Origin of the sequence: Nitrosophilus labii, from assembly GCF_014466985.1 — a bacterium.
In the GTDB taxonomy this organism is placed as follows: domain Bacteria; phylum Campylobacterota; class Campylobacteria; order Campylobacterales; family Nitratiruptoraceae; genus Nitrosophilus_A; species Nitrosophilus_A labii.
Genome location: NZ_AP022826.1, coordinates 749,729 through 807,399 on the forward strand (window position 1 = coordinate 749,729; position 57,671 = coordinate 807,399).

The 57,671-nt window shown below is 33.9% G+C and carries 63 protein-coding genes, 1 tRNA gene and 2 pseudogenes (2 of these 66 running past the window's edge); 48 read left to right on the forward strand and 18 right to left on the reverse strand.

Annotated features, from left to right (window positions below; genetic code table 11):
• The 3 genes from NIL_RS03800 to NIL_RS03810 all read left to right on the forward strand — a co-directional run.
• Nucleotides 1-149 carry the end of a chaperone NapD gene (locus NIL_RS03800; RefSeq protein WP_187648287.1) on the forward strand. The gene continues 202 nt to the left of window position 1, outside the view, so only the last 149 of its 351 coding nucleotides appear in the window; its start codon lies off the left edge, out of view; its stop codon occupies nt 147-149.
• Nucleotides 150-158: 9 nt separating this feature from the next.
• Nucleotides 159-689 (forward strand): PAS domain-containing protein, encoded by a 531-nt coding sequence (locus NIL_RS03805; protein WP_187648288.1) that lies wholly within the window; start codon nt 159-161, stop codon nt 687-689.
• A gap of 170 nt (nt 690-859) precedes the next feature.
• Entirely contained in the window at nt 860-2,053 is a 1,194-nt protein-coding gene (locus tag NIL_RS03810; RefSeq protein WP_187648289.1) for an alginate export family protein, read from the forward strand.
• Between the two features lie 50 nt (nt 2,054-2,103).
• Here the strand turns inward: NIL_RS03810 and NIL_RS03815 are convergent, their stop codons facing one another.
• On the reverse strand, nt 2,104-2,742 hold the full coding sequence (locus NIL_RS03815; protein WP_187648290.1) for a Crp/Fnr family transcriptional regulator: 639 nt from the start codon (nt 2,740-2,742) through the stop codon (nt 2,104-2,106).
• A 287-nt stretch (nt 2,743-3,029) separates the two neighbouring features.
• Between NIL_RS03815 and NIL_RS03820 the strand changes: the two genes are divergently transcribed.
• The 20 genes from NIL_RS03820 to NIL_RS03915 all read left to right on the forward strand — a co-directional run bounded on the left by NIL_RS03820 (nt 3,030) and on the right by NIL_RS03915 (nt 22,714).
• Entirely contained in the window at nt 3,030-3,368 is a 339-nt protein-coding gene (locus tag NIL_RS03820) for a hypothetical protein (protein ID WP_187648291.1), read from the forward strand.
• 12 nt (nt 3,369-3,380) lie between these two features.
• A complete protein-coding gene (locus NIL_RS03825; protein WP_187648292.1) occupies nt 3,381-4,091 on the forward strand; it encodes a c-type cytochrome in 711 nt (236 codons plus the stop codon).
• Nucleotides 4,078-5,508, forward strand: a complete 1,431-nt coding sequence (locus tag NIL_RS03830) for a cbb3-type cytochrome c oxidase subunit I (RefSeq protein WP_187648293.1) — start codon at nt 4,078-4,080, stop codon at nt 5,506-5,508. Before NIL_RS03825 ends, NIL_RS03830 begins: the two co-directional genes overlap by 14 nt.
• 66 nt (nt 5,509-5,574) lie before the next feature.
• A complete protein-coding gene (locus NIL_RS03835; protein WP_187648294.1) occupies nt 5,575-5,727 on the forward strand; it encodes a hypothetical protein in 153 nt (50 codons plus the stop codon).
• Nucleotides 5,728-5,791: 64 nt separating this feature from the next.
• Nucleotides 5,792-7,456 carry a nitrite reductase gene (locus NIL_RS03840; RefSeq protein WP_187648295.1) on the forward strand — a complete coding sequence of 555 codons (1,665 nt, stop codon included), beginning with the start codon at nt 5,792-5,794 and terminating at the stop codon, nt 7,454-7,456.
• A gap of 107 nt (nt 7,457-7,563) precedes the next feature.
• Nucleotides 7,564-9,258 (forward strand): cytochrome D1 domain-containing protein, encoded by a 1,695-nt coding sequence (locus tag NIL_RS03845; RefSeq protein WP_187648296.1) that lies wholly within the window; start codon nt 7,564-7,566, stop codon nt 9,256-9,258.
• Nucleotides 9,258-10,361 (forward strand): radical SAM/SPASM domain-containing protein, encoded by a 1,104-nt coding sequence (locus tag NIL_RS03850; protein ID WP_187648297.1) that lies wholly within the window; start codon nt 9,258-9,260, stop codon nt 10,359-10,361. Before NIL_RS03845 ends, NIL_RS03850 begins: the two co-directional genes overlap by 1 nt.
• Before the next feature lie 81 nt (nt 10,362-10,442).
• Nucleotides 10,443-11,519, forward strand: coding sequence for a cytochrome D1 domain-containing protein (locus NIL_RS03855; RefSeq protein WP_187648298.1), 1,077 nt, complete (start codon nt 10,443-10,445; stop codon nt 11,517-11,519).
• A gap of 28 nt (nt 11,520-11,547) precedes the next feature.
• Nucleotides 11,548-12,282 (forward strand): uroporphyrinogen-III C-methyltransferase, encoded by a 735-nt coding sequence (gene cobA, locus NIL_RS03860; RefSeq protein WP_187648299.1) that lies wholly within the window; start codon nt 11,548-11,550, stop codon nt 12,280-12,282.
• Between the two features lie 309 nt (nt 12,283-12,591).
• Nucleotides 12,592-15,201, forward strand: a complete 2,610-nt coding sequence (gene nosZ / locus NIL_RS03865) for a Sec-dependent nitrous-oxide reductase (protein ID WP_197972133.1) — start codon at nt 12,592-12,594, stop codon at nt 15,199-15,201.
• 206 nt (nt 15,202-15,407) lie between these two features.
• Entirely contained in the window at nt 15,408-16,208 is an 801-nt protein-coding gene (locus NIL_RS03870; protein ID WP_187648300.1) for a cytochrome C, read from the forward strand.
• Nucleotides 16,205-17,428, forward strand: coding sequence for a nitrous oxide reductase family maturation protein NosD (locus tag NIL_RS03875; protein WP_187648301.1), 1,224 nt, complete (start codon nt 16,205-16,207; stop codon nt 17,426-17,428). The genes NIL_RS03870 and NIL_RS03875 overlap by 4 nt, the downstream gene beginning before the upstream one ends.
• Nucleotides 17,425-18,210 carry a 4Fe-4S dicluster domain-containing protein gene (locus NIL_RS03880; protein WP_187648302.1) on the forward strand — a complete coding sequence of 262 codons (786 nt, stop codon included), beginning with the start codon at nt 17,425-17,427 and terminating at the stop codon, nt 18,208-18,210. Before NIL_RS03875 ends, NIL_RS03880 begins: the two co-directional genes overlap by 4 nt.
• A gap of 2 nt (nt 18,211-18,212) precedes the next feature.
• The gene (locus tag NIL_RS03885; protein WP_187648303.1) at nt 18,213-18,794 is read left to right on the forward strand and encodes a c-type cytochrome; all 582 of its coding nucleotides are present in this window, start codon (nt 18,213-18,215) and stop codon (nt 18,792-18,794) included.
• A 10-nt stretch (nt 18,795-18,804) separates the two neighbouring features.
• Nucleotides 18,805-19,299 (forward strand): c-type cytochrome, encoded by a 495-nt coding sequence (locus NIL_RS03890; RefSeq protein WP_187648304.1) that lies wholly within the window; start codon nt 18,805-18,807, stop codon nt 19,297-19,299.
• A gap of 70 nt (nt 19,300-19,369) precedes the next feature.
• Nucleotides 19,370-20,281, forward strand: coding sequence for a NapH/MauN family ferredoxin-type protein (locus NIL_RS03895; protein ID WP_187648305.1), 912 nt, complete (start codon nt 19,370-19,372; stop codon nt 20,279-20,281).
• Nucleotides 20,278-20,922: an ABC transporter ATP-binding protein gene (locus tag NIL_RS03900; protein ID WP_187648306.1), complete on the forward strand. Its 645-nt coding sequence runs from the start codon at nt 20,278-20,280 to the stop codon at nt 20,920-20,922. Before NIL_RS03895 ends, NIL_RS03900 begins: the two co-directional genes overlap by 4 nt.
• A gap of 8 nt (nt 20,923-20,930) precedes the next feature.
• A complete protein-coding gene (locus NIL_RS03905) occupies nt 20,931-21,377 on the forward strand; it encodes a nitrous oxide reductase accessory protein NosL (RefSeq protein ID WP_187648307.1) in 447 nt (148 codons plus the stop codon).
• A complete protein-coding gene (locus NIL_RS03910; RefSeq protein ID WP_187648308.1) occupies nt 21,377-22,204 on the forward strand; it encodes an ABC transporter permease in 828 nt (275 codons plus the stop codon). Before NIL_RS03905 ends, NIL_RS03910 begins: the two co-directional genes overlap by 1 nt.
• Nucleotides 22,205-22,216: 12 nt before the next feature.
• Nucleotides 22,217-22,714 carry a nitrous oxide reductase accessory protein NosL gene (locus tag NIL_RS03915; protein ID WP_187648309.1) on the forward strand — a complete coding sequence of 166 codons (498 nt, stop codon included), beginning with the start codon at nt 22,217-22,219 and terminating at the stop codon, nt 22,712-22,714.
• Between the two features lie 339 nt (nt 22,715-23,053).
• Here the strand turns inward: NIL_RS03915 and NIL_RS11115 are convergent, their stop codons facing one another.
• Complete coding sequence (locus NIL_RS11115) at nt 23,054-23,179, reverse strand: integrase core domain-containing protein (protein ID WP_187648310.1); 126 nt, start codon at nt 23,177-23,179, stop codon at nt 23,054-23,056.
• Between the two features lie 140 nt (nt 23,180-23,319).
• Between NIL_RS11115 and NIL_RS03925 the strand changes: the two genes are divergently transcribed.
• Nucleotides 23,320-24,486: an IS256 family transposase gene (locus tag NIL_RS03925; protein ID WP_187648311.1), complete on the forward strand. Its 1,167-nt coding sequence runs from the start codon at nt 23,320-23,322 to the stop codon at nt 24,484-24,486.
• 63 nt (nt 24,487-24,549) lie between these two features.
• Here the strand turns inward: NIL_RS03925 and NIL_RS03930 are convergent.
• From NIL_RS03930 to rodA, 6 genes and pseudogenes are all read right to left on the reverse strand, one after another.
• A pseudogene (locus tag NIL_RS03930) lies at nt 24,550-25,765 on the reverse strand (IS256 family transposase).
• 50 nt (nt 25,766-25,815) lie between these two features.
• Nucleotides 25,816-26,616, reverse strand: a complete 801-nt coding sequence (locus NIL_RS03935) for a DDE-type integrase/transposase/recombinase (protein ID WP_246434476.1) — start codon at nt 26,614-26,616, stop codon at nt 25,816-25,818.
• Nucleotides 26,616-26,936 (reverse strand): transposase, encoded by a 321-nt coding sequence (locus tag NIL_RS03940; protein WP_187647193.1) that lies wholly within the window; start codon nt 26,934-26,936, stop codon nt 26,616-26,618. The genes NIL_RS03935 and NIL_RS03940 overlap by 1 nt, the downstream gene beginning before the upstream one ends.
• A gap of 363 nt (nt 26,937-27,299) precedes the next feature.
• Nucleotides 27,300-27,440, reverse strand: a pseudogene (locus NIL_RS03945) (integrase arm-type DNA-binding domain-containing protein); the annotation flags it as partial.
• Nucleotides 27,441-27,627: 187 nt separating this feature from the next.
• Nucleotides 27,628-27,701, reverse strand: a tRNA-Ile gene (locus NIL_RS03950).
• Nucleotides 27,702-27,790: 89 nt separating this feature from the next.
• Nucleotides 27,791-28,897 (reverse strand): rod shape-determining protein RodA, encoded by a 1,107-nt coding sequence (gene rodA, locus NIL_RS03955; protein WP_187648314.1) that lies wholly within the window; start codon nt 28,895-28,897, stop codon nt 27,791-27,793.
• A 56-nt stretch (nt 28,898-28,953) separates the two neighbouring features.
• On the opposite strand from rodA, the gene NIL_RS03960 reads away from it, so the two are divergent.
• The 12 genes from NIL_RS03960 (at nt 28,954) to NIL_RS04015 (ending at nt 41,962) form a co-directional block, all read left to right on the forward strand.
• Nucleotides 28,954-29,916, forward strand: a complete 963-nt coding sequence (locus NIL_RS03960) for an RluA family pseudouridine synthase (protein WP_187648315.1) — start codon at nt 28,954-28,956, stop codon at nt 29,914-29,916.
• Nucleotides 29,864-31,105: a fibronectin type III domain-containing protein gene (locus NIL_RS03965; protein WP_187648316.1), complete on the forward strand. Its 1,242-nt coding sequence runs from the start codon at nt 29,864-29,866 to the stop codon at nt 31,103-31,105. The genes NIL_RS03960 and NIL_RS03965 overlap by 53 nt, the downstream gene beginning before the upstream one ends.
• 3 nt (nt 31,106-31,108) lie before the next feature.
• A complete protein-coding gene (gene trmB / locus NIL_RS03970) occupies nt 31,109-32,290 on the forward strand; it encodes a tRNA (guanosine(46)-N7)-methyltransferase TrmB (protein WP_187648317.1) in 1,182 nt (393 codons plus the stop codon).
• Nucleotides 32,280-32,954: a cell division ATP-binding protein FtsE gene (locus NIL_RS03975; protein ID WP_187648318.1), complete on the forward strand. Its 675-nt coding sequence runs from the start codon at nt 32,280-32,282 to the stop codon at nt 32,952-32,954. Before trmB ends, NIL_RS03975 begins: the two co-directional genes overlap by 11 nt.
• On the forward strand, nt 32,941-33,747 hold the full coding sequence (locus NIL_RS03980) for an FtsX-like permease family protein (RefSeq protein ID WP_187648319.1): 807 nt from the start codon (nt 32,941-32,943) through the stop codon (nt 33,745-33,747). The genes NIL_RS03975 and NIL_RS03980 overlap by 14 nt, the downstream gene beginning before the upstream one ends.
• A complete protein-coding gene (locus tag NIL_RS03985; RefSeq protein WP_187648320.1) occupies nt 33,744-34,934 on the forward strand; it encodes a murein hydrolase activator EnvC family protein in 1,191 nt (396 codons plus the stop codon). Before NIL_RS03980 ends, NIL_RS03985 begins: the two co-directional genes overlap by 4 nt.
• 77 nt (nt 34,935-35,011) lie before the next feature.
• On the forward strand, nt 35,012-35,725 hold the full coding sequence (gene pyrH, locus NIL_RS03990; protein WP_187648321.1) for a UMP kinase: 714 nt from the start codon (nt 35,012-35,014) through the stop codon (nt 35,723-35,725).
• A 130-nt stretch (nt 35,726-35,855) separates the two neighbouring features.
• A complete protein-coding gene (locus tag NIL_RS03995; protein ID WP_187648322.1) occupies nt 35,856-36,071 on the forward strand; it encodes a DNA-directed RNA polymerase subunit omega in 216 nt (71 codons plus the stop codon).
• A gap of 17 nt (nt 36,072-36,088) precedes the next feature.
• Nucleotides 36,089-38,233 (forward strand): RelA/SpoT family protein, encoded by a 2,145-nt coding sequence (locus tag NIL_RS04000; protein ID WP_187648323.1) that lies wholly within the window; start codon nt 36,089-36,091, stop codon nt 38,231-38,233.
• Nucleotides 38,234-38,260: 27 nt separating this feature from the next.
• On the forward strand, nt 38,261-39,463 hold the full coding sequence (tyrS, locus tag NIL_RS04005; protein ID WP_187648324.1) for a tyrosine--tRNA ligase: 1,203 nt from the start codon (nt 38,261-38,263) through the stop codon (nt 39,461-39,463).
• The gene (locus NIL_RS04010; RefSeq protein WP_187648325.1) at nt 39,460-40,557 is read left to right on the forward strand and encodes a nitronate monooxygenase; all 1,098 of its coding nucleotides are present in this window, start codon (nt 39,460-39,462) and stop codon (nt 40,555-40,557) included. Before tyrS ends, NIL_RS04010 begins: the two co-directional genes overlap by 4 nt.
• Nucleotides 40,558-40,612: 55 nt before the next feature.
• Nucleotides 40,613-41,962: an N-acetylmuramoyl-L-alanine amidase family protein gene (locus NIL_RS04015; protein ID WP_187648326.1), complete on the forward strand. Its 1,350-nt coding sequence runs from the start codon at nt 40,613-40,615 to the stop codon at nt 41,960-41,962.
• Nucleotides 41,963-42,084: 122 nt separating this feature from the next.
• Here the strand turns inward: NIL_RS04015 and ppa are convergent, their stop codons facing one another.
• The 10 genes from ppa to aspS form a co-directional block, all read right to left on the reverse strand.
• A complete protein-coding gene (ppa, locus tag NIL_RS04020; protein ID WP_187648327.1) occupies nt 42,085-42,603 on the reverse strand; it encodes an inorganic diphosphatase in 519 nt (172 codons plus the stop codon).
• Nucleotides 42,604-42,667: 64 nt separating this feature from the next.
• Nucleotides 42,668-43,069 carry a thioredoxin family protein gene (locus tag NIL_RS04025; RefSeq protein ID WP_187648328.1) on the reverse strand — a complete coding sequence of 134 codons (402 nt, stop codon included), beginning with the start codon at nt 43,067-43,069 and terminating at the stop codon, nt 42,668-42,670.
• Between the two features lie 9 nt (nt 43,070-43,078).
• Nucleotides 43,079-43,408, reverse strand: coding sequence for a c-type cytochrome (locus NIL_RS04030; RefSeq protein ID WP_187648329.1), 330 nt, complete (start codon nt 43,406-43,408; stop codon nt 43,079-43,081).
• Nucleotides 43,409-43,411: 3 nt separating this feature from the next.
• The gene (locus tag NIL_RS04035) at nt 43,412-43,945 is read right to left on the reverse strand and encodes a carboxymuconolactone decarboxylase family protein (RefSeq protein ID WP_187648330.1); all 534 of its coding nucleotides are present in this window, start codon (nt 43,943-43,945) and stop codon (nt 43,412-43,414) included.
• Between the two features lie 12 nt (nt 43,946-43,957).
• On the reverse strand, nt 43,958-44,560 hold the full coding sequence (locus tag NIL_RS04040; protein ID WP_187648331.1) for a TetR/AcrR family transcriptional regulator: 603 nt from the start codon (nt 44,558-44,560) through the stop codon (nt 43,958-43,960).
• 340 nt (nt 44,561-44,900) lie between these two features.
• A complete protein-coding gene (locus NIL_RS04045; protein WP_187648332.1) occupies nt 44,901-45,176 on the reverse strand; it encodes a DUF503 family protein in 276 nt (91 codons plus the stop codon).
• The gene (locus tag NIL_RS04050; RefSeq protein ID WP_187648333.1) at nt 45,167-45,925 is read right to left on the reverse strand and encodes a competence/damage-inducible protein A; all 759 of its coding nucleotides are present in this window, start codon (nt 45,923-45,925) and stop codon (nt 45,167-45,169) included. The genes NIL_RS04045 and NIL_RS04050 overlap by 10 nt, the downstream gene beginning before the upstream one ends.
• A gap of 14 nt (nt 45,926-45,939) precedes the next feature.
• Nucleotides 45,940-46,512 carry an adenylate kinase gene (locus tag NIL_RS04055; protein WP_187648334.1) on the reverse strand — a complete coding sequence of 191 codons (573 nt, stop codon included), beginning with the start codon at nt 46,510-46,512 and terminating at the stop codon, nt 45,940-45,942.
• A gap of 106 nt (nt 46,513-46,618) precedes the next feature.
• Nucleotides 46,619-46,846, reverse strand: coding sequence for a FeoA family protein (locus NIL_RS04060; RefSeq protein ID WP_187648335.1), 228 nt, complete (start codon nt 46,844-46,846; stop codon nt 46,619-46,621).
• On the reverse strand, nt 46,843-48,600 hold the full coding sequence (aspS, locus tag NIL_RS04065; RefSeq protein WP_187648336.1) for an aspartate--tRNA ligase: 1,758 nt from the start codon (nt 48,598-48,600) through the stop codon (nt 46,843-46,845). The genes NIL_RS04060 and aspS overlap by 4 nt, the downstream gene beginning before the upstream one ends.
• A 116-nt stretch (nt 48,601-48,716) precedes the next feature.
• Here aspS and NIL_RS04070 point away from each other — a divergent pair, with 116 nt between their 5' ends.
• From NIL_RS04070 to mrdA, 12 genes are all read left to right on the forward strand, one after another.
• A complete protein-coding gene (locus tag NIL_RS04070) occupies nt 48,717-49,556 on the forward strand; it encodes an NAD(+)/NADH kinase (protein WP_187648337.1) in 840 nt (279 codons plus the stop codon).
• A complete protein-coding gene (locus NIL_RS04075) occupies nt 49,557-51,089 on the forward strand; it encodes an AAA family ATPase (protein ID WP_187648338.1) in 1,533 nt (510 codons plus the stop codon).
• A 104-nt stretch (nt 51,090-51,193) separates the two neighbouring features.
• Nucleotides 51,194-51,982, forward strand: a complete 789-nt coding sequence (locus NIL_RS04080) for a TatD family hydrolase (protein WP_187648339.1) — start codon at nt 51,194-51,196, stop codon at nt 51,980-51,982.
• Between the two features lie 31 nt (nt 51,983-52,013).
• Nucleotides 52,014-53,222 carry a lytic transglycosylase domain-containing protein gene (locus NIL_RS04085; protein WP_187648340.1) on the forward strand — a complete coding sequence of 403 codons (1,209 nt, stop codon included), beginning with the start codon at nt 52,014-52,016 and terminating at the stop codon, nt 53,220-53,222.
• A 130-nt stretch (nt 53,223-53,352) separates the two neighbouring features.
• Complete coding sequence (locus tag NIL_RS04090; protein WP_246434465.1) at nt 53,353-53,979, forward strand: septal ring lytic transglycosylase RlpA family protein; 627 nt, start codon at nt 53,353-53,355, stop codon at nt 53,977-53,979.
• A 20-nt stretch (nt 53,980-53,999) separates the two neighbouring features.
• On the forward strand, nt 54,000-54,572 hold the full coding sequence (gene hisB / locus NIL_RS04095; RefSeq protein ID WP_187648342.1) for an imidazoleglycerol-phosphate dehydratase HisB: 573 nt from the start codon (nt 54,000-54,002) through the stop codon (nt 54,570-54,572).
• Nucleotides 54,569-55,072 (forward strand): KdsC family phosphatase, encoded by a 504-nt coding sequence (locus NIL_RS04100; RefSeq protein WP_187648343.1) that lies wholly within the window; start codon nt 54,569-54,571, stop codon nt 55,070-55,072. Before hisB ends, NIL_RS04100 begins: the two co-directional genes overlap by 4 nt.
• A complete protein-coding gene (gene lptC / locus NIL_RS04105) occupies nt 55,073-55,585 on the forward strand; it encodes an LPS export ABC transporter periplasmic protein LptC (protein WP_187648344.1) in 513 nt (170 codons plus the stop codon).
• Complete coding sequence (gene lptA / locus NIL_RS04110; RefSeq protein ID WP_187648345.1) at nt 55,582-56,067, forward strand: lipopolysaccharide transport periplasmic protein LptA; 486 nt, start codon at nt 55,582-55,584, stop codon at nt 56,065-56,067. Before lptC ends, lptA begins: the two co-directional genes overlap by 4 nt.
• Complete coding sequence (yihA, locus tag NIL_RS04115) at nt 56,067-56,666, forward strand: ribosome biogenesis GTP-binding protein YihA/YsxC (protein WP_187648584.1); 600 nt, start codon at nt 56,067-56,069, stop codon at nt 56,664-56,666. The genes lptA and yihA overlap by 1 nt, the downstream gene beginning before the upstream one ends.
• Entirely contained in the window at nt 56,663-57,124 is a 462-nt protein-coding gene (locus NIL_RS04120) for an N-acetyltransferase (RefSeq protein WP_187648346.1), read from the forward strand. Before yihA ends, NIL_RS04120 begins: the two co-directional genes overlap by 4 nt.
• Before the next feature lie 413 nt (nt 57,125-57,537).
• A protein-coding gene (gene mrdA, locus NIL_RS04125; protein ID WP_187648347.1) for a penicillin-binding protein 2 crosses the window boundary here: on the forward strand, nt 57,538-57,671 show its start. 1,651 nt of this gene lie beyond the right edge of the window; only the first 134 of its 1,785 coding nucleotides appear in the window; the start codon lies at nt 57,538-57,540; its stop codon lies beyond the right edge, outside the window.

The following is a 57,671-nucleotide window of genomic DNA, read 5'->3' on the forward strand; positions in this document are numbered from 1 at the left end:
AAATGATCTACTCATATAGTGAAGAAGAGCTCGATAGGGCTAGAGAAAATTTTGAATTAATAGACAATCCGGTACCTGAAATTTTGGAAAAAGATGTTAGGGCTGAAGAGATTGTATATCATGGGGACTTAAAGAAAAAATATATATAAGGAATTTAAATGGATATTTCTTATGATATGTTTATAGAAACAGAGGTACCAAAAGATGAACTAATTATTTCAAGGACTGATCTAAATGGAATTATAACTTATGCAAATGAAACTTTTGCTAGAATCTCTGGCTATACTTCGGAGGATCTTATAGGAAAACCGCATAGTGTTTTAAGACATCCTGATATGCCTAGTAGAGTATTTAAAGAGTTGTGGGAGACTATTAAAGCTGGAAAGACTTGGAGTGGTTATGTTAAAAACCTTAGAAAAGATAGAGGTTTTTATTGGGTTTATGCTGAAGTAAGTGGAGTATATAAAAATGGTAAACTTATCGAATATAAATCTATGAGAGGTTTCGTACCTAAAGATAAAAGAATACAGATGCAAAAACTTTATGATAAAATTAGACTGGAAGATAAAGAAAAAGTAAGAGAGATCTCATACATATCGTTTGATGTGTATTACAAAATCGTGACAAAAGCGAAACAGGAAAATATCGAGCCTAGTAAGTGGTTAGAAAAGTTAATTAAAAGTATATAAAAATTATAAAATTTGACTTATATCAATAAACTTTAATAATAGTTGTGATAATATTTGCGTATGCAGCGACTGCAATTTATAAAAAAAGTACATTAAATAAAAAGTTAAATGTACAAAAAACAAACCAAATCTTAAAAGGAGTAAGAATGAGAAAAGTACACTTGAGTTTGATGGCGGCGACTATTTTGGCTGCAGGATTTACTACAACTGCTAATGCTAGCGCTTTGGAAAATATTTTAAGTGATGCACAATATAGTGTAGAGTTAAGACCGAGATATGAATATGTGGATCAAGATGGTAAAGAGACTGCTAAAGCTCCAACTGTTAGAACTGCTTTAGGTTTGAAAGCTAACTTGTTTGAGACTGAGGGATTGAATGGTGAAATCCAAATGATAAACGTGTCAAACTTTGGTTCAAACGGCTACTTTCCTGAAGCGACTAGTAGTTATGCTACTATTATGGATCCATCTCAAACTAGAGTAACTCAAGCTAATATCTCATACAGTGCTAGTGATACTACCTTAATTGTGGGTAGAAAAATGGTAGTGTTAGATAACGCAAGATTTATCGGTAACGTTGGCTGGAGACAGATGCCACAAACTTATGATTTGGGAGCTGTTATATATAACGGCATAGAAAATCTCAGCCTATTGGGTGCTTACGTAACAAGAGTTCATACAGTTACTCAAAATGGACAATTTGATACAGGAAGTATTTTGCTACACGCTACATATAAAGTAATACCAGAGTTAACTTTGACAGTATATGATTATATGATAGAAGATTTTGCAGATCACATAGGTATTAGGGCTACAGGAAAGGTTGATCTAAACGGAGTAAAAGTTGCTTATGAGGCAGAATATGCAATTCAAACAGATCCAACTCAAGAAGAAAACTCTAATAATATTAAACAAGATGCTGATTACTATAAGTTAGGATTAAGTACTACTCTTGATGCCTTTACTGTTGGGGTTGCTTATGAACTTTTAGGTGAGGCAGGAAACGGAGCTAATGAATTTTATACTCCATTGGCTACTTTACATGCTATGAACGGTTGGGCCGATGTATTCTTAAGAGGAACTGGAAGTAATGTTGGTTTACAAGATATTAGTTTGAAAGTTGGTTATAATGCTGGTGAAATGGGTAAAGTTACTGCAATATATCACAGTTTCCAAAGTGACAAAGATCTCAATGGATATGATGATTTAGGTTCTGAGCTAGATATTGCGTATAAATATAAAATAAATAATAATATTGGGCTTCTTTTGAAGTATGCAGATTATAGTGCAGGTGATAGTGTGTTTAATAAATCGGACACTACAAAATATTGGGTACAGTTAGATTACAAATTCAAGTCAGAGTAATCACTTTTGATGGCGGTTTATCCGCCATCATTTTTTTAATTATTATTATCTTATTCGTAGATAGAACGTAGGCCCTCTTTATTTACGATTTTGAATCCATCTTCGTTTTTCTCTATAAGTTTCAAAGTTTTTAGTTTCTTTAGAATTCTTGAAAAAGTTTCTGGAGCTATATGCAACTTTTCGGCAATTTGACTTTTTTTCATTTTTATAAAATCTTCTTCATGTTCATATATAAATTTGGCCACCCTAGCTGTTGAGTTCATTACTATATTGTTGGTTATAACATCTTCTAAAAACTTAATCTTCTTAGTTAAAGACTTTATAAACATAAAACTTATGTCAGGATTTCTCAAAAACTCTTGTTCGAACTCTTTATAGTCGATTAAAACAGCCTGACCGTCTGTTATAAATTCTGCACTTGCTGGATATGGCATGTTTTCTAAATTAACAATCTCTGCAATCAAAGATACTGGGTAAAAATGATGTAAAATAATCTTGTTGCCTTTTGTATCAGTTTTGTAAACTTGCAGTATACCGTCTGTTAATAAAATCAAAGATTTTGGTTTTTCTCCTTCAAAAAAAAGCATTGTGCCTTTTGTATAGTTATATGTTTTTGAAATCTTTTTTAGTTTCTTTAATTGATCTTCATTTAGATTCTCAAATAGATAGTATTTGCTTAAGTTCTCCATCTTATCCTCTATTTTTTTAATAAATTATATAACTATTTACTTAAAAAAAAACTATCATTTTAAAATTCCAATAAATTTTGCAAAGAAATATTAAAAATATCAATAAATTTTACCTATTGTGTGACTTAATTGTGACATAAAAATAAAACTAATTTTAATTATTAACAAAAAAGGTTATTTTTTTAAGTTTTTTGACTAATGTCAAAGAAAAATGTTCTATCAAATTATAAAATTTACTATAACTTTTGGTTTAAAGGTTGTATTAAACCTAAATTAAGGAGGAATAGATGGAATACTACTTACAGGATATTCCTCACACTGATTTCTTACATATCTTTGTCGTTTCGGCAATGATAATAATTTTTGGTATGGGTTATGCTGCTTTTTTTACTGTCGTGAAAATGAAGTTGTTAAACAGGTATTTCATGATTGCAGCATATCTCTCTTGGACTATTCAGGCAGCGTGTATGTATTACCTGGGTGTTTTATTAAGGGTAGAACCATATACGCAGAAAGTACTTATAGGTGCGATGGTGGGGTATTTAATATTTCCTCATATTGTCTATTTTGTGCTTGACAAGGTTCACAGAAGATATGAGCATGAAGCTGAAATCAACCAAATCTAAGAAGGAGGAACGATGGAGAACAAGCCTACATCAGTATGGACCAGTAATCGCTTCTGGCGAAGGTCGGCAACATGGATTACAGGAGTTGCAGCAGTACTTTTAATTCTTTTAACATTTGACTCTATGGGTCAAATGAAGATGGGTACTGCTGAGGATATTCAAAATAAGGTTACAAAGAGGATCCCTTCTCCGGTGGTAATCAATTATAAGATAGATTATGTTTTGGATCCTTACAGGGGACATGAGGTACCTATAATAGGTGGGAAAGCTGTAGATAGTGCTACTGGTAAAGTAAGTAGCAAGTTTGAAGAAAAAGAGAAATTCTTTGGCAGAGATGACTGGAGTGAAGAGGAGGCAAGAGCTCTTATCCATAAAGGAAAACTTACGATTCAAGCAAAAAATTGCATGGATTGTCATACGCTTCTTGGAAACGGTGCTTATTATGCTCCAGATCTTACAAAAGCCTGGTTGGATCCAGCTTGGGGATCTGAAGGTCCTTTACAAGCTATGACTGGTGCTAACTCAAAAGAAGAAGCGATGGCGACATTTTTACAAAATCCTGATAAGTATCCTACTCATGAAAGAATGATGCCAAATTTGGGTATTACACCTGAAGAGGCAAAAGCGGTAGTTGCTTATCTAAAATTTATGTCGGCTATCGATACTAATGGTTTCCCAAGAAACTTTGGTAAGATAAAAGGAGCGGTAGATGCAAGGAAATAGACTATACGAAGGACAAAAGCTTGCGCTTAAGTATTTTACGGTGGCTATAGTACTTTTTGGTGCCCAGTTGTTATTTGGGCTTATTGCTGCTATTCAGTATCTATATCCAAGCTTTTTATTTAATACTTTGGATTTTTCAATTGCAAGAATGGTTCATATAAATGCATTGGTTGTATGGTTGCTTTATGCAATGATTGGAGCGGTTTACTGGTTACTGCCTGATGAAGCTGGCGTAGAAGTGGTTGGCGTTAAATTAGGTACACTTGCTTTTTATGTATTGACTGTTGCTGTTGCCATAGTAGTTCTTGTTTATATCTTTATCCAAGTTGGACCCGGAAATGAAATGACACTGTGGTTTATAACCGAAGGTAGAGAGTATATAGAAGCTCCTAGATGGGCTGATATCGGTATAGTTGCTGTGGTTCTTGTTTTCTTATATAACGTATATGCAACAGTTTTAAAAGGAAAACATAGCGGTATTTTAGTAGTTTTAATGGCAGATTTGATTGCTTTGGCAGGTCTTTACTTAGCTGGTATGTTTTATACCGACAATATTGCGGTCGATCAATACTGGTGGTGGTGGGTTGTACACCTGTGGGTTGAAGCAACTTGGGAAGTATATGTTGCGGCCGTTGGTGGATATATTCTTATAAAAACACTAAATGCAAATAGACAAGTTGTTGAGATGTGGCTGTGGATCGAAGTAGCTATGATGTTTGGTTCTGGTATCCTCGGTCTTGGTCACCACTATTTCTGGATAGGAACACCTGAATATTGGTGGGAAATAGGTGCATTATTTAGTGCACTTGAGCCAGTACCATTGGTAGGTCTATTTGTACACGTACTGTATGATTGGGGTAAAGAGAGAGGAAAAGGAAACAATATCAAAAACGTTCCTGCGTTTGCATGGTTGACGGTTGAGACTTTCGGTAACTTTTTAGGTGCAGGTGTTTGGGGATTTATGCATACATTGCCTCAAATCAATCTTTATACACACGGTACGCAATGGCCAGCTGCACATGGACACCTAGCATTTTTTGGTGCTTATGTGGCTATTATGATCTCCGCTATTTATCTTGGGGTTCAAGGAAAAGCTGGATTTAAAGAGATGAAAATGACAAAAGCTGGTTGGTGGGCTATCTCTTTGATAACTGTTGGTGTACTTTTAATGACTGTTTCATTAACTCTTTCCGCGTATGTACAAACTATGGTTGAGAGAGGTATGCATGGAGCCACTTGGGAAGGATATTTTATAGCACAAGCAAATCAATGGTTCGTTCAAGGCATGGGCTGGAGATTAGCTGCAGGCTTATCAGTTATAGCAGGTTATGCATTTTTGGTTTATGATTTATTAACAGTTACAAAAAAACAGCCAGCAGAAGTAATGGAAGGAGAGGCAGCGGCGCAAGCTGCATAAGCCTCCTTTTGGCTTAAGTAAGTAAAATTGATACATTAAATATATAAAACTTATAAAGGAGGGTTTATGTTTGAGCCATGTACTGATATAGTATGTAGTTTTTGGTCTATACTAAATCAAGGACCAATGACACTTACAATTACACTTCATACTTTAATTGTGTTACCAATGTTATGGATCTATTTTGATGAGAAAAAGAAACTACAAAGTGGAGAGTAATCTCTTTACTTTGTATTGAGATAGTGGGTAGGGGAATAAACCAACATCTCAAAAGGAGTTAACGATGAAACTAAAAATAGGTTTAAGTGCAATCTTGGCAGTTGGTCTACTTGGTGGAATAGCTACTAATGCAGATGCATCGGTAAAGCTTTCAAAAGAGGAGATGAAAAAAGCAACTGAAATCTATTTTGATAGATGTGCTGGTTGTCATGGTATGTTAAGAAAAGGTGCTTTAGGTCCAAATCTTTTACCTAAAAAGACAAAAGAAATGGGAACTGACGCTTTATATCATATTATATACAATGGTACTCCTGGTGGTATGCCTGACTGGGGTGCATCTGGCGAAATGAGTAAAGAAGAAACTAAACTTATGGCCAAATTTATTCAGTTAGATCCTGTTGCACCGCCTGAAAAATCTTTGGCTGATATGAAAAAGAGTTGGAAAGTACTTGTTCCACCTGAAAAAAGACCCACTAAGCCTGAAACAAATAGAAACTGGGAGAATTATTTTGGTATAGTATTAAGAGACGTTGGTAAGGTCGCCATTGTAGATGGTGATACTAAAGAGCTTGTTAGTATCGTACCATCTGGTTTTGCTACCCACATCTTAAGAACTTCGAAATCTGGTAGATATATGTATGCCATAGGTAGAGATGGAAAAGCTTCTGTTATAGATCTATGGATGAAAAAACCTCAAAACGTTGCAGAGATTAGGGTTTGTAACGATGCTAGAAGTATTGATACTTCAAAAGCAAAAGGTTATGAAGATGAATATGCTGTTGTAGGTTGTTATTGGCCTCCTTCTATTGTTACGTTAAAAGGTGACACACTTGAACCTCTAAAAATTGTTTCAACTGCTAGTTATACATACGATACTGAAGAGTTTACAAGGGAGGCTAGAGTTGCATCTATAGTTGCTGACCATCACAAACCTGAGTGGGTTATTAACGTAAAAGAGACAGGACAAGTTTGGCTTTATAACTATGCTGATCCAAACAACCCAAGAATTGCAATGCTTGAGGCTGAAAGATATTTGCATGATGGTGGTTGGGATTTGACAAAGAGATATTTCTTGGTTGCTGCAAATGCTAGAGATAAAGTAGTTGCAGTAGATACTAAAGACGGTGAAGTTGCTGCTATTATTCCAAGTGGTGGTACAAAACCACACCCTGGACGTGGCGCTAATATCAACCATCCAAAATATGGTCCATTGTGGGCAACTGGACATATAGGTTCAAATGATATCAGTTTTATAGGTACAGATCCAACTTATCATCCGCAATATGCTTGGAGAGTCGTTAAAAAGATAAGCTTGCCTGGCGTTGGTGGTGGTAACTTGTTTATCAAAACACACCCAGCATCAAAATATATCATAGCAGATAGACCTGTTAATCCAGATAGAAAACTTCAAACTCAACTATATGTAATTGATAAAAGTACGCTTGAAGTTGTAAAAACTATCAAAATTCCTAAAAAATATATTAAAGAAAGAACAGTTAAAGTTAATGGCAAGAAAATTAAAGTTAAACCAAGAGGCCCAGTTCATATTGAATTTAACAAAGATGGTGATGAATTTTGGGTAAGTGTTTGGGGTAACAAGCTTGTACCTTCGGCTATATTAGTTTATGATGCTGAATCATTAAAACTCAAAAAAGCAATTGAGGGTGATTGGGTAAGAACTCCAACCGGTAAATTTAACGTATTTAACACTAAATACGATATTTATTAATTTTAATCCGGCTTTATGCCGGATTAATACTATTTTAGTAAAATTTGATGGGTGAGAAGTGGCAAGAAGTTCTTGCTATTTCCCACCCCTCACAAGAGGGAGGTATTATGAAGAAGCTGCTATTTTCTCTGTTATTTTTAATTACTGCTTTATTCGCAGAATCAAAATTTGATAGTTTTTATGTACATCAACTAGAAAGTAAGTTGGATACTAGCGGTAAAGAACTTTACCTGAAATATTGTGCATCTTGCCATCATGAAAAAAGACTAGGGGTAAGTGGTCCTCCTTTACTACCTGTTTTTTTAAGAAAAATTAGTGATAAAAAACTACATGATATTATTAAAAACTCTCTTCCTCAAACATTGATGCCCAAATTTGATTTTTTATCGGATAAAGATATAGATGCGATTGTAAAATATCTAAGGACCCCTGCAAAAAATGTAGTTTGGAATCTGGATAACATCAAAAAATCGTATCAGATGATTGATAAGAAAAAAAGAGATATAGGTATAAAAAATATAGAAAATGTTTCTTTGGTAGTGGAAAGAGGTGCTAATCGTGTTTGGATTATGGAAGACGAAAAGGTATTAGACTGGTTTAGCTTCAAAAACGTACACGGGGGACTTAAATATACTCTTGATGGCAAAAGTTTTTATGTTCCGACCAGAGACGGATGGATCGGTCATTATTCATTAGAAGAGGGAAGACTTAAAGATAAGATAAGAGCTTGTGTCAATCTTAGAAATATTAGCCTGAGCAGGGACGGTAAAAGGATATTTGCGACATGTTTGCTGCCTCAGTCTGTTGTAATTTTTGATTCTAAAACTCTAGAGCCTATTAATAAAATTGATGTAGATGGAAAAATTAGTGCTCTTTATGAGCTATATAGCAAAGATGAGGCAATTTTTACTTTTAGAGATAAAGCAAAACTTGTTAAAGTTGATACAAATACTTTGGAATTCAGATATTTTGATCTAAAAATGCCAATAGAAGACTTTTTTATAGACCCATTTGAAGAGTATATTATAGGAACTACTAGAAAAGGAAGCAGATTAAGTATATATAGTATCGATTCATTAGAAAAAGTTTTTGAATCAAACATTGAGGGTATGCCCCATCTTTTCAGTGCAACTTACTGGTATAAAGATGGAAAGTTTTACTTTGCAACTCCACATCTTAAAAAACCGTATGTAACAATTTGGCAGATGTATGATTGGAAACTTATTAAAAAGATAGATATTGGAGGTGATGGTTTTTTTGTAAAAACACATCCGGCTTCAGCATATTTGTGGGCTGATAACGGTAATGATGAGCTCATTTTGATAGATAAAAAAGATTATAGTATAGAAAAAAGAGTTCCAGTTAAAGGAAAAAGATATATTCATACCGAATTTAGTGGAGACGGTAGATATGCTTATTTAAGTATATATGAGAGTGATGGAGAATTGATCGTGTTACAAAGTGATACGTTTAAAGAGATTGTGAGGTATTTTGCAAATGTTCCTGTTGGGAAATACAATTTTATAAATAAAAATAGGGTATTTTACCCAAGACTTTTTGGTATGAGTATATTTAAAGAGAAGTGTTGGGGGTGTCATCACCAAACTGCTGAAGCTTTTGGTCCTCCTTTTAGTGAAATTGCTAAAAAAAGAGATGAAGGAGAGATAATTTCTCAGATAGTAGATCCAAAACATACCTATAAAGAACTCGGTTACAAAAGAAACTCTATGCCGGCGTTTAATCTAAACGAAAAAGAGTTAAAGAGTATAGTCGATTATATAAAAAGTTGGAAGGATAAGTAGTGTTTAGATTATCAAACCTTCTAAAATCGACTTTAGAAGGTAAAGAACAAAGAAGTTTAAACGGCTCTATACTTATCTGGAATTTTACTAACAGATGTAATCTATCATGTTTGCACTGCTATAGTAAATCGGGACTTGAAGAGAGTGATACTTTAAGTACAGAAAAGATTTTACAAACCATACCAAAACTTAAAAAAGCTGGCATCAGATTTGTAATATTTTCTGGTGGAGAACCTTTAGCAAGAAGAGATATTTTTGAAATAGCTAAAGCTTTCAAACAAGAGGGAATTTTTACTTATCTTTCTACTAATGGACTTTATATCAATTCAGGAAATGTTAAAAAAATCATAGATACTTTTAGCTATATTGGTATCAGTATTGATGGAACGCCAGAAGTTCACGATAGATTTAGGGGACTGACGGGTTCATACGAAAAGAGTATGAAGTCAATAGATCTTATCCATGATAATGGTGGAAAAGTGGGTATAAGGTTTACAATAACAAAAGAGACTATTGATTCGCTTTCGCATATTTTCCAAGTTAGTGAAGTGAAGGGGATAGATAAGATATACATATCGCATCTCGTCTATTCCGGAAGAGGTCTTGATAATCTAAAAATGGATCTTACTAAAGAGCAAAGAAAAATAGTCGTTGAATACATTATAAATAAAGCTTTCGAATATTATGAAAAAGGTTTGGATATAGATATAGTTACTGGAAATATGGAGATGGACTCAATCTTTTTTTTAAATAAGTTTACAAAAAAATATCCTCATTTTAGTCACATTTTAAAGGAGAAACTCAAAAAGTGGGGTGGAAATAGTGCCGGACGTAATCTAGTAAATATTAATAGTGAAGGAGATGTTAAACCAGACCCCTTTTTTCCTATAAAAATTGGAAATATTTTTAAAAAGTCTTTTGATGAGATTTGGCTTGATGAAAAAAATGATCTTTTAGAAAAATTGAGAAAAAGACCTCGTGAAATAGGTGGAAAATGTAAAGAGTGTGAATATATTGAAATATGTAACGGAGGAAGCAGACCAAGAGCTTGGGCTATTTACGACGACATCTGGGCTGAAGATCCTAGTTGTTATATTAAATAGGAATTAGGAATTTGGAATTAGACATTAGAATATTCTTTTTCCAAATTCCTAATTCCCAATTCCCAATTCCAAAGGATTATAATGAAGAAATTATTTTTATTTATCGTTTTAATATTCAATCTTTTTGCTTCAGAAAAAATTTTTGTTGTTGAGAGGGAAAATAGCGCTTTAGCGGTTATCGAGAATCATAAGTTTAAAAATGAGATCAAAAATATGCATAACTTCAATCATGCTGTTGTGAAGTTTATAGAAGATGATGGATATGCAATAACTAGAGATGGGTATCTAATAAAATTTGATCCGATAAAAGAGAAGAAAGTTAAAGAGGTTAAAGCTAGTAAAAGCGCTATAGGCTTTACTTTAACTAAAAATTATGTTGCAGTTGCCAACTACGCAAATAAAAATGTTCAGATATTTGATAGAGATTTGAATCTATTACAAACTATAGAAACTGGTTCTAAAAATGTAGGTATTAAAGTTTATAAAAATTATCTAGTTTTTGCATGTATGGATACAGACGAGCTTTGGGTACTTGAAGATTTAAATAAAGGAGTGAGTAATCCTAAGTTTAAACTTGTAAAAAAGGTAGAAAATGCCGGAGAGGTTCCTTTTGACGCAATGATAAACAAAAATCTTTATGTTGTCGGTTTTTTTAACTCTCCTTTTGTAGGTGTATTGAATTTAGATACTTTTGAGTATAGAAAAATTCCTTTAAGACTTGATAAAAAAAGTGTTGTTTTGAAAGTTCCTCATTTTGGTTTCTGGTCTATTATGAAAGATAAATTCTTTATACCTGCAGTAGGTGATAATAAAGTTTTTGTTTTTGATAAGAATTTCAATTATATAAAAGCAATAGAAGTGGAAGGAAATCCTGTATTTACCTCTTTAAGTCCAAAAAGAGTATATTTAGCAGTAACATTTAGCGGTAAAAAATTTCCTATAGTTCAAATAATAGATACAAAATCCTTAAAAGTAATAAAAAGATTCGATTTTGGCGGAATGGTTTTACATGTTAGATGGAGTAATGAAGAACCTATTTTATATGTTTCTAATAACGGAAAAAGTGAAGTAGTAGGAGTGAGTACAAAAACTTGGAAAGAAAGATTTAAAATAGAAGTACCAAAACCTTCAGGTATTTTTATATATAAAAATAATTAATGTATATTTATATCCAAAAGGACATAAAATGGGCAAAGTTTATTTAACTGGTGCAGGGCCTGGAGATATTGAACTATTAACACTTAAAGCGGCTAGGGTGATTAAAAAAGCAGATATTATTATATATGATAGGCTTGCAAATCCAGAGATATTAAATATGTGTAAAGATGGTTGCGAATTTATTTATGTAGGTAAAGAGGACGGTAAACATATACTTCCACAAAATGAGATCAATGAAGTTATATACAAATCAGCCTTAAAATCAGGTATAGTAGTTAGATTAAAAGGTGGTGATCCTTTTGTTTTTGGTAGAGGAGGAGAAGAAGGAGCTTATCTAAGAGAAAGAGGAATCGAATTTGAAGTAATTCCTGGTATTACTTCTGCCATTAGCGTTCCTGCTTATGCCGGTATTCCGGTAACTCATAGAGGTATTTCTGTATCTTTTAGAGTAGTAACAGGACATGAAGCTCCCAATAAAGAGGTTTCACAAATTCCTTGGCAGAACTTTAAAACAGATGATACTATCGTTTTTTTGATGGGACTACACAATCTTGATAAAATTGCCAACAAACTTATTGAGATTGGCAAGCCTAAAGATTTTCCTGTTGCTGTGATAAGTAGAGGTACGACTAAGGATCAAAAAACTGTTGTGGGTACACTTCAAGATATTTATGAAAAGGCAAAAGATCTTCCTACTCCTGCTTTAATAGTAGTTGGTAAAGTAGTTAACCTTAGAGATGAATTAAATTGGTTTGAAAGATAAACTAGATTTAAAATTTAAGCATAATATAGTCAAAAAAGGTTTCTTCTATAAGCTTACATAAGTCTCAATATTTTCTACAAATGCCATAAAATTGTTAATTTTATAAGAGTTAAAAAATAATTAACGAAAGTCACACAAATATAATATACCGTTTTATTTTTTTAAGAATATTCAATTTTTTTTAAATAAAAATTATAATACATATAATAATAACCAAAAAAATACTTTCAAAACTTAATAAGTTAATATATATTTAAGTGTTTAGGAATTATAATTGAATTAACACTAATTTAACAAAGGAGGCAAAATATGCAAGCGGGACATATGCTCAAAAAGCTGCTTAGTACAGCTGCGGCCCTGTGTATGATTTCAAGTTTCGCGACTGCTCAGAGCGAACTTGAAAAGATTATGAAAGAGAGAGGTTTAACGCAAGATGATATACTTGCTGCTGCAAAGACCTATACTCCAAGCGGCAAAAGGGATAAATATATAGTTTTTAGTTCAGGAGGACAGTCCGGCCAGATTATGGTTTACGGTGTACCATCGATGAGAATATTAAAATTTATCGGTGTTTTTACTCCGGAGCCTTGGCAAGGTTGGGGATATGATGATGATACCAAGAAAGTACTCCAGCAAGGTTGGTATCGTGGAAAACCTATTACATGGGGAGATACGCACCATCCGGCAATTTCGGAGACGAACGGAGTTTATGACGGTAAATGGCTAGCTATAAACGACAAAGCAAATCCTAGAATTGCTATTATAGATCTTGAAGATTTTGTTACAAAGCAGATAGTAGTTAATCCTGTTTTTAAGTCTGATCACGGTGGAGCTTTCTTTACTCCAAATAGTGAATATATTTTAGAAGCGTGTCAATACGCTGCACCGTTTGATAATGAATATCATCCTATAGAAGAGTATGCTGACGTGTATAGAGGCGGAGTAACATGTTGGAAATTTGATCATAAAAACGGCAAGGTTATTCCTGAAGAATCATTTACAATCGAAATGCCTCCGTATATGCAAGATTTAAGCGACGCTGGTAAAGAGTTAAGTTATGGATGGGGGTTTACAAACTCATTCAACTCAGAAATGTATACGGGAGGTATTGAAAAAGGTCTTCCTCCTTTTGAAGCTGGTATGAGTAGAAACGATACCGACTTCTTACATGTCTATAACTGGAAAAAGCTTGCTGAACTTGCAAAAGATCCGAAAAATGTTAAAATCATCAACGGACATAAAGTAATTCCTATTGAAGTAGCTGTAAAAAATGACTGTCTTTTCTTGATTCCTGAACCTAAATCACCACACGGTGTAGATGTTAGTCCAGATGGAAGATATATTATAGTTTGCGGTAAACTTGATACCCACGCTACTGTATATGATTTTAAAAAGATTCAAAAACTTATCAAAAATAAAGAGTATGCGGGAAAAGATCCTTATGGAATACCTATCTTGGATATGAAAAAAGCTATGCATTGTCAAGCCGAACTTGGACTAGGACCGCTTCATAACCAGTATGGTCCAAAATGGAAAACAGAAGGAGAAGTATATACTTCACTTTATGTTGATAGTCAGGTTGTAAAATGGAACTATCTAACTTGTGAAGTTAAAGATAAAGTAAACGTAAATTATAACATTGGACACCTATGCGGTATGGAAGGTAAAACTAGAGATCCTCAAGGAGAATACATCATAGCATTGAATAAACTTGCTATCGATAGATTTAATCCGATTGGACCACTTCATCCGCAAAACCATCAGCTTATAGATATAAGCGGTAAAAAGATGAAACTATTATACGATATGCCTGTACCTTTAGGTGAGCCTCACCAAGCTGTTGCTATTAGAGCAGAAAAACTTCACACTGAAGTTAGATATCCTATGGGTACCAATCCTTTTACCGGAAAAATTCATGAGGGTAAAACTCTTGCAGGGCAAGAAAGGATCGTTAGAAAAGGAAATCATGTTTATGTATACGGAACAGTGGTTAGAAGTCACATAAATCCAGAACGCGTAACTGTTAATAAGGGAGATATAGTAACTTTTTACTTAACAAACCTAGAAAGAGCTGAGGACGAGACTCATGGATTTACTGTCGATTGGTACAATGTTCACGCTTCTTTAGAGCCTGGAAAAACTGTAGCTGTTACCTTTAAAGCGGATATGGAAGGGGTATTTCCGTATTACTGTACAGAGTTCTGTTCCGCACTTCATTTAGAGATGATGGGTTACTTGCTTGTTAAAGATCCAAATAAAAAGTATAAGTCAGTTAAGAAAATCAAGCTCAAAAAAATGAGCAAAGAACAGCTAATGAAAGAGTATAAAAAGACAGTTGCTCTTAACGAAGCTACTAAGAAAGTTATCTTAAGTGTTGTTAAGTTCTTAAAAGATAACCATTACGAGAAGTATCCTGTAGTTAAACAACTTGTTGATGACGCTATGGATCAGTTCAATAAAGTTCCGGCCGAAGAGAAAAAAGCTGAAGAAGCACTCAAAAAAGGCGATATCGATACCGCAATCAACTTCCAATATCAAGCTTGGCAGTATTTAGTAAAAACTGCAGACGTGGGTATCAGAGTCAAAGACTTACTAGTTAAAAAGTTAGCTACTCCAATGAGCGAAGCTGCAAAAAGAGGAGAAGTTGCATTTGCTGAAGGTGGATGTAATGGATGTCACGTTATAGGAAAAGTTAGCTCAGGACCTGATTTGGTTGGTGTTCTAAAAAGACATGAAAATGGTGAGCAGTGGGTTGCTGACTTTATCAAAGATCCGGAAAAATATTATAGCGATCCTTATGTAAAAGCTATGATAGACTACTTCAACCTTAAAATGCCTAACCAGCATATGAGCGATCAAGAGGTAAAAGATATCATCGAATATCTCAAGTGGATCGACGAAAACGCTCATCTCTTCTAATCATAAGAGGGGGACTCCCCCTCATTTTCCTCATATGATTTACGTTTGTCTTTAGTAATATTTTAATAACAAAATATAACACTCTCTTATAAATATTAGCTGAAGTTATTATAAAGATAAATGTAAATTATATTTGATTATAATCAATATATAAAACAAGAAAAGAGGGTATAATTGATAATTATGAAAAACATAAAGGAAGCCTTATGAACAGCTCTAGTATAAAGTACAAAATATTTGCGATGATCGCTTTTGGTATATTGCTTTATTGGTTTGTTATTCCGGCTGTGTTGACTCATAACGTCCCTGATTTGGCTAAAGCTGGAAAAGCGGATAAAATCCCCGAAATAGCATATAAAGCTTGGGATTTTTACCAAAAAGGCAGATACGTAAGTCCCAATACTCCGCCGGAAGCTTTAGATAAGAATGGAAATCAACACTTGAAAAATATGATCAAATATAATGCGGAAATAGGTGTGGCGAGTGCACCTATATGGTATGTATCTTTAGAAGCACCTAACTATCCAAAAGATGCTTTTCCTGAGGGGATTCCAGTTTATTATCATTTTGATGGATTTAGTGGTGACGTACATGAGATGAATACCATAAATCACTTTATAGGCATGGATCCTATGGAGAGAGGAGCGCCGTATCTTAGAGCTATTGCACCTTATGTTTTGGTTCTTTTGGCCTTTTCTTATGTACTGTTTATACTTTATGATTGGAAATGGTTAAATTATATTATGTGGATAGCTGTTGCTTTGCCAGTTATATTTTTAGGTTTTTATGCATATTGGTTATATTGGTTTGGACATCATATGCATGACTGGGGCGCTTTTAAGATAAAACCTTTTATGCCTACAGTCTTTGGGGATGGAAAAGTGGCACAGTTTACGACACATTCATATCCCACTATAGGCTTTTGGCTTCTTTTGGCTATAAGCGTTTTTACGCTTTTGGCGATTTTATCTAAAAATAAATATTTAAAAGCTAAGAAAGTACAATGAAAATAGCGATTCTGCTGATGACTCTTTTTTTATCACTAAGCGCTAATCAGTTGCAAAAAGTGATAGATAGAGCTTCAGCAGGATCTAAGATAGAGCTGCCAGAAGGCGTTTTTGAAGGAAATATAGTAATAAACAAGCCCTTAATGATTGTTGGTCAGGGTGAGAAAACAGTTATTAAGGGTAGGGGTGAAGGAACTGTTATAAAGATAAGAAGTTCCAATGTGATCATTGAAAACGTAACTATAACAGACAGTGGTTCGAGACATGAAGATGTAGATGCGGCTATATCTATAAAAGATGCCAAATTTTGCAGGATAAAAAACTGCATAATCAAAAACTGTCTTTTTGGTATAGATTTACAAAATGTAAAAAATTCAGTTATCGAAAATAACTATATCTCTTCTAAAGATCTCACTTTAGGATTAAGAGGCGACGGTGTAAGACTTTGGTATAGCAACGATAATATTTTAAGAAAAAATAGACTCTATAAATCTAGAGATTTTGTGATTTGGTATAGTCACGGCAATCTTATAGAAGAGAACGAGGGTGAGTACGGAAGATACTCTTTGCACTTTATGTATGCGGGGAAAAATATAGTAAGAAAAAATGTTTATAAACATAATAGTGTGGGTATTTTTTTTATGTACTCTAAAGATACGATTGCCGAAGATAATATAGTAATAAGTTCGTTGGGAACAACCGGTATAGGGATAGGTCTAAAAGATGCCTCTAACTTTATTATTAAAAACAACACAATACTCTATTGTGCGAAAGGTTTTTATATAGATAGATCACCATTTCAGCCTGATATGAGCAATAAACTGATCGGAAACAAGATTTTATACAACTCAATTGGAATGCACTTTCATTCTTTGAGTATTAATAACATTATCGAAAAAAATGTTTTTAAAGGTAATATTGAAAATGTTTATGATGATTCGGGAAAGGGTATAACCCACTCTGTACAAAATCATTGGAGTTTGAATTTTTGGGACGATTATCAAGGTTTTGATAGAGATGGAGACGGAATAGGCGATATACCTTATAATCTTTACTATTATGCCGATAAGATGTGGCTATTAAATCCAAATGTTAAGTTTTTTTACGGTTCACCTGTTATTTCAATACTAAATTTTTTGGCAAAGTTGGCTCCTTTTTCGGAGCCTTTAAAACTTTTGACCGATCCAAAGCCGTTAATGTATGAAGGGGAGGCGTTATGACACAAGAAGAGAAAAAAAGAAGAGAATTTATAAAGAAGATGGCTGGTCTTGGTGTATTAGGACTAGCTGCGGCAGCCGGGATCTACTCCGCGCAACATTTAAAAGCAGAAGAGTTAAGACTTAGGCCTCCGGGAGCTTTAGAAGAGGATCAGTTTTTGGCTCTTTGTATAAAGTGTGGTCAATGTTTACAGGTTTGTCCTTATGACTCCATTATTTTGGAAGGCTTAGATGGTAAAGCAGGCGTAGGTACGGCATATATCGATCCTGATAGAAGAGGATGTTACCTTTGTAAAGCTTTTCCTTGTATATTAGCTTGTCCAAGCGGTGCATTGGATCATGAAAAAGCTGATATCAAATTTGTTCATATGGGGATGGCCGTTATAGTAAACGAAAAGGCCTGTTTGGCACTATATAACAAGCCGGTTCCAGATAGTGCTGTTGATGCCATTTATGAGCACTCGTTGGCTTTGAGTAAAGAAGAAAGAAGAGAGAAAAAGATAAAAGATGAAGCAAATCAAAGCGAAAAGAGAGAGCTTCAAGTAGAGTTACTAAAAAAACTTGAAAAGTTTAGAGGTAAAGATTGCACTATATGTGCAGATCTTTGTCCTTTTCATCCAGATCCCTCTTTAGCTATAGGGATGGTTGCCAAAAATGGAGGATATATTCCCGAGATTAGAGAAAAATGTGTCGGTTGTGGCGCTTGTGTGGAGCTCTGCCCTACAGACGTTTTAAAAATTGTTCCTCGAGCTACTTATGAGGAAATTTACGATAAGAGAGGTTAATTATGAGGTTTTATGGAAAAAAAAGTATCGCTATTTTATTTGCAACTGCTGTAATTTTTGCAGGTTGTGAAAGTAAAGATAAAAAAGAGGAACAAAAAGATAGTGTTGAAACTCCAAAAGAGATAAAAGTTACAGAGGGCGTAGTAAAAGAGCAAAAAACTGAGAGTAAAGAGGTTGATAAAGGGGAGTTTTACTACTCTTACAAAGAGAATGAGAAAAACGAGGCAGAAATTGAAGAGGAAGAGTCATATACGCCTATAGACGCATATAGAAGAGTTAGATCCCCTTATGAAAGAGTTCAGATATCACTACTTGCAAATAAACTAAGCAAAGATTTTTTAGTTCACTGTTCAGCGTGTCATGATGATTATGCAAACGGGATTATCGGACCATCTTTGCTTGATAAAAATGAGACTTTTATTTATAACAGACTTGTAGCATATAAAAACAGAAAAAAGGCAAACGTATTGATGAAAGATTTGGTTTCTAAAATGAGTGATGAAAAACTTAAATCTTTGGCTAAAGAGATTGCTGATTTTAATGAAAAAGTAAGAAAAATTCAAGCTGGCGAAAAAGTTGAATAAAGGATAAATGATGATAAGACACATAATAGCACTAATATCTGGAGCATTAACAGTTGCGGCGATAGTCTATATGGCTAAATTAGATATAGAGGCGGAGAAACTCAAAAAAATAGAAGAAATAATAGAGAAATCAAAGCTTGAAGTTCCTGTAGCAAAAACTACTCAGCCTATTCAACAGCAGCAAGAAGAAGAGGAGGAGAGTGAAGAAGAGAAGCAGCTTAAGATGCTAAAAGAGAAAGCCGGAAATATGTCGGCCTTTGAAGTGAGTCCTCTATATAGAAGAAACTGTGCTTCTTGTCATGGAGTTAACGGTAATGGAGCTGTTGGTCCTAAACTACTCGGTAAGTCCAAAGATGAGATATTGCAAGCTCTTAAAGATTTTAAATCTGGAAAAAGAAAAAATTATGTTATGTACGGTCTTCTTAGCAACATGAAAGAAGAAGATCTTATAAGTTTAGCCGAAGAGATTTCTCAATTTGACGAAAAATTAAAAGCTGCACAATAATAGATGAATGGTGATGAGTGTTTTAACGCTTTTCTTAACTCATCCCTCATTATTTTAAAAAGGAGGGGGAATGGATAGATATAACTGGAGTACAAAAGAGCTAGTAAACGCACCTTTGCTCTCTACGCTCTATTATAAGACAAAAGATGGAAAAATAAAGCCAACATGGAGATTTTGGAGGTGGCTTAGTGTTATATTAATAAATTTGGCCTTTTTCCTATCTTTTTATTTTGATATTCAGTTTTTAGAAGGAACATTAACCGGTTCTAGACTTCTTGGGTTTCATTTGATCGATCCTTTTGTAACCCTTGAGATATTGGCTGCTGAGCACCATATTCATACTAATATAATAATCGGTACTTTAACGATTATAGGGTTCTATTTTATTGTTGGAGGAAAGGCTTTTTGTGGATGGGTCTGTCCTTATGGTCTTTTGAGTGAGATAGGAGAGAGGATCCACCAAATACTAGTAAACAAACGTATAATTAAAGAGAGAAGTTTCAACCCTAGAGTTAGATATCTTTTTTGGGTTATATTTTTAGCGGCTGCCGCAATAGATGGTTATCTAGTATTTGAGATGATAAATCCAGTAGGGATAATAAGTAGATTTATAGTTTACGGCTGGAGTCTAGCTATAGTTTGGGTACTTGTGATTTTATCGATAGAGATATTTTTTTCAAGGCGTGCTTGGTGTAAATATATGTGTCCTATAGGAACTACATACAGTTTTATTGGGTGGATAAGCCCTATGAAAGTACAGTGGGATATGGAAAAATGCGATCACTGTATGGCTTGCTTTGCCGCTTGTCCAGAAGATCATGTTTTAGAATTCGCTAAAGCTAAATATGACGAAGAGAGAAAGAAAAAAGGGATAACTAAAGAGTTTGTTAAAGATGGTGATTGTATAATGTGTGCAAGATGTTTTGACGTATGCCATACCGATGCTTATAACTTTGAATTTAGGATGAAGAATATTATATGATAGAAGTTAAAAATGCCGTTAAAAGCTTTATGGGGGTAAAAGTTTTAGATAATGTCTCGTTAAAAATAGACCAGGGAGACAAAATAGCTTTAATGGGGCCTAATGGTGCTGGAAAAACAACTCTTGTAAGATCCATTTTGGGTTTTTATCATCTTGATAGTGGCAATATAGAAGTAAATGGTTTTAGTCCCTACAAAAATAGAACAAAAGTTTTAGAAAATATAAGTTTCATTCCCCAAACTCCTCCTCCTATAAAGTTAAATATTGAAGAGCTTTTAGAATATGTCTCTAAAAGCTCAAAAGTGAGTCCTCAAACGATAGAAGAAGAGGCTCGTAAAATGGATCTGAACATAAAAAAGAATCTAAAAAAGCCTTTTTTTAAACTAAGCGGCGGTATGAAGCAAAAGCTCCTTATCGCCATAGCTATAGCCAAAAATACCGATATTCTCATTTTTGATGAACCAACAGCCAATTTGGATCCAAAAGCAAGAGAGAAATTTTATAATCTATTGAAAGAACTTGATAAAAAAACTTCCGCTATATATATAACACACAGAATAGAAGAGATAGAGGGGTTAGTAAACAGAAAAATATATATGGATTTAGGAAAAATAGTAGAAGATGAAAAGATTGTAAATTAGGATGTAAAATGAGGCTGAAAAAGATATTTTTTTTTAATCTATTGATAATTTTCACTCTTTTTTTAACTGGTTGCGAAAAGAAAGATTATACCAAAGAGCCTCCTAAGCTGCACTGGGATAGAGATATGTGTGAACGATGTAAGATGGCTATAAGCGATAGAAAGTTTGCCGTGGAGGCTATAGGAGAAGATGGAAAAGTTTACAGATTTGATGATATAGGATGTTTGATACTTTGGCAAAATAAGGAACATCCTGAGATAAGATTTAAAAAAATCTGGATAAAAGACGCAAAAAGTGGAAAATGGATTGATGCTAAAAAAGCAAAATATACAACTGATAGTATCACCCCTATGGGTTATGGTTTTGCGGCATTTAATGAGAATGAAAAACCAGAAAATAAAGAGATTATAGATTATGAAGAAGTAAAAAGAAGAGTTATAAAGATAGGAAGATGATGAAAAATCTTTTTTTGATTGCAAAACTGGATATTAGAGAATCGATGAGGTCTAAATGGTTTTTTGTCTATCTTCTTGTCTTTGGCGGATTGATGGCACTTTTTTTCGTAACAGGAATTACTGATTCAGTCGTAATGGGTTTTACAGGTCTTAGTAGGCTTCTTTTAGTATATATGCAAGTAACTATAGTTATACTTCCTATTTTTATACTAATCACAACGGTAAAATCGATTTCTGGAGATAGAGAGAGTGCGATTTTAGAGTATATGCTATCTTTTGCTGTTTCGCTTAGAGATTATTACTGGGGTAAGATGTTGGGCCGTTTTTTTATAGTTTTTTTTCCGATAATCTTAGCTCTAGTTTTAGGTGTGATGTGGGGAGTTTTCAAAGGCGGTGAACTTCCTTGGAAGATGCTATTTATCTATAGTGCGCTTTTGTTTTCTATGTGTGCGGTATTTTTAGGGATAGCTTTTTTTATATCTACTGTGGTAAAATCACACGATGTAGCTTTAGGAGCCTCTTTTGTAGTTTGGATAATACTGCTTGCTTTTTTAGATATCGCTTTAATAGGACTTATGCTTCAAAACAGATGGAACGATGAGTTTATCATATCTTTAGCTCTTTTTAATCCTATGGAGGTTTTCAGAGTCGGAGCCATATCTTTGTTCGATCCTGAACTTACGGTTATGGGACCTGTAGCATACTTTTTACTTGATACTTTCGGTCATAAACTCTTTATTACTTATTCTATACTTTATCCTCTTGGTTTGGGAGTGATTTTTGCTTATTTAGGATATCTCTATTTTATAAAAAAAGATCTGCTTTAGGAGGACGCTAAAATGAGAAAACTGTTTTTATTGAGTGTAATTGCTCTATTTACTTTTGCATCGCCTCAAAAAGACCCTAACAAAGACAAAGAAATTGTGCCGCCAAAAAATTTAGATCCAGTCTATATGCTTGATGTAACAAAATATCCGAAATTTAATGCAAAAATCATTCTAAGCAGCGATAAAGAGGTGGTTTTTAGCTGTCCTAAAGCGATGTTTGATTTCTACTTTAGACCTTTTGACTATCCTGAATATAAAGTTAAAGAGGAGAAGGATTTTAAGAAACTTTTAGTAAAAGATTATTTAACTGGAGAGTGGATAGATGCAAAAAAAGCTTATTATATTTTTGGTAGCAGACTATCCGGACCTAAAGGAGATGATCTCATTCCACTAAAAAGCAAAGATCACGTTAATATCTATATGCTCAAATACGGTGGAAGCAGAGTTTTGACTTTTCCCGATATAAAACAGAGAGGATATGCGCTTATAAAATATTTAGATATGCCTTAAATTTTTTTTAGGGTCAAGACTAGTTTAGCAATAAAAATATGCTAAACTATATCGATATGAAGGGCAAAAATAGATATATAAAAAATGCGCATATTTCAGAGAGAAAATTTAAAGAAATTCTGAAATGTTTAGAATGCCCCTAAAATTTCAGACAACAAAATCTAATAATTAGTCCTCCATGAAAAACGCTCATTTTTCTTCAATTTTCATACCAAAGCCCAACTTTTACTCCAAGTAAATACAAATAGATTAGTTTTGCTTTTTGCACTTGTAAAGTTGTAATTCGCAATAATTTAATATTTTGTAAAAAAATGTAATGACCCCTTTCTTCCTGCACACCTAAGCTACTAAACGAAACACTTCTGCAGGCGTTTGGTACTGCAGCGCTGAATGCTTTCGTTTTTGATTGTAAAAATTGATCCATTCTCCAATAATGACAGTGTACACTAAAGTTCGCAATTTCACTTGAAGACTCTTTTTTAGATTTTGAAATCTTCAAAAGAGTTGGATAGACTTCCCAGTGAGGAATAAAGCAAGCAGGAGGAAACCAATCTAAAAGAAATAATAGCAAAAAAATAGATGAAACAAAAATATTCAAAGAGATAATGACACAGTTTGTAGTTGATGAAGATCCACTTTTATCAATGATGAAATGGATGATGGAACAGTTGATGAAGATTGAGTCCGAGATGAAAGTTGGAGCTAAAAAAGGTGAGCATAATAGTGAGAGAAAAAGCTATTTCAGTGGTTATAGACCAAGAAGGTTCGATACGAGACTAGGGACAGTTTATCTTATGATTCCAAAGATAAGAAAAGGTGGCTACATTCCCTTTTTCATCACCGAAAAGAGAAGAAGTGAACAGGCTCTGATTTCGATGGTGAAAGAGGCATACGTCAATGGAATATCAACAAGAAAGATAGAGCGCCTTGCAAAAGAGCTTGGAATCGAGAATATCAGTGCTTCGCAGGTATCACAAATCAATAAGGGATTGGACGAGCAAGTTGAAAAGTTTCGCAACCGTTCTTTGGAAAAAGAGTATCCCAACGCAAGGGTTGACGCTTTGTATGAGAAAGTGAGAGACTATGAAGGAAGAGTGGTATCTACCGCTATTATGATAGCTTATGGTGTAACACTAGAAGGCAAAAGAGAAGTATTAGCCATAGAGCCATTTATCAATGAGTCTTATGAGACTTGGAGAAATTTCTTTGAGAGACTCAAAGAAAGAGGATTACAAAAGATTGCTTTGCTTATTAGTGATGTACATTTAGGGATTCAAAAGGCTTTCAAAGAGAGTTTTATTGGCGCATCATGGCAACGGTGTAAAGTCCATTTTATGCGTAATATCCTGGCTCATGTTCCACCTAAAGCAAAAGAGAAATTTGCAGCCAAACTTAAAACTATTTGGCTACAAGAGGGCAAAAAAGATGCATTCATAATAGCACAGATGATTATAGAGGAGTTTCGCAAAAAATTCCCTGAAGCTACCCAAGTGCTTCAAAATGGATTGGAAGACTCTTTGCAGTTTTATCACTTCCCGCAAATTGATAAAAGGAGGATAAGTTCGACAAATGTGTTAGAAAGAATCAACAAGGAGATTAGAAGACGCTCTAAAGTAGTATCTGTTTTTCCATCAAGAGAGTCCTATATTAGACTCATTACCACATACTTGATGGAGTACACTGAAGACTGGGAGATTGAGAGAAGTTATATTCATCCACAAAAGCTTCAAGAGGTGATGGAAATCTATGAAGCGCAGCTTAAAGCTGCTTGATATGCAATGAAATATAAGGGACTGTAAAATAAACTGTGTAAACCACCTAAAGCCCTTAAAACCTTAGCGTGTATATTTTTGCATAATTTCACTGAAAAATATACAAAGCTGAGGATAGATTTCACTCCAGCTTCTGATTTTTGTATTACTCCATTTGTGCTGTACCTCCTGTGTGGCAAGATAAAGAAGCTTAAAAGCTGAATCGATGGTTGGAAAAGAACCCACAGACTTTGTTCTTTTTTTAATATTTGAATTTATCGATTCTATGGGATTTGTCGTATAAATCAGTTTTCTTATAGCTTGGGGATATTTAAAAAATGTAGATAGCTCATTCCAGTTAGATTGCCAAGACTGGGTAATATGGGGATATTTTTGACCCCATTTGTCATTAAAATTTGTAAGAGCAAGCTCTGCTTCTTCTTCGGTTGATGAAGTGTAGATACTCTTTAAATCTTTAGCTACCTCTTTTCTATCTTTCCAAGATACAAATTTTAGGCTATTTCTGATCTGGTGTACAATACATCTTTGAATTTCTGCCTTTGGATAAACTGCCTCTATAGCCTCTTTAAATCCATTTAGTCCGTCTATTGCAAATATCAATACATCTTCAACACCTCTGTTTTTTATCTCATTTAAAAGTGTTAACCACTGTTTAGAACTTTCATTTTCACCTATCCATATACCAAGAATATCTTTTTTCCCTTCAAGAGTTATGCCTAGCATTATATATGCAGCAATATTTTTAACTACTCTATCCACTCTTATTTTTAAAACTGTAGCATCCATAAATATTATCGGATATATTGCCTCTAGCGGACGACTATGCCACTCTTTTGCCTTATCTATTATTGCTTCTGTTATATTGGAAATTGTCTGAATAGAAAGTTCATACCCATATAAATCATCAAGATGGTGTTGAAATCTGTTCACTCATCCCTTTTGCATATAAAGACAAAATTAAATCTTCTGTCCCCTTTATGAGAGTCTGTCGCTTCTTGATAAGCTTTGGTTCGAAGGTAGCGTTTCTGTCTCTTGGTATCTTAACCTCTATATCCCCATATTTGGACTTTAAAGTTTTTTCACTGTATCCATTACGATAATTTGGATTATCTGAAACTTGATGCTTCTCATATCCTAAATGCTCAGTTAACTCTACTTCTGTAGCAGTCTGATAAACCTCTTTTAAAAGACCTTTGAATTCTTCCAAGATCTCATCAATATCTATCCCCTTTCCCTCTTTGATAGCTTTTTTTACCTCTTCTGTATTGATATACCTCATTGTGTAAATCCTTTTTATTCTTTAATTTTATCTAATCTTTTTATAAGGATTTACACAGTTATTTTTACACTCCCAAATATAACTTGCTGGGAAGGAAAATTGCGAATTTTTCTTGACATTATCCCAATAATTTTATTAGCCTCCTTGAGTGATTTGAAGTTATAGTGCCAGATACACTCTTCCTTGATGGTTCGGAAGAACCTTTCAATCATACCATTTTGTTCAGGAGTGTAGGGAGTAATAAATTCCTGAGTAAAATTATAATCTTTGATTGTTTTGGTGAATGATTTGCTGCTAAAAACTAGATCATTGTCGCTTCGTAATACAATGGGCTCTTTCAATCGCTGGAGTCTTCCGAAACGGTAGATTAGATCTTCTTGCAAAGCTGCCTCTGCTGTGTTTGCTTTACCGCTTTTTGAGAGTCTCCATCCAACGATTTCACAGGTACAAGTATCAATCATGCAAGCTAAAGTACTCCAGCCATCATTGATACTGTAGATGCGGGTCATATCGATTGCCCATCTTTGATTGGGATAGTGTGAACGTGAAGGCATCATTTTGGCTCTTGGCCTATGCCCTTTGGAACGCTTTCTTACCTGCCAACTTTTTAGTTGCAGAATGCACTGCACTGCTTTTTTGTTCATTCCAAGCAGCAAAGCTAAACGACGATAGCCATACGTTGGAAACTTTTCAATCATCTCTTTGACTTTTTTAACACGCCCTTCATCTAGTTTTTGCATTCTTTTAATTGGTTTATAATAAAAGCTCCTGCATGGAAGTTCAAAAAGAGAACAAAGCTTTGTGATGCTGATTGAGTAACCTTCACTTCTCATCTCGCTCTGAACTTGCATCACTTCTTCTCTTTTCCGAACAGAGCGTCGTACTTTTTTAATGCGATATTCTCCAATGTCAATTCACCGATGACTGCCTTCATATCTTTTATCTTCTCTTCATATATAGCAGCAATATCTTTAGGTCTGGCACGAAGCTGATTCTCCATATCTCTGCGTGCATCTTCCATCCACTCCTCTATTTCCCCAGGCGTCAAATCATACTTTCTCGCAACTTCAGTTACTGTTGTTTTTCCTTGAAAAATATCCATAACGATGGAAGCTTTCTTTTTTGCTGTAAAACGCTTTATCTCTTCTTGATTTTTATTTAATTTCTCCATTTTTGTTGACCCTTTTGTTTCTTACTCTTTATGTATTATATCCTGTGCAGTTGGGTGGGGTTAGGATAGGTCTTCCCTCGTTACTGTAGTATTTTTCAAACTCTTTTCCAAAAACAGTTCAATCTATTGTATCTGCCAAAGCAATAAGCGGATCGTTACTATCAAGCATATTCTCTTAAAGATGGATAAAAGAGATTTGGTTGGTTTGATTTAATAGTAGATTTAGCAAGCATTTTTTCATCCATCTCGACTAGAAGTTTCCTCTATCTTTATAGTTTATTAGTTGAAAATTATACCTTTTTACTACCTCAGATGCCCTTAAATTAGAGCTTTTTAAGGCTTTTAGGAGGGACTAATTAATGTGTATCTTACTCTCCATATTTTGCTGTCATTGGGTTTTATTTCCAGTAGTAAACCGTTGCTATCGCTTAATCTGTATATTTTGTCTTTAGGCTTTGAAATTTTAATTTTTCTATCGCTTAGAGGAGTTGCGATTCTGCACATTTTGAACCTCTTTTATTGAGTATAAAAATGATGCTTATTGAGTAATGAATGATTATACTCAATAACATACTCAAATTGCAATGAGTACGGGTAGTGTTTTTTGAGTATTGCTGAGAAGGCTTTTGTCTTGTTTTTGTCGATTTTAGGGATTTGAGGTATTTTTGAGAAAAACAAAAAGAATGCTCGGTGGGCTCGGCAGGACTCGAACCTGCGACCAACCGGTTATGAGCCGGTTGCTCTAACCAACTGAGCTACGAGCCCACCGAACATTCTTGTGGGGTTGTCGTCGCTTTGTTCCTCGGACGAGCCGGTTGCTCTAACCAACTGAGCTACGAGCCCGAAGCTCTTAATCAAGTACGGGTGGAATTATACAAAAAATTAAAACGAAATGCAAGTAGATGTTCCAAAATCCCAAATAAGATCATAAAATTTACAAAACTGCTCCCACCATAACTAAAAAGAGGAAGTGGTACTCCGACCACAGGGGCTAGTCCTATGGTCATAGCTATATTTACGCTCATATACATAAAAAGTAAAAGAGCGATGCTAGTTGCTACAACTTGTGTAAAATAGTCTCCTTTTAGTTTATAGTTTAGACTAAGTATATGTATAATCAAAAGGGCATATAAAAAAACTAAAAATAGTGCTCCGAAAAATCCATATCTTTCTACGTAATAGGCAAAAATAAAATCGCTAGAGGCTATAGGTAAAAATTTTAGTTGAGTTTGAGTGGCTTCATCTTTCTCTTTTCCGGTTAGTCCTCCCGAACCTATGGCTATGATGGATTGCTGCACATGGTAGCTAGGTTTTTCGCTTAAAAAGTCGTGAATCCTCTTTTTTTGATAATCGTGTAGAAGATATTTGTAAGATATAGGAGTAAAAATAGCTAAAAAGATAGTGATTGTAGTCCAAATTTTCCAGTTTACTCCTATTACGAAAAGTACGCCGTATCCTATGATAAGTAGTATCAAAGCAGTACCCAGATCCGGCTCTTTGGCTATGAGTATGAAAGGTAAAAGTATGTAAAAGGAGATTTTTAAAAACTCTTTCCATCCATAGCCGCTTTTTGGTGGAGGATTTTCTTGTATAAGGTAAGCTAACATCAAAATAAATGCCGGTTTGAAGATCTCCGAAGGTTGGATTGTAAAGTGAATGAAAGGCAGCTCCAACCATCTTTGTGCTCCAAGTTTACTAACACCGAAAAGATCCACACTTATAAGAAGAGCTATATTGATCCAGTATATGGTAGGGATAAGCCATTTGTACTCTCTAAGAGGAGTGAGAAAAAAAACAATAAATGCTCCGACCCCTACAGATATATAAACTATCTGTTTTTTTGAAAGCAAAGGATCTATTTCTGAGATAAGGGAGAAAGAGATTGCAACGATAGGGATAATTAAAAGTATCAAAATAAAATCAAAATGTGTTATTATTCGTCTATCTATCATAAGTCTCATTATTTTTCCTGATAAAAATATGTAAAATTATATCAAGTAAAAGAGGTTTTGTTTCTATGAATGAAAAAATAGTTGTCGATAAAGAGGAGAGATTAGATAAATTTTTGGTTGAATATTTTCAGGTATCTAGAAACCAAATAGAGTCTTTAATAAAGAAAGGTTATGTAAAAGTAAATGAAAAAGAGGTCAAAAAAGCTGGTTTTAAACTCAAAAAAAGCGATTTGATTGATATCCGGTTTCCAGATATGCAAAAGAGTGAACCCGTTAAAGTAGATTTTGATATAGAAGTGATTCATGAAGATGAGGATATTGTAGTTTTGAATAAGCCAAGCGGCATAACCGTTCATCCCGCTTCTAGCGTAAAAGAGGCTACAGTAGTGGATTGGCTTAAAAAGAGGGGAGTCTCTTTATCTACTATAGCCGGCGAAGAGAGACACGGAATAGTTCATAGACTAGATAAAGAGACAAGCGGTTTGATGGTTGTAGCAAAAAATAATGAATCTCATAAGTTTTTGTCAAATCAGCTTCAAGACAAGAGTATGGGAAGATATTATCTTGCTATTATAGAGCCTCCTTTGAAAGAGAATACAATAGTTGAAAAAGAGATTGCAAGAAATCCTAAAAATAGACTGAAAATGGCCGTTATTGCCGGTGGCAGATACGCAAAAACAGCTTTTGTCAAAATAGAAGAGAGTCTAGATGGAACAACTGAACTTATAGGCGCAAAACTTTTTACCGGAAGAACGCATCAGATAAGAGTTCATCTAAATGCGATAGGTAGACACATACTTGGCGATAGTTTATACGGTTTTAAGAGCCGAAGTGCTAAAATAGAGAGGGTTTTTTTACACGCTTATATACTTTATCTTATTCATCCAAGATACAAGAAAGAGATAAAGTTTGTGGCTCCTTTGCCTGAAGATATGAGTCAGTATTTGAAAAAAAGATATGATTGGGGGAAAACAGATGAGAAAATATTACCTGATAAGTTTGATAGGCTTTTTGATTTTGTTTCTTAGCGGTTGTGCTAAACAGCCAAGAGTAAGTCAAAAACCAAAGATTGATACGACTTTACCAAAAGTTCAAGAGATTAGAGTTATAGCTGATATTACAAGTGTAGCTTTTGAGTGGACTCCTGTATATGATGAAAGAGTTGAAGGGTATTATCTATATAGAAGTTCGCAAAATTCTGCTAAATTAAAAAGAGTTGCCGTTATAGAAGATAGATTTACTTCACATTACGTAGATAGCGGACTAAAACCTAATACGCAGTATTTTTACAGAATGTCGACTTATGACGAAGATGGACGCGAATCCGTTCCAAGTGATGTTGTAAAGATAAAGACTCTGCCTTTGATCGAGTCTGTTAGTTTCATAGAAGCTATCAGCAATCTTCCAAGAAGAGTGAAAATTATCTGGAGACCTCATCCAAACCCTAGAGTAAAAGAGTATATTGTAGAAAGAAGCGAGCCGGATAATCGGGATTGGAAAAAGATAGCTACGATAAAAGGTAGGCTTCAAGCAGAATATATAGATAAAGGACTAAAGGATAATCATTTATATTTTTACAGAGTTAAAGTAAAAACCTATGACGGTATCGTATCGGCCCCTAGTAAAGTAGTTAAAGCCTTTACAAAGCCAAGGCCAAAGATTGTTAAAGATTTAAAAGCTACAACCGATTTACCAAAGAAAATAGTAGTTAGTTGGAAGAAAAACCCAGAATCAGACATAAGCCATTATAACGTTTACAGAAGTTCGGTATCTAATCTATTTTTCACGCTCCATGCAAAAGTTAAAAAGAATGAATATACTGATATGATTGGAGAAGACGGGGTAGTTAAGTTTTATAAAGTAACGGCCGTAGATAAAGATGGACTAGAGAGTTTTAAACAAGACACACCTGTTATGGGTTCAACGCTTCCAAAACCTGAGGCTCCTGTAATAATCTCTTCCAATATAGAAGGCAATTCTGTTATTATAAAATGGCATCCAAGAGATGATAGAGCGGTAAGTTATATGGTTGTTAAGATAGAAAAGCAGGGCTTTTTAAACTCTAAAGAGTATAAATATAAAAATATAAAAAATACTACTTTTAAAGATAGTTCTATCATTCCGAACGTAAAATATACATATATAATATATGCCGTTGATAGATACGGTATAATTTCGAAGCCTTCGGAAGAGGTTGAGATCTATATAAAAAAGTAAGATATGCCTCATATAGTAGTAAAAGATTATAAAAGGTTTACAGTACCCGTTAAAAAAGAGAAGTTTGATTTTTTATGGTTCGCAGAGCCTTTAATAAACGCAAAAGAGAAACTAGTAGGAGCAATTTACGAAAAGACTCCCTTTTTGATTACCTTGAAAGATAATAAAAGAGGAGAAACCGTTATAAAAAGCGATAAAGTTACTAGACTTTCTCCTACGACGGTAGTCAAAAAAGCTCTTAAAAACTTTTGCGAACTTGCCGAATGTGACGTTATAAGAACCAACATATCTCAAATTAGCGACAGACATCTTAAAAAGAGCGAAGAGTTTCTAAAAACAATAGAGTTCTTTGCAGATAACTTTCCAAAAAATAGAGAGGTTTGGATAGAGATAGGTTTTGGAAGTGGAAGGTATCTTCTATATCAGGCTAAAAACAATCCGGACACTCTTTTTATAGGGATAGAGATACATAGACCCTCGATAGAACAAGTTTTAAAACAGATAGAGATCCAAAAACTTGAAAATCTTTATATCATAGATTATGACGCAAGACTATTTTTAGAGTTTGTCCCCTCAAACATAGTTGGCAAAATTTTTGTTCATTTTCCGGTTCCATGGGACAAAAAGCCTCATAGAAGAGTTATATCAAAAAAGTTTATCCAAGAGGCAAAAAGAGTTTTAAAAGTTGGAGGAGTTTTAGAACTTAGAACAGATAGTAAAAACTATTTTGACTACTCTTTGGAGCTCTTTTTGGAACAAAACAGAGTCAAATTGGAAGTAACGAAAAATATTAAGCCTCCAATTACTAGCAAGTATGAAGATAGATGGAGAAGATTGCAAAAAGATATTTACGATATAAGAATGGTAAATCTAGAAAAATCAGCACCATTGAAGATAAGTTTTGGCTTTGATTTTGAAAAAGAGTTTGATATAGAAAAAATCATAAAAAATTTTGACAGCAAACCGAAAGTTTTCGAGGACTATTTTGTCCATTTTGAGAGAGTTTATAAAATCGACGAAAACAGAATATTGCTGAGATTATCTTTTGGAAATTTTGACAGACCTGAGCATAAATATATATTGATAGAGGGTAAAAATGCATCCTATTTTTCAAAAAAACCGGTTTTGTCAAAAGCAAATATCGAGGCTCACAAAAAAATAGAAGAGTTGTTACATGGCAAATAAGGTTATAGTAGCGGAAGATTTGACGCTGGCATACAAAAAGGATGAACCGGTTATAAAAAATAGCAGTTTTAGTATAGAGAGCGGAAGTTTTATTTTTATAACGGGACCAAGCGGAAGCGGAAAATCTACGCTTATAAAATCTTTTTATGGAGCACTGAAGCCACTTAAAGGAGAATTGATTATAGGCGGGGTTGAACTGCATAATATCAAAAAATCGAAACTTAGTTTTTTGAGAAAATATTTAGGGATAATTTTTCAAGATTATAAACTCATAAACGAATGGAGTGTTAAAAAAAATGTAATGCTGCCTCTTTTGATAGCAGGATATTCAAAAGAGGTTTGCGAAAATCAGACTAAAAAGCTTTTAAAACATGTAAAACTCTCAAACAAAGCCGACAAATATCCTTTGGAACTTAGCGGAGGAGAGCAGCAAAGAGTAGCAATGGCAAGAGCTCTTGCACATAATCCTGTTATCATTCTCGCCGATGAACCAACCGGTAATCTAGACGATTACTCATCCAACCTGATTTGGAATCTTCTTGTTGGGGCAAATGAACAGCTAGGCACTACCGTTGTGGTAGTTACGCATCACATTCCTTCTCAGTTTCATGTAAATTTCAAACATTTCCATATCGAGGACGGTACTGTTTATGAAATCTCTTAAAAATCATCTATCTTTGATAATCCCGCTTTTTTCTATATTTTTTGCAATCGAATTTTACGTGATATTAGATAGAGTCATAAAAAGTTATGAGAACAACTTAAGAGACGATTATACGATTTTGCTAGTTGCAAACAAAGACATTAAAAACGAAGATGTAAGTTCATATGTTGATTTGGCAAATCTTGAAATAATTGATCCAAAATTTATGATAGATAGACTTCAAAAAGATGATATATCTATAGATATTGAAGAGCTAAGAACATTTTTGCCTAAATTTTACAAGGTAAAGTTGGAACATTTTCCCTCATCAAAAGAGTTAAAAAGTATTAAAGAGCGATTAAAAAGAGTTGACGGAGTTGAGAGAGTGGAAACTTTTTCCAAATCTCATACTAAAATATATACTCTTTTGATAGTGTTAAAACAGATATCGAAGATTTTTATGGGGATTATTGCTATAATAAGTTTTTTGCTGATTTTGAAACAGATTCAGGTTTGGTATTTGGAGCATAAAGAGCGAATGTATATAATGGAGCTTTTTGGAGCGCCTCTTTGGATGAGAAGCGGCGTTTTGATAAGACTAGCCATAATCGATACGATACTAAGTGTTGTGAGCGTATATGGAGTCTTTTACTATCTGTTAAATTCAAATATTTTACAAAATCTAATAGGTGAGATCTATTTTAGTTTTGACTCTTCTAATCTGTTGAACGACTCTGCTATTTTGGTTGTAGTAGGACTCTTCATAACGCTTTTTAGTGTAATTTTTGTTTCTATAAGGCAAGTGAAGGAATGATTTTCAAAACCGTTTTTGCTATTTTTCTCTGTTTTTTATCTTTAAATGCAAAAAGCGATATTGATAAAAAGATCTACTACTCTAAAAAAGAGCTTCAAAAAAAAGAGAAAAATATAATCGGTTTAAATACCAAACTTGACAAAATAGCAAAAGAGATAAGAAAAAAACAAAATGAGTTACAAAAAATAGAAAAAAAACTTATAGAACTTACAAAAGAGTTAAAGGAGAAAGAACAGTTTTACAAAGATAGCAAAGATAGATTGCAAAATATACAAAAGAGTGAAAAAGAGCTGATAAAAAAACAAGAGAGTTTGAAAGAGCAGTTAACTTTATTAATAGCTAAGTATTTTTCAAAATCGTTAATAACACAAAATTTAGAAAATAAAAATTTTGAAGATGTTTTAAATGAGGAGCTGTTAAAAGCTATCAAAAAAAGTGAGAAAAACAAGATATTAAAGATAGGAAGTATCTATAACAGTACAAAAAAACTGTTAGAAAAAGAGCAGACAAAGATATCTGAACTTCAAAAAGAGATAGAAAATCTCGATAAAAAAAGAAAAGAGCTAATAAGTCTCAAAAGTAAAAAAGAGAAATCACTAAAGAGTCTGAAAAAAAAGAAAAAAGAGTATAAAAAAGCGCTAGATACTCTTTTAAATGAGCAAAGAAGCTTAAGAGCTACCTTAAATAGACTTCAAATCTTAAAAGAGGAAAAAAGTAAAGTTGCTAAGAAAAGTAAACAAAATAGCGTAAAAGTAAGAAATATAGGAAACTCTTATCAAAGTGTCAAAACGATAAGATATAGAGGTCCAAAAACAATACCTCCATTGGATAAATTTGTTATAACTAAAAAATATGGCAAATATGTTGATCCAATATACAACATAAAAATTTTCAATGAATCTATCGAGCTAAAACCTTTGAAACCAAACGCCAAAGTAAAAAATGTTTTAAATGGAAAGGTGATTTTGGCTAAAAAAACTCCACATCTAAATAATGTTATCATCATCAAACATAAAGGCGGTTTGTATACTATATATGCTCATATAGACAAAATCGCTCCTACTATCAAAAAAGGTAAAAAAGTTAAAAAAGGGTACGTTATAGGTAGAGTCAACAATAAACTTACTTTTGAAGTTACAAAAAACAGATATCATATCAATCCTCTTGAACTTATAAGAGTCAAGTAAACTTTTTAACCTCTTATTCTAATGAATTCCTAAAGAGTTTTTAAGTAAAATTGGCAAACAAAAAATAGAGGTAAGCAATGGGTAAAAGAGTTCTTGTAAAATTCTCCGGCGAGGCGCTTGCATCAGAAAATGGTTACGGTATAGATACTTCAATATTAAAATTTATAGCTTCTGAAATAAAGAGTTTGGTTGAAAATGAGATCGAAGTAGGATTAGTCGTTGGCGGCGGGAATATCATAAGAGGAGTAAGTGCTGCTAAGGAAGGTATTATAAAAAGATCCTCCGGCGACTATATGGGAATGCTCGCTACTGTGATTAACGCTGTTGCTTTGCAAGAGGCTTTGGAATATAACGGGATAAAAGTTAGAGTACAAAGTGCGATAAAAATGGAAGAGATTTGTGAGCCTTTCATAGTTAGACGTGCCATAAGACACCTTGAAAAAGGTAGGGTTGTAATATTCGCAGCGGGAACTGGAAACCCTTTTTTCACTACTGACACCGCGGCTACTCTTCGTGCCATAGAGATAGGTGCTCAGATGATCATAAAAGCAACCAAAGTAGATGGCGTATATGACAAAGATCCTAACAAATTTGCTGATGCTAAAAAACTTGATAGACTTACTTATGAAGATGCGATGAATGACAATATAAGAGTTATGGATGATACTGCAATCGCTTTAGCTAAAGATAACTCTCTTCCTATTGTAGTGTGCAATATGTTTGAGAAAGGAAATCTTTTAAACATAATCAACGGGGATTTTTCAAAAGCTTCTATTGTTACAAATAGTTAAGTTATTGAGTTGATGAGTGGTGAATATAAGATGAGTAGGGAAGGGAAAAAGAAACTTTTTTTGTTAATTTATTTTTATTATTACCACACTACTCTTGACGATTATACTTACTAAATTAAAAGGAGAATAAATGAGATTGGAAAAAGCTGCTGCAAAAGCTTTGGAGAGAGTGAATTTTGACAGATACCTTTTGTCGGTAGTTGTTGCAAAAAGAGCTAATGAACTTGCATTGGGTGCTGAACCGCTTGTAAATGTAGATATTAAAAAAACAAAATATACGGATGTAGCTATTATGGAGATAGCTGAAGGTTTGATAAAAATTGATGTTGAGAGATATGATAGATAAGCAAAAGTTTTTTATCTATGAAAAAATTTATCGAGAAGATTAAAGAGTGTCATGATATTGAAGAAGCCAAAAATATACTCTTTGGTACTATAAAAAAAAATCCTAAAGTAGAATTTGCTCTAAACTTCGCAATCAAATCCCACAAAGACCAATATAGAAAAAGTGGTGAACCCTATGTGGTTCATCCTATCTTGGTAGCTGCAATCGTTGCTTATATCTCTCATGATGAAACTATGGTTATAGCTTCACTGCTCCATGATGTGGTAGAGGATACTTCGGTTACCATAGATGAAATCAAAAGCAATTTTGGAGAAGATGTGGCTACGCTTGTGGAGGGACTTACGAAGATCGTCGAAATTCGCGGTGAAAGTCTGATCCCGTCATATTCCAACGAGAAACTGATAACATCGGCTTTAAGTTTTAGAAAAATACTACTTGCTTCTATTAAAGATGTAAGAGTCTTAGTTATAAAACTTTGCGATAGACTTCACAATATGCTCACATTAGATGCTCTTGATGAGAAGAAGCGAAAAAGAATAGCAGAAGAGACGCTTGTAGTTTACGCGCCTATAGCGCATAGGCTAGGGATCTCTTTTTTGAAAAATATTTTAGAAGATCTAAGTTTTTATTACATCTTTCCTAAAGAGTATAAAAAGATAGACGATTTTTTAAAATCTCACAAGCAAGAACTTCAAATAAAGCTTAATAACTTTATAGATAACGTAAAGAAGATAATGGTAAAAAACGGTTTTAGATATAATGAATTTACCATTATCAGCAGAATCAAACACTACTACTCCATATACCTTAAAATGCAAAGAAAAGGGATCTCGATAGAAGAGGTTCTTGATCTTTTGGCTATTAGAGTTTTAGTAAAACATAAAATAGACTGTTATAAAGCTTTAGGAGCTATTCATCTAAACTTTAAACCACTTATAATGCGATTTAAAGACTATATAGCCATACCTAAAGATAACGGATACCAAACGATTCATACTACAGTTTTTGACAACACTTCCATCTTTGAAGTTCAAATAAGAACGTTCGATATGCATAAAACCGCCGAGTACGGTGTGGCTGCACACTGGAAATATAAACTGGGACTTGATAGTATAAATCTAAAATGGCTTGAAAATCTACAGTATCAAAACGACAATATAGAAGAGTTTTACGAGCTTGTTAAAAACGATCTTTTCAGTGAAGATATTTCTGTCTTTTCTCCAAAAGGAGATCTCTTTACTCTTCCTAGAGGAGCGGTTGCGCTCGACTTTGCCTACGCGATTCATTCTGATATAGGCCATAGAGCAAAAGAGGTTTATATCAACAAACAAAAAAGTACGCTTTTAACCGAACTTAAAAATGGAGATATTGTAAAAATCGTAACCGCAGATAAACCTATACTTAGATGCAGTTGGATAGATGCGGTAAAAACTTCAAAAGCCAAAGAGCAGATGAGGCAAGCTTGTAAACAAAAAATCAAAGAGATAAATGCCAAAAGCGCTATAAATATCTTAGCTAGTGAGTTAAAGGTATCTCAAGAGGAAATTATAAAGTGGATTGAAGAAAATTCTCTTTTGCAGACTATTTATAAAGTACCTGTTGATATCAATTTTTTCAAAGATGTTAAAAACAGATTTTTGGCGCAACTTAGGAAAAAAAAGAAGATTTTGCCATTTATCGGTGCCAAAATTATAAAATTAAAAGAGCTGCTTTTAGATAATTTTATAATATATTCGAGTTATAATATAAATTCTGTTGAATTTGATTATTGCTGCAATCCCAAAATGGGAGATGAGATTGTAGCTTTTAAAAAGGGAAACAGTGCTATAATTCATCATAAACTTTGTGAAAAAGCGGCTGAACTGATAGAACAGGGCGAGCCTATGCTTTTTATAGCTTGGTCAAATAGTAGATTGCCAAGATATAAACTGCTTGTATCTTTGCAAAATAAAAAGGGTGCATTAGCCGCTTTGTTACAACATTTAGCTAAACTTGATATAAACGTTGTTTCGATAGAGCTTGGACACAATTTAGAATATAGCAATATTTGTGAGTTGGAGATTGAGACAAATATAAGCGATAGTGAAACTTTAAGAAAGAAGCTGGAACCTAAAGCAAAAGTTATCGAAATAACCGGAAGCGACGACGCATATAAAAAATAATGAATGAAAGATAAATAAGGGGAGTTAATGGTAAAAGAGGCAATGGCTGAAATAGTTAGAGGAACGGCTGAAATTATAGATAAAGAGAAGATAGAAAAACTTTTAAAAGAGTATTATGAAGAGGGAAAGCACTATTATGTAAAGGCAGGTTTTGATCCAACAGCACCGGATCTTCATTTAGGGCATACGGTTTTACTTCAAAAACTTGCTACGTTTCAAAAATATGGAGGGATTATTCAGTTTATTATAGGCGATTTTACGGCTATGATTGGCGATCCTACCGGTAAGAGTGAAACAAGGAAAAAGCTTGATAGAGAGACGGTTTTAAAAAATGCAAAAAGTTACGAAGAACAAGTTTTTAAGATACTTGATCCCGACAAAACCCAAGTGCTCTTTAACTCACAATGGATAGATAAGCTTGGGGCTAGCGGACTTGTTGAGCTTACAACTTTAGTAAGTGTCGCGAGAATGCTAGAACGCGATGACTTTGAAAAAAGATATAAAGCAGGAAAACCGATAGCTATAAGTGAATTTATCTATCCTCTGCTACAAGGATACGATAGCGTATATTTAAAAAGTGATATTGAAATAGGCGGCACAGACCAAAAATTTAACCTTTTAATGGGAAGGCAACTTCAAAGAAGTTTCAGTGTTGGCAAAGAGCAAGCCGTTTTAATGATGCCAATACTCGAAGGACTTGACGGTGTTCAAAAGATGAGTAAATCTTTAGGCAACTATATAGGGGTTGATGAAGAGCCCAATACAATGTTTGCAAAAGTTATGAGTATATCTGACGAATTGATGTGGAGATATTATGAGCTACTTAGTTCTAAATCTTTAGAAGAGATCGAGATATTAAAAGAGGGAGTAAAAGAGGGTAAAGTTCACCCTAAGTACGCAAAAGAGCTTTTGGCCGCTGAAATTACGGCTAGGTTTCATGGTGACGAAGCGGCAAAAGCGGCGAAGGAAGAGTTTGACAGAGTTCATAAACAAAACGATATTCCAAGCGATATAGCCGAGTATGAACTAAAAGGACATATATGGATCGCTAAAGCTTTGGTGGAATGCGCTTTAGAGCCTTCTACATCTCAAGCAAGAAGAGATATTCAAGCCGGAGCCGTAAGAGTAAATAAAGAGAAAATTTCCGATAAGGATCTTCATCTAGAAGAGGGTGAGTATATTTTGCAAGTTGGAAAAAGAAAATTTGCCAAATTAAAGGTTACGAAGTGAAACTACAACCGTTAAAAATAGGAAAGCATGAGATAAAATACCCCATCATTCAAGGGGGTATGGGGGTAGGTATTAGTTGGGACAGGCTAGCTGGCAACGTTTCGAAAGAGGGTGGTTTAGGTGTTATAAGCACCGTAGGAACCGGATATTATGAAAATAAAAAATATATAGAAAAAGAGATAGCAGGACGGCCTTTAGAGACCAAAAATTTCTACTCTAGAAAAGCTCTTTTTAAAATATTTGAAAATGCGAGAAAGATATGTGGTGATGTTCCACTTGGTGCAAATATTTTATATGCTATAAACGATTATGGTAGAGTTGTTAGAGACACCTGTGAGGCAGGAGCTGATATAATCATAACAGGAGCAGGTCTTCCAACAAATATGCCCGAATTTACAGAAGGATTCAGTGATGTAGCTTTAGTTCCTATAGTCTCTAGCGCAAAAGCCTTAAAAATAATCTGCAAAAGATGGGAAAAAAGATACAACAGAGTTCCTGACGCGGTTATAGTTGAAGGGCCTCTTAGCGGCGGGCATCAAGGATTTACGTATGAGCAGTGTTTTATGGAAGAGTACAGACTTGAAAATATCGTTCCTCAAGTTATCGAAGAGGCAAAAAAATGGGGAAATATTCCAGTAATAGCGGCCGGCGGAATCTGGGATCATGAAGATATCGTGAAATTTATCGAGCTTGGCGCTGCTGGAGTTCAGATAGGTACTAGATTTATAGGAACATTTGAGTGTGATGCGCACGAAAACTTTAAGCAGATTTTATTGAATGCTAAAAAAGAGGATATTTTGCTTCTAAAATCTCCTGTGGGGTATCCCGCTAGAGGAATAAAAACTAATCTCATCGAGTTAGTAGAGAAGAGAGAAGGACCGGCTATAAAGTGTATAAGCAACTGTGTGGCTCCATGTCAAAGAGGTGTTGAAGCAAAAGAGGTGGGTTACTGTATAGCTGATAGGCTGAGCGATGCTTATTTAGGCGATAAAGAGCTAGGGCTCTTTTTTAGTGGCGCCAACGGTTATAGACTAGATAAGCTAATCTCTGTTAAAGAGTTGATGGAAATTTTAGTTAAAGGAGAGTCCAATTAAAAAGATTTTTCTTTTTACTCTTCTTTTTTCCTTTCTTCTTGCTTCTAAATATCCTATGTTGGATCAGGCAAACGAGTTATTAAGATCCAAAAATCAGCAATCTATAATAAAATCATACAATAGTTTTAAGACCTTATATATTCGTTCTATTTTAGAATCGGACGAGAATCTAAAAAAAGAGGCTTTAAAGGGGCTTATTGAGAGTTCTAAGAAGCTTGGTTTTGATTATAGAGATTATGAACAGGAGCTAAAGAGATTATCTAGCAAGTCTGAAAATGTTCCAAAAAAAGTTGTAAAGGTTGAGAAAAAGATTAAAAAAGATATAAAAAAAGAGAGTATAGATAGCTCTAAAAAAATTGTACTCAAATCTATAAAACTAAAAAAAGGTGAAGTGGAGTTATATTTTTCCGATCTTTTGGATAAAAATAGTATAAAAAGTTTTATTTTAGCCGATAAAAAAAGTTCAATATATAAAAAAGTTTTTGATATAAAGTCAATCTGGCCTTATCCTAAGAGAGAGTACTCTCTAAGAAGCGTAAAAAAGATGAAGATCGCTCAATTTAACAAAGATTGGGCGAGAGTCGTATTTGAAGATAACAAACCTATTAAAATAGATTTTAATATAGAAAAAGATGTTTTAAAGATCTTTTTAAACGGCAATAAAAAAAAGGAAGAAAAAGTCGTAGAAAAAGATAAAAAGTATGACTATCGATTTTATAGAACTCAAAAAACTATTGTTATCGATCCAGGACACGGCGGAAAGGACGCCGGCGCAGTTGGTTATAAAAGAAAAAAAGAGAAAGATGCCGTTTTAGCCGTAGCTAAAAAGTTATACAAAGAGCTAAAAAATAGAGGATACAAAGTATATCTAACAAGAACGAAAGACTACTTTGTAGAACTAAGAAACAGAACAAAATACGCAAACAGAAGAATGGCTGATATATTTATATCTATACATGCCAATGCTGCGCCTAAAAAGAGCAAATATCTTAGTATGAGAGGTATTGAGACGTTCTTTTTATCGCCGGCTAGAAGCAAAAGAGCAAAAAGGGTAGCCGCTTTAGAAAACAGAGCCGATTTGGACTCAATGGGATATTTTTCTAAAATGACTTTTTTGAATTTTTTAAATAGAGAAAAGATAATAGCCTCAAACAAACTTGCTATAGATATCCAAAAAGGGATGCTTTATAATCTTAGAAAACATTTTAAAGATGTTCAAGACGGAGGTGTAAGAGAGGGGCCTTTTTGGGTTTTAGTCGGCGCTCAGATGCCTTCAGTTTTGATAGAGATAGGTTATATTACAAATCCAACCGAAGCAAGAAGGATCTTTAATCCATATTATCAAACATTGCTTGCTAAAGGTATAGCCGACGGTATAGATAGCTATTTTGAGAAAAATAGATAGCACAAGCAGAAAATGTAGGATTTTGGTAACAACTATAACCAAAAGGTATTATGCTGTTTACAGAGTCTATTTTACGGTTTTAATTGAGTATATTTTTATACCGGGAGTTGTTCCCGGTAAGTTTATTTGTAGTTTTCTATAGCCTCTTGAAGAATTTTTTCCGCTTCCTCTTTTCCCTTGTAATCTTTAACTTTTACCCATTTGTTTGGTTCTAGCATTTTGTATGTCTCAAAGAAGTTTTTAATCTTTTCCAAGGTAGATTTTGGAAGATCTTCAATATCTTTAATCTCATCATATTTTGGATCTACTTTGCTAACGGGTACAGCTAGAAGTTTTTCATCCATACCGCTTTCATCTTCCATGATCAAAACGCCTATAAGTCTACATTTTATAACGCTTCCGGCTTGTAAAGGGTATTCGTTTAAAACCAAAATATCTGCTGGATCGCCGTCAGCGGCCAACGTATTTGGAACAAAACCGTAGTTTGCAGGATAAAACATAGCGCTATAAAGTACCCTATCTACAAAGATGGCGCCGCTTTCTTTGTCTATTTCGTATTTGACGTTTGAACCGTAAGGTATCTCTATAAGGGCGTGAACTTTTTCCGGATTTTCACCGTGTCCTATTTTGTTAATATCCATAGCTTCTCCTACTAAAAGTTTTGTAGTATTATATACTAAATTGGTTTTATAAAAGATTAGAGAACTATTTTGATTTGGAGAGTCTTCTTTCAACATCGTCCAAAAAAGAGAGAAAAGATTCTTCGTCCCAATACCCTAAAACTGGTCTTATAATGTTTCCTCCTTTAGATGTTATAAAAAAGGTGGTAGGAGTGATTTTAGAGTTGATATATTTTGGTAGTCTCTTTTCGTTATTATAAACTTTTATGGGTACAAAATTATGATTTATCCGTTTTATAATTTGTTTATTTTTGAAAGTAGTGTGCAACATCTTTTCGCACCATTTACAGTTGTGACTCTCGAAAAAAACCATCAACGGCTTTTTTTCCTTGTTTGCTCTATTTAAAGCGATGTTAAAGTCTCTCTCCCACTCTATTTGAGAAGCAAAAAGCAAAAAAGGTATCAATAAAAACAAAAACTTTTTCATACTCTTTCCTTATCCGCAATTTAATCCGTCGCAGCTTCTTACGACTCCCTTATCCCGAGCATTGTTCATCATAAAGTCTCTTAGCGCTTTCATCCTTCTTTCAAAATAGCTGCTATTAATCTTTTTAGTAGCGCTTTTATCATATTTATGGATATTTTTTAGATTTTGGGCGCTATTATCAAACATCTCTTTCCACTCTTCGCTCTCTAACATTGCCGCGCCTTTAAAGGCCGGCCCGTGACAAGAGGAGCAGAGTTTTTTGTAGGTAACCATACCTTTGGCGCTATAAGCAAAGCTATAAGTTGCCAATAGTGCCGCTACAAGCAGAGATTTTTTCATATTTTATCCTTCACTGAGTCCAAATACGTTTGAGAGCGTATTTATATAGTTAAAATATCCCGTAATCGCTACGGCCTCTAAGATTTGAGATTCGCTCCAACCCATATCTTTTAATCTCTCAATATCCTCTTTTGTGATTTTGTAGTTATCTTTTTTGGATGCCCTTATACAAAAATTTAAAAGAGCTTTTGTCTTTTCATCTACATTCATTGCATCTACTCCTTTTAGGACTTCTTCAATCTCTTCTTCTTGCATTCCTAACATTTTGGCAATACCTTTATGTACATCTACGCACATTTTACAGCTATTCTCTTTTGAGATTAAAAGCGCTATAGACTCTTTTATACTGTAAGGAAGTTCAGTCTCTTTTAAAAGATATGACTGCACCATAGTATCCGTTGCTTCATATATATCTTTTCTGATAGCTAACAGTTTGAAAATCTCTCCAAGTTTTCCCGTTTTTTCCAATATAGGTCTAGCTTTTTCTTGAATTTGCGGGTCCATCTCTTCAAATTCCGGTAGTTTTATATATGCCATTTATCTTCCTTTTTATGATTTGCACTCTTGTAAGTTTTTGAACGATTTTTCCGTAAGATATGGGTAAAAAACCCTCTCTATCTGTTCAGTGACTCTTTTTACGCTTTTTTTATCGACTTTTTCTCCCAAAAGAAGTAGATATGGAGTCCAAAATTGACTGTACAACATAATAGTATCTGCTAAGTATGTGATAGTCTCTTTTGGAATCTCTTTAAGACACCCTTTTTCAATAAGATGTGAAATAAGCTTTAAAAGTTTTTCATACTGTTTTTTGTTATCTTCTAAAACCTCATTTGCCAAATGTTTATCTCTATTTATCAACAGTAGTAACTCTTTTCTAAGGAAACGGTACTCCCACCAAGTTTTTGCTACAAAATCGCAATAATTTTTCATTTCGCACAAATCGTCAGGCAACCTTTTGTTTTCGAAGTCGATAATATCTCTCATCTGTCGATATAATGCCCTTATAATATCCTCTTTGTTTTTAAAGTGGTAGTAAAGGTTTCCGGGACTTATGCCTGCGGCCTTTGCTATGTGGTTTGTGGTTATACTTTTTGTATCGTTGTCGTTAAATAGTTTCAGAGCCGTCTGTAAAATTTTCTCTTTAGTATTCACTACACACCTTTTAGAGTAATTACTCTAAAATGATATATAAAAAATTATAATATGTCAAATTTTTTTCTCATAGATAAAGATTATTAAAGCATAGATTATATAATTGAATGCTCTAAAAAATTACTAAATTTCACTCAGGCAAGTTGAAATTTTTAGTAAAGCTAACGCTTGTAAATTTTATTAGAAAGTGCTAAACAAGCGTACTTTTTTAGCCTTTTGGCGAACATAAAATTTTCAAGCTAAAATTTCAAATCCTTCGTTTTATTTGTAATTTTTCAGAGGTCTCAATTGACTTTATAAATCGCTACTGTATACCAGTTCAAAAGATTTCAAAGTGTTTTTAGAGGATTTCGTATGAGATTGAGTATTCTATATCGCTGAAGTATCTATCTAATATTTTTTCAATGTTTTGCAATCTTTTTTGAATATCCTCCTCGCTTAAGGCTAAAAAAACTATTGCAATCTCAGCCTCTTTTGGGTATTCACTTGAGATATCTAAAGTGGAGATGTTTAATTTTGAGAGTCTCTCTTTTATAGAGTTTAAGATTTTTCTTCTTCCTTTTAGGCTTTCGACGTAGGGAAGGTCTAGGGTTATTAAGAGATTTACTATATGCAATTTGTACCTTTGTGATATTTAAAACCTCTCTTTTTTACTTCTTCGATAAAGAAATCTATCCATCTTTTCGCCTCATTTTCATCATAAGAGGCAATAGAGATAACATCTTTATATGTGCCCTTTTCAATTGCCGGCAAAGAAGAGAATTCTATATTTTTAGGTATCATTTCCATTATATCCATAAGATCATTTTCACTTGCTTCTACACATATAGTAAATCTATGTTTATTAGGGGCTTTTGGATAAAATCTATCAAGAGCGTACTTGATCATGGGGTGCGACATTTGGGGAAATCCGGGAACAAAAAAATATCTCTCATCTAGAAAAAATCCAGGAACGTTATTTATCGGATTTGGTAAAAGCCCTGAGTTTATGGGGAGATTTGCCATATTTATCCTATGTGGATAGGCTTTTTCTTTAAATTGATTTATTATTAGATTTTTAGCCTCCTGGTTAGTTTCCATTGATGAGTTTCTAAACACTTTGGCCGCTATTTCTCTCGTAAAGTCGTCTGGAGTGGCTCCGATACCGCCAAAACTGAACATTACGCCGTTGGGATCTTTTTTGACTAGTTTAAAGATCTCTTCGATAAAGGATGGTTTGTCGGTTATGATAAAAGAGGCGGTAAGCTCCCAGCCTCTTTTTAAAAGCTCGTTTTTTACGAAATTAAAGTGTTTATCCTCTCTTCTGCCGTTTAGTATTTCGGTTCCGATGATTACAAGATAGAAATTTGGGTTTTTGATCGCCATTTATAAAACTTAGACTATATTTTACTTTTTATAAACTCCTCCATCTCGTCAACTATCTCTTCTATACCTCTCTCACCGTCGATTTTTTTAAGGACTCCCTTTTCTTCATAAAACTTTTCTATTGCGGCAAGCGGCTCTAGATAGACTTTCATCCTGTTTTTGAAAACCTCTTCGTTATCATCCGCGCCTCTTGCTCTTCCCAAAACTCTCTCTTTTGCCGTCTCTTCACTAACTACTACTTCTATAACCGCTTCTAGTTTAATATCTGGATTTTTATCTAGTATTTCATCTAGTGCATTCATCTGCTCTACACTTCTTGGAAATCCGTCTATTAGGATAACATCTTTATCGCTATTTTTTATAGCGCTTACTATAGTATCGATAACTATCTCTAAAGGAACTAGCTTACCGTTATCTATATAACTTGCTATAGTAGCGCCTAAAGCAGTTCCTTTTTTAACCTCTTCTCTCAAAAGCTCTCCAGTAGAGTAGTGAGCCACTATATCACCGTTTCTTTTTGCTATGATCTCCGCATCCGTGGTTTTACCGCTTCCCGGCGCTCCTATGATTAAAAAAAGTTTTTTCATAACTTCTCCTCTTTTGTTAAGTTTTTATGTTTTTTTGTTACTAAAAATCTTCAAATTTATTTGACTAATTATCTTGATGACAAATTATATTTTTCACTGTTTAATTCTATCTGATTTTTTCGACGAGTATCTTTTCGGCTTGGCCTCTACACATCGCTATTTTGGTTCCGTTTGCTTCTATTTGAATCGGACCAAAAAAACCCTTATTGAGTACTTTTATAACATCACCTATTATAAATCCCATCGCGTTTAGATGACATTTAAACTCGTCGCATTCACCGTCGTATCCAACAACTTTTACTATATCTCCGCTTTTAGCCTCAATCAGTTTCATACTTTTTTGGATTCTCTCACTCTTATGTGTAACTCTTTTAATTGTTCTGTTTCTACCGGACTTGGCGCGTTTGTAAGCAAACATTGAGCCTTTTGGGTTTTTGGAAAGGCTATGACGTCTCTTATGTTGTCTCTTTTAGTTAAAAGCATAATAAGTCTATCAAAACCTATCGCAAAACCGCCGTGAGGAGGTGCGCCAAACTTCAATGCTTCAAGCAAAAATCCAAATTTTTCGTTAGCTTCTTCTTCGCTTATACCCAAAATTTCGAAAACTTTTTTCTGTATCTGGAGTTTGTGTATCCTTATACTGCCTCCTCCAAGTTCTACCCCGTTTACTACCATATCGTATGCTTCGCTCGTAATATCTTCTATCTCTTCTTTATCTATGTTTTTAGGCATTGTAAATGGGTGGTGAAGTGCTTTTACTTTGACATGTCCCTCTTCGATTTCAAACATCGGAAAGTCTACAACCCATAAAAACTCATATCTAGAAGGATCTTTAAGATTTAAAATATCGCCAAGTTTATCTCTAAGTCTTCCCATATAGTCTAAAACTACCTTTTTACTACCGGCTCCAAAAAAGATAAGATCGCCTGCTTTAACCTCGGTTCTTTCTATCAAAGCGCTCTTTTCCTCTTCGCTTAAAAATTTCACTATAGGACCTTGAAGTTCTCCGTTCTCTTTTACTTTAACCCACGCAAGACCTTTTGCACCAAATTTTGCTACAAACTCAGTTAAGTAGTCAATCTCTTTTCTAGTTAGTTTATCTCCTCCCGGAACAGGGAGGGCTTTGATACGGTTTAGATTTTTAAACTGCGCAATCTCCCTAAAGACTTTTAGTTGTGTATTTTCAAAGATATCTATTACGTCAACAAGTTTTAGATCAAATCTAAGGTCAGGTTTATCGGTTCCGTAACTTTCCATAGCCTCTTTGTACGGCATTCTTCTAAAAGGAGTTTTTATGTTTATGCCGCAAGCCGCAAATATAGTTTTTATAAGTCCCTCTGCCACCTCTATAACATCATCTTCGGTGCAAAAACTCATCTCTACATCTATCTGGGTAAATTCTGGCTGTCTGTCAGCTCTTAGATCCTCGTCTCTGAAGCATTTAGCAATCTGAAAATATCTGTCAAATCCGCTAACCATCAAAAGCTGTTTGAAAAGTTGAGGAGATTGTGGAAGGGCGTAAAACTCTCCCGGATAAAGTCTGCTTGGAACAAGATAGTCTCTTGCGCCTTCTGGAGTAGATTTTGTTAGTATAGGAGTTTCAACCTCCAAAAAGCCGTTTGCATCTAAAAAGTTTCTAGCTGCGATAGCCGCTTTACTTCTAAGTTTAAAAGTGTCGAAAGCCTTTTTTGTTCTAAGATCTAAATATCTGTATTTTAATCTTATCTCTTCGTTTACGTTTTCATCGCCTAAAACAAAAGGCGTAGGTTCGCTTCTGTTTTCAATGGTTAACTCTTCGACTACAACTTCTATCTTGCCGGTTTTAAGTTTTGGGTTTTCAAGTCCTTCGCCTCTTAGTCTGACTTTTCCTTTGGCTATCAAAACATATTCGTCTCTTACTTCTGTGGCTACTTTGTGAGCATTTTGGCTATCGGCCGGATCGCAGACAAGCTGTACGATACCACTTTTGTCTCTTAGGTCTATGAAAATAACTCCGCCGTGGTCTCTGTAGCTGTTTGCCCAACCGCAAAGAACTACCTCTTTTCCAATATCATTCTCATTTAGTTCCGCACAATAGTCTGTTCTCAAATCTCATCCTTTAAGCTCTATTTTGAGGGTGATTATATCAAAGATATGCTTTAAGTTATGATAAAATTATAGTTTTGAGTCTAGTTGGCTGATTATGAGAGTTTTGAAGGAAAATAATGGAGATTAAAAGAGTCGGTATCGTATTGAGACCATCCGCACCCGATCTAAAAGAGCTTTTTTTTAAGATAAAAAACGCTTTTGAAAAAGAGGGGATAGAGGTTCTTATAGATAGTATAAGTGCATCGATGATCGGTGTTTTAGGACAAGAGTTTGACGTATTATGTAAAAAGAGCGATATTTTGACCTCAATAGGAGGCGATGGGACACTTATCTCTTTAGTTAGAAGAAGCTACAGATACCACAAACCTGTTCTTGGAATATATGTGGGAAAACTAGGATTTTTAACGGATGTTTTACCGGATGAGATAGAAGATTTCATAAAAAAATTGAAAAAAAATCAAGTTAGGATAGATAACAGAATGATGATGGAAGCGTCTATTAGCGGTAAAGATGAAAAAATGTTCTCCTTTAACGACATAGTTATAACTAGACAAGCTATTTCAAAAATGATACATATAGACGCATTTATAGATAAAAAATGGTTCAATACTTACTACGGAGATGGACTTATCATATCAACGCCTACAGGCTCAACAGCTTACAATCTAGCTTCGGGCGGTCCTGTTGTTTATCCTTTGACTAACGCATATATTTTAACGCCAATCTGTCCACACTCACTTACTCAAAGACCTTTAGTGCTTCCAGCGGAGTTTGAGATACAGATAAAAACGAAGAGCGAAAACGCATTAATGGTTGTGGACGGCCAAGAGATTTATGAGTTTTCTCCAAATGAGACTATAACCATAAAAAGGGCTCAGATAGGAGCTAAACTGATCCATAGACTCGAGAGAAACTATTTTGAGGTTTTAAGAGAGAAACTTCATTGGGGGATGTAGTTGATAGAGAGACTTTATCTAAAAGATTGCCTCTCTTTTAGGGAGGCTGAACTTGAATTTAAAGATGGACTTATAGTTTTTACAGGTCCTAGTGGTGCCGGTAAATCGGTACTTATAAATTCCATTTTGGCTCTTTTTGGACTTAAGGCTCCCCAAGCTAAAATAAGCGAGATCACTTTAACAAACGATACTGATCTTGAGAGATTTGGTTTTGATAACGAAGAGATAATAGTTGTTAAAGGGATCAAGAAGGAGAAAGTTCGATTTTTTTTGAACTCGCAAATGATCTCTAAAAGGGTTTTAAAAGAGGTTTTCAAAGAGAGGGTTGGATATCTGAGTCAAAAAGATGAAAATATATTTAAAAATCAAAATATTTTAAAGATTATAGATGATATTTGCGAAAAAAAATTTGAAAAATTTTCAACTTTGAAAGAGGAGTTTAAAGAGAAGTTTTTAAAATATAAAGATATAGAAGATAGATTATGTAGAATATTAGAAGATGAAAAAAGAGTAAACGAACTTATGGAGTTTGCTAAGTTCGAGATAGAAAAGATTGATAAAATTTCACCGAAAATAGGCGAATACGAAGAGTTGTTACAGATAAAAAAAGAGCTCTCCAAAAGAGAGAAGATAGAAGAGGCTATAAATAGAGCCGAAGGCATTTTTGAATACGAATCAATGGTGTATGAAGCGTTAGATAAAATAGGAAAGGATTCATCCTTTTTCGATGAGGCTATGAACGAGTTAAGGTCTATTTTTGAAGACCAAAAAAATAGACTTTTTGAGCTTGATAATATTGAAATAGAGGATGTGTTAAACAGATTAGAAGAGTTATCTGAGCTTAAAAGAAGATATGGCTCAATCGAAGATGCACTTGAATATAAAGAGGAAAAGATAAAAGAGTTAAGAGAGTATGAAAATCTAAGTTTTGAAAAAAGCAATCTGGAAAAAGATAAAAGTGAGCTAAAAAGAGTTTTAAAGAGTTTATCTGAAGAGATATCAAAATTTAGACAAGAAGCCATAAAAAGTCTAAAGGAGGATATCAACTCCTATACTAAAGAGTTAAAACTCCCTTTTGTAGATTTTAGATATGAAAAAAAAGAGTTGGATATCGAAGGAGAAGATTTTTTTAAAATAGAACTAAAAGGTGTGGGTTTTGAAAATATAAGTTCCGGGGAGTTTAATAGATTGAGGTTGGCTCTACTTGCTTCTTGGAGCAGATATAAACAAACTAAGGGACAAATACTTATTTTAGATGAGATAGACGCAAATGTAAGCGGTGAAGAGTCTATGGGTATAGCTAAGATTTTGAAAAAACTCTCTAAAAGTTATCAGATTTTTGCCATATCTCATCAAGCGCAGCTTAGTTCTGTAGCCAATCAGCATTTTTTAGTTGTTAGAGAAAATGAAGAGAGTAGAGTTTTAGAGCTCGATTTTGAAAAAAAGATAGATGAGATAGCAAGAATCATAAGCGGAGAGAATATTACAAAAGAGGCAAAAGAGTTTGCTAGAAGGATTTTGAGTAGGAAATAAGGTAGTTAGGTGGTAAGGTGGTAGGGTGATAAGGGGGTAGGGAAAGATAGAAAAATCCAATATCCATTGTCTATTGTCCAATATCTATCTAATAAGGAGATATTTTGTTAATCGATACTCATTGCCATCTTGATGATGAAAGATTTGAAGAAGATCTAGATGAGGTAATAAAAAGAGCTTTTAAAAACGGTGTAAAAGCTTTTGTGATCCCAGGAGCCGATCCCGATGATCTAGAAAAAGCAAAAAATATAAGCGAGAGGTACGATGAGATCTTTTTTGCCGCGGGGGTTCATCCCTATGAGATAGAAAAATTTGACGAAAGAGCGCTCAAAGAGTATTTAAAACATCCAAAATGTATAGCGGTTGGGGAGTGTGGGTTGGATTATTACAGACTTCCAAAAGATGAAACGGAGAAAAAAGAGGAAAAAGAGAGACAAAAAGAGATTTTTTCTAAACATATAAAGTTAGCTAAAGAAGTCCAAAAACCTTTAATAGTTCATATCAGAGAGGCAAGTTTTGACTCTAAAGAGATCTTAATCAATAACGGAGCCAAAGATGTTGGAGGAGTATTGCACTGTTTCAATGCCAGCGAGATTTTACTTGAACTCTCAAATTACGGTTTTTATTTTGGTATAGGCGGTGTTATTACCTTTAAAAATGCGAAAAAACTTGTAAATATTTTGCCAAAAATCCCAAAAGATAAAATCGTTTTAGAAACTGACGCTCCATATTTGACTCCACATCCTTATAGAGGAAAAAGAAATGAGCCAGCTTATACACTTTATGTGGCTCAAAAAATTGCAGAAATTTTAGGTATGGATCTTGCAGATGTATGTAGTATTACTATTAAAAATGCCAAAAGAGTATTTAAAGAGCTGGAAAAAATTGTATAATAATATCTAAAAATAGAAATTAGGAGTATTTTTGAGAAGGGGATTAGCGTTAATATTGCTTTTTTTTGTAAATTTATATGCAAGTTTGGATATAGGTGGCTACTACAATAAAGAGATTGAGATCTTAAGAAGTTTAGATATAGACCCATCTTTCGTAACTAATAGATATTATATAAATATAAAAAAAGAGTATGAAAAATACAAAAAACGCCATTTTTTCAATACGCAAAGTAAATCGTTTATATATATTCCTACGATAAAGAGACTTATGAGTGAAGCAAGAGTTCCTCAAGTTTTTCTTTTTATGGCTATGGCCGAATCAAACTTTTCGCTTCACGCTAAATCCCACAAAAAAGCTGTAGGACTTTGGCAGTTTATACCGCAAACAGCGAAAAAATACGGGCTTAGAATCGATGAGTATGTAGATGAGAGAAAAGATCCGGTAAAATCGACAAAAGCGGCTATTAGATATCTACAAGATCTCTATGCAAAATTTGGAAGATGGTATCTTGCTGCTCTTGCGTATAACTCAGGAGAAGGGAGGGTAGCAAGAGCTATCAAAAAAGCCAAAACGAAAAAGCTAGAAGTACTTATTGATCCAAAAAAGAGGTATTTGCCTAAAGAGAGTAGAAGATATATAAGAAAGATTATAGCACTTGCATTGATGGGAAATGATGAGAACTATTTTTTAAAGGACGATTTTGACTATATATTAAATAGAGGCTCTGCATACTCTTTGGCGGTAGTAAAAGTTAGAGGCGGCGACGTTTTAAGCGATATAGCCGAAAGCATAAAGATAAAAGAGTCAATTTTAAGAGAGCTTAACGCACATTTAAAATACGGTTTTGTACCGCCTTACGTAAAAGAGTACGATATATATATACCCTATATAAAACTTGCCGATTTTAAGGATAACTATAGACCTACTGATAAAAAGAGAGCTTACATAGTCTATAGAGTAAAAAGAGGAGACTCTTTGGTAAAAATTGCTAGAAAATACGATATTTCATATAAAGTTATAAAAGACTTTAATAAACTAAAATCAAATATTTTAAGAGTAAATCAAACTCTTATAATACCTGTACCTAAAAAGAGTAAAATTGTTTACAAAGTAAAAAAGGGTGATACTCTTTTATCTATTTCTAAAAGATATGGCATAAGTGTATCAAAGTTGAAAAAACTTAACGAAAAAAAAGATAATATGATTAGAGTTGGAGAGAGACTTGTTATTATCAATTAGGAGTTTTTTATTTTTATTTTTTCTGATATTTATATTCAGTGGGTGTGCTCAAAGAAGTTTTGTTTACTACTCTCCTACAGAAAAAAGTTACGGTAAACCTAAAAGCTCTTTTGCCGTACACAGAGCCACAATGAGACCTTATAAAGTAGGTGGAAAAACATACTATCCTACAGTAGTTAGAGTTGGTACCAAATATAGAGGAACTGCTAGCTGGTATGGACCTAATTTTCACGGAAAAAAGACAAGTAACGGCGAATATTATAATATGTACGAACTTACTGCGGCACACAAAACTCTACCTATGAATACTATGGTAAAAGTTACAAATCTAAATAACGGCAGAAGTGTTGTAGTTAGAATAAACGACAGAGGACCTTTTGTCAAAAATAGAATCATCGATCTATCTTACGCCGCTGCAAAAAAGATCGGAGTGATTGGAAAAGGTACGGCTCCTGTTGAGATAGAAGTTTTGGGATTTGATAAAACTATTGCTACTTTAGCATCAGGAGCCAAAAAAGAGGTTGAAATAGGAAATTTTGGAGTACAGATCGCCTCATTTAGGAGATTTGAGGGTGCTCAAATCACGAAAAAGAGGTATGCTCAGGTAGATGGAAGATATAGAGCCGTTATAAAAAAGTTTATTGTTGATGACGAACCTCTATATAGAGTATGGCTTATAGGTTTTGAAAGCGAAGATGAAGCTAGAGATTTTATTGCTTCGGGAAGATTTCCCGGCGCTTTCGTGGTTAGAGAATAGTGTAAGATTAAAGGATCGGTATGGTTGAGATAAAAAGAGTAACGAAAGAGACGGATATTTTTGTAAAACTAGATATTAAGGGAACCGGTAAATATCGTATTGACACAGGTATAGGTTTTTTCGATCATATGCTTCAGAGTTTAGCCAAACATGCGTATTTTGATCTTGAAATAGAGTGTAAAGGTGACCTTCACGTAGATTTTCATCATAGTGTAGAAGATGTAGGAATCGTTTTGGGGGAAGCTTTTAATAAAGCTGTATTCCCTTTGAAAAACAAAGAGCGATTTGGCGATGCGGTAGTCGTTATGGATGAAGCCGCCGTTGAGTGTTCACTTGATCTTTCAAATAGACCTTTTTTATTGTATGAAGTAGATATTGAGGGCAAAATCGGAGAGTTTGATTGTGAACTTTTCGAAGAGTTTTTCAGAGCTTTTGTTTACAACGCCAAAATTACCACACATATTGTTAAAAAAAGAGGAAAAAACAGACACCATATAGCAGAAGCCGCATTTAAATCTTTAGCTGTGGCATTAAGAAGAGCTCTAAAAGAGAGTGATAAAGCTTCTATTCCAAGTACGAAAGGTGTGCTTTGATAGAGCTTTTGATTTTGGACGTTGACGGATGTATGACAAATGGAAAGATTATATATACTAACAGCGAAGATGAGCTCAAAGAGTTTAACGTAAAAGACGGTTTTGCTATAAAGCAGTGGATGAGATTTGGAAAAAAGGTAGCCATAGTAACTGGAAGAGATTCTAAAATTGTGGAAAGAAGAGCGAGAGAGTTAGGAGTTGATTATCTTTATCAGGGAGTAAAAAACAAACTGGAGGCTCTTTTAAAAATTAAAGAGGATTGTGGATTGGATTTTAAAAATATTGCAGCTATAGGCGATGATTTAAACGACTTTAGACTACTTAAAAAAGTTGGAATAAGTTTTGCGCCAAACGATGCCGTTGATTTTTTGCACTCACACGTAGATGTAGTGCTTTCTAAAAAAGGTGGAGACGGAGCGGTTAGGGAAATGATAGAATATCTTCTTAAAAAAGAGGGTCTTTTTAAAGAGTATCTCAATTTTTGGATTGAGGAAATATAGTTGAAACTGATCTATTTTTTACTATCTTTAATACTTTTTTTCTTTATATGGACTATCTATGTGAAGCCTTATAGATTGGATATCAAAAGCGCTAAAGATATCCCGGAGGTTGTTTTTAAAGATTTTGTAACTTATGAGATAAATAAAAATGGACTTGAAACAAAACTTTTTGGACAAATAGGAAAAAAATATAAAGACAGATTGGAGATTGAAGATATTAAATATTATGGCTACAAAGAACCAAAAGAGGAGTTAAAGGCAAAAAAAGGAGTTTATAAAAAAGATATTATTTATCTGTACGGTAAAATTTTTTATAAAACGAAGGATATTAGTTTTTTTTCCGAACAAGCTGAGTACGATACTCAAAAAGAGATAATAAAAAGTAAAACTAGATTTAGTCTTTTTACCAATAGTGCTGAAGTTGTGGGAACTGATTTGATTTATTATAGAAATAAAGGTAAAATTTTGGCTAAAAATATAGAAGCAAAAATATATGAGAAGAAGAGAAAATGAGTATAAAAAAGATAGTTACTTATATGTTTTTAGTGTCTCTATCTCTTTTTGCGGCCGATGTGGAGATAACATCAAAAGCATTTGAAGCTGATGAGAAAAAACTTATATCTATATTTACGGGTGACGTAGATATTAAAAAAGGCAAAGATAGGATAAAAGCACAAAAAGTTATAGTGTATTTTGATAAAGATAGAAAGCCTATAAAATATGAAGCTTTTAAAAACGTAAAGTTTAAGATAGTTTTGGATGATAACAAATCTTATGAGGGTAAAGCGCAAAAGATAGTTTATTTGCCAAGTAAGCTAGAGTATATTTTAGAAAAAGATGTTTTTATTTTGCAAAAACCGGAAATGAGAAAGATATATGGCGAAAAAATAGTAGTAAATAGGCTTACCGGTCAAGCTTCAGTAAAAGGCGATAAAGATAAACCGGTAAAATTTATCTTTAAAATTGAAGAAAACTCAACAAAGGTAGATAAGTGATAAAGGCTGTTAAAGCCTTCTTCGTGACTTCTGCACCTTCTATAAAGGAGGCTCCTCCTGAGAGTTTAAGCGAAGTGGCTTTTTTAGGAAGAAGTAATGTAGGAAAAAGCTCCTTGCTTAACTCTTTGGTGGAGAGAAAAAATCTAGCAAAAAGTTCAGCAACTCCGGGAAAAACAAGACTTATAAATTTTTTCGATATAGAGTATAAAAGCGATGAAGATATTTTTCCTTTGATGTTTGTGGATTTACCCGGGTTTGGGTATGCGAAAGCATCTAAAAGTTTAAAGAACGAATGGCAAAAAAATCTTACGCAATTTGTTAAAAATAGAGCATCTATAAGAGTTTATATACTTTTAAGAGATGCAAGACATCCTAAGCTAAAGATAGATGAAGATGCAAAAGAGTTTATAAAAACGATAAGAAAACCGGATCAAAAACTAATAGAAGTTTTTACTAAAGTTGACAAACTAAAACAAAAAGAGCTTTCAAAATTAAAAAGAGATTTTCCCGATGCAATTTTGGTATCAAACACAAAAAAAAGAGGTATTGAAGAACTTAAAAAAGAGATTATAAAAACTGTTTTTGGAAAAGAGGTATGAAGATAACCTATTGTAAACCTAAACTTTATCATATTGAAGATATGCAAAGGGTTGTTAAAAAGGCTGTTGAAGAGGGTATAATACTTCCAAGAAGCGATGATGAAATAGCAACAAATATTAGATCTTACATAATAGCTCAAAAAGATAAAAAGATTATTGGTTTTACCGCTTTGCATATTCATACAAAAACATTAGCCGAAATTAGAAGTTTGATAGTTGATGAAAACTTTAGGGGTTTGGGAGTAGGTAAAAATTTGGTTTTAAAGGCTATCCAAGAGGGTAAAGAGTTAGGCGTACAAGAGATACTCTCATTAACTTACAGTAAAGAGTTTTTTGAGAAATTGGGCTTTATAGAGATCGAAAAAGAGAAAATCCCTGAGCATAAAATCTGGGCAGATTGTATAAAATGCAAACATTTTCCTATATGCAACGAAATATCGATGATAAAAAAAATATAAGAAATTTTTTTATATTTTTACTTTCAATTTTATATGAAACGTTAACTACTATATATTTATTTCTTCCGCCCCTTTTGGGTGTCGCTTTTTGGTTTTTTTTGAATAATAAAGAGAGTAAATCGTTAAATTTTTATATATTAATTTATACTCTTTTTTTTGAAGCAGATCACTCTTTACCTTTTTTTAGTACTTTTTTATTTTTTATTTTTTTAAAAAATGTTTTTTTGAAACTGTATAAATATTTTTTACAAATTTTTATTTTAAAAGTTTTTGCAGTGGTAACTTTTTATCTTACCTATCCTGTTTTTATATTTTTGTTGCATAAAATTTTTAAAACAGATATCATAATTGTAAATTCAGACTATTTTGGATATATATTGATTGAGATTTTTTTAGTGTTGGTTGTTGGATAGATGAGATTAAAGATTTTTTTCTACCTGTTTTTGCTTGTATGGATAGTTCTTCTGAGCAAGGTTTACTACCTTAGTATTAAATCTAATAGTTATTATGAATCTTTAGCCAAACAAAATATGATCAAAAAAGAGTG

Coding starts and splice junctions, on each gene's coding strand:
- NIL_RS03805 (WP_187648288.1), top strand. CDS start 159: ATGGATATTTCTTATGATATGTTTATAGAAACAGAGGTACCAAAAGAT.
- NIL_RS03810 (WP_187648289.1), top strand. CDS start 860: ATGGCGGCGACTATTTTGGCTGCAGGATTTACTACAACTGCTAATGCT.
- NIL_RS03815 (WP_187648290.1), bottom strand. CDS start 2,742: ATGGAGAACTTAAGCAAATACTATCTATTTGAGAATCTAAATGAAGAT.
- NIL_RS03820 (WP_187648291.1), top strand. CDS start 3,030: ATGGAATACTACTTACAGGATATTCCTCACACTGATTTCTTACATATC.
- NIL_RS03825 (WP_187648292.1), top strand. CDS start 3,381: ATGGAGAACAAGCCTACATCAGTATGGACCAGTAATCGCTTCTGGCGA.
- NIL_RS03830 (WP_187648293.1), top strand. CDS start 4,078: ATGCAAGGAAATAGACTATACGAAGGACAAAAGCTTGCGCTTAAGTAT.
- NIL_RS03835 (WP_187648294.1), top strand. CDS start 5,575: ATGTTTGAGCCATGTACTGATATAGTATGTAGTTTTTGGTCTATACTA.
- NIL_RS03840 (WP_187648295.1), top strand. CDS start 5,792: ATGAAACTAAAAATAGGTTTAAGTGCAATCTTGGCAGTTGGTCTACTT.
- NIL_RS03845 (WP_187648296.1), top strand. CDS start 7,564: ATGAAGAAGCTGCTATTTTCTCTGTTATTTTTAATTACTGCTTTATTC.
- NIL_RS03855 (WP_187648298.1), top strand. CDS start 10,443: ATGAAGAAATTATTTTTATTTATCGTTTTAATATTCAATCTTTTTGCT.
- cobA (WP_187648299.1), top strand. CDS start 11,548: ATGGGCAAAGTTTATTTAACTGGTGCAGGGCCTGGAGATATTGAACTA.
- nosZ (WP_197972133.1), top strand. CDS start 12,592: ATGCAAGCGGGACATATGCTCAAAAAGCTGCTTAGTACAGCTGCGGCC.
- NIL_RS03870 (WP_187648300.1), top strand. CDS start 15,408: ATGAACAGCTCTAGTATAAAGTACAAAATATTTGCGATGATCGCTTTT.
- NIL_RS03875 (WP_187648301.1), top strand. CDS start 16,205: ATGAAAATAGCGATTCTGCTGATGACTCTTTTTTTATCACTAAGCGCT.
- NIL_RS03880 (WP_187648302.1), top strand. CDS start 17,425: ATGACACAAGAAGAGAAAAAAAGAAGAGAATTTATAAAGAAGATGGCT.
- NIL_RS03885 (WP_187648303.1), top strand. CDS start 18,213: ATGAGGTTTTATGGAAAAAAAAGTATCGCTATTTTATTTGCAACTGCT.
- NIL_RS03890 (WP_187648304.1), top strand. CDS start 18,805: ATGATAAGACACATAATAGCACTAATATCTGGAGCATTAACAGTTGCG.
- NIL_RS03895 (WP_187648305.1), top strand. CDS start 19,370: ATGGATAGATATAACTGGAGTACAAAAGAGCTAGTAAACGCACCTTTG.
- NIL_RS03900 (WP_187648306.1), top strand. CDS start 20,278: ATGATAGAAGTTAAAAATGCCGTTAAAAGCTTTATGGGGGTAAAAGTT.
- NIL_RS03905 (WP_187648307.1), top strand. CDS start 20,931: ATGAGGCTGAAAAAGATATTTTTTTTTAATCTATTGATAATTTTCACT.
- NIL_RS03910 (WP_187648308.1), top strand. CDS start 21,377: ATGAAAAATCTTTTTTTGATTGCAAAACTGGATATTAGAGAATCGATG.
- NIL_RS03915 (WP_187648309.1), top strand. CDS start 22,217: ATGAGAAAACTGTTTTTATTGAGTGTAATTGCTCTATTTACTTTTGCA.
- NIL_RS03925 (WP_187648311.1), top strand. CDS start 23,320: ATGACACAGTTTGTAGTTGATGAAGATCCACTTTTATCAATGATGAAA.
- NIL_RS03935 (WP_246434476.1), bottom strand. CDS start 26,616: ATGCAAGTTCAGAGCGAGATGAGAAGTGAAGGTTACTCAATCAGCATC.
- NIL_RS03940 (WP_187647193.1), bottom strand. CDS start 26,936: ATGGAGAAATTAAATAAAAATCAAGAAGAGATAAAGCGTTTTACAGCA.
- rodA (WP_187648314.1), bottom strand. CDS start 28,897: ATGAGACTTATGATAGATAGACGAATAATAACACATTTTGATTTTATT.
- NIL_RS03960 (WP_187648315.1), top strand. CDS start 28,954: ATGAATGAAAAAATAGTTGTCGATAAAGAGGAGAGATTAGATAAATTT.
- NIL_RS03965 (WP_187648316.1), top strand. CDS start 29,864: ATGAGAAAATATTACCTGATAAGTTTGATAGGCTTTTTGATTTTGTTT.
- trmB (WP_187648317.1), top strand. CDS start 31,109: ATGCCTCATATAGTAGTAAAAGATTATAAAAGGTTTACAGTACCCGTT.
- NIL_RS03975 (WP_187648318.1), top strand. CDS start 32,280: ATGGCAAATAAGGTTATAGTAGCGGAAGATTTGACGCTGGCATACAAA.
- NIL_RS03980 (WP_187648319.1), top strand. CDS start 32,941: ATGAAATCTCTTAAAAATCATCTATCTTTGATAATCCCGCTTTTTTCT.
- NIL_RS03985 (WP_187648320.1), top strand. CDS start 33,744: ATGATTTTCAAAACCGTTTTTGCTATTTTTCTCTGTTTTTTATCTTTA.
- pyrH (WP_187648321.1), top strand. CDS start 35,012: ATGGGTAAAAGAGTTCTTGTAAAATTCTCCGGCGAGGCGCTTGCATCA.
- NIL_RS03995 (WP_187648322.1), top strand. CDS start 35,856: ATGAGATTGGAAAAAGCTGCTGCAAAAGCTTTGGAGAGAGTGAATTTT.
- NIL_RS04000 (WP_187648323.1), top strand. CDS start 36,089: ATGAAAAAATTTATCGAGAAGATTAAAGAGTGTCATGATATTGAAGAA.
- tyrS (WP_187648324.1), top strand. CDS start 38,261: ATGGTAAAAGAGGCAATGGCTGAAATAGTTAGAGGAACGGCTGAAATT.
- NIL_RS04015 (WP_187648326.1), top strand. CDS start 40,613: ATGTTGGATCAGGCAAACGAGTTATTAAGATCCAAAAATCAGCAATCT.
- ppa (WP_187648327.1), bottom strand. CDS start 42,603: ATGGATATTAACAAAATAGGACACGGTGAAAATCCGGAAAAAGTTCAC.
- NIL_RS04025 (WP_187648328.1), bottom strand. CDS start 43,069: ATGAAAAAGTTTTTGTTTTTATTGATACCTTTTTTGCTTTTTGCTTCT.
- NIL_RS04030 (WP_187648329.1), bottom strand. CDS start 43,408: ATGAAAAAATCTCTGCTTGTAGCGGCACTATTGGCAACTTATAGCTTT.
- NIL_RS04035 (WP_187648330.1), bottom strand. CDS start 43,945: ATGGCATATATAAAACTACCGGAATTTGAAGAGATGGACCCGCAAATT.
- NIL_RS04050 (WP_187648333.1), bottom strand. CDS start 45,925: ATGGCGATCAAAAACCCAAATTTCTATCTTGTAATCATCGGAACCGAA.
- NIL_RS04055 (WP_187648334.1), bottom strand. CDS start 46,512: ATGAAAAAACTTTTTTTAATCATAGGAGCGCCGGGAAGCGGTAAAACC.
- NIL_RS04060 (WP_187648335.1), bottom strand. CDS start 46,846: ATGAAACTGATTGAGGCTAAAAGCGGAGATATAGTAAAAGTTGTTGGA.
- NIL_RS04070 (WP_187648337.1), top strand. CDS start 48,717: ATGGAGATTAAAAGAGTCGGTATCGTATTGAGACCATCCGCACCCGAT.
- NIL_RS04090 (WP_246434465.1), top strand. CDS start 53,353: ATGAGACCTTATAAAGTAGGTGGAAAAACATACTATCCTACAGTAGTT.
- hisB (WP_187648342.1), top strand. CDS start 54,000: ATGGTTGAGATAAAAAGAGTAACGAAAGAGACGGATATTTTTGTAAAA.
- lptA (WP_187648345.1), top strand. CDS start 55,582: ATGAGTATAAAAAAGATAGTTACTTATATGTTTTTAGTGTCTCTATCT.
- NIL_RS04120 (WP_187648346.1), top strand. CDS start 56,663: ATGAAGATAACCTATTGTAAACCTAAACTTTATCATATTGAAGATATG.